This is a genomic window from Brevibacillus sp. LEMMJ03 (assembly GCF_007197875.1).
GTDB classification, from domain to species: Bacteria; Bacillota; Bacilli; order Brevibacillales; family Brevibacillaceae; genus Brevibacillus; species Brevibacillus thermoruber.
Window position 1 is genome coordinate 1 of sequence record NZ_VKJN01000020.1, and the last position, 54367, is coordinate 54367.

Here is a 54367-nt window from a genome sequence, read left to right on the forward strand (position 1 = left end):
CGACTTGCATGTATTAGGCACGCCGCCAGCGTTCGTCCTGAGCCAGGATCAAACTCTCCAATAAAGTTGAGTTGAATCATTAGCTTCAAGAAAAAGAATTGCTAGGCTCGTTCAACGCTTTCGCTGTTCAGTTTTCAAGGAGCATGATCACTGTTTTCGCCTCGAGCTCCTCGTCGTTTTTGACTTGTTCTCTCGAGGACAAGAATTAATCTATCACGTGTACCCACTTTGAGTCAATAGGTTTTTTAAAAATATTTATCAGGTAAAATATTCCTTTTGTGAGTTCCTGCGTCTGACGTACTTGGAGAGCTCGTTGGGCGAGGCGATGCGGGCGTACATGCGAAAGATAATCGAATACCTTTCCTCCATGGCCCGCTTGACCAGATAATCAATCCGCTTGTCGCCAAAGTCCAGCAGCATCTCTTCCAGTTCTCGCTTCAGCAGATACTCCAGCTCTTGCACTTCTTTTGCATTGAATAAAAACCCCAGCAACCATATCGACCTCCGCCTCACCGAGTCTACCCTTTATCATGTCCAACCGATTTCGGGCATATTCACAAACAACCCCCCTCTGATCCTCTGATCAGAGGGGGTCCGGCAAAGCTACTGGAGCCATTTCACTTGTTGAAGCTGTTCCCCTATGGTCGAGTGGAGAAGCAACGGGGTCACCACGCTCTCCACCACGGCAGCCACAAACAGCAAACCAATCACGGTCAGCACGGCAGTGGGGAATTGTTTCAACACGTCGTACCAGTCGTTTTTTACCCGCTCCCAACTGCTCGGCTGAAAAAGTCCGCCAACGGAACGCAAACTGAGCACGCCCAAACGCATGCCCACGCCGGCAGCGAACAGGACCGTCGGCAGCTCAATGATGCCATGCGGCAAAATGCCGACCGCGAAGATGAGCCACGGGCTTATTCCCGCCGCGCTGTACTGCGCCAGGATATAGCCGAACAGCACGCCGTTGGCCACCATCCCGATCACGGGGAAAACGGCAAAAAACAGCCCCAACGCCATCATCATCAGCGAACTGGTGACGTTGTTGACAAAGATCGCCCAAAACAGAGCCGTCACCCCTTGGCCGCTATCCCTGATGCGCTGGGCCATGTCCTTCAATTCGTCCATCAGGCCGCTGACCATATCGTGCACGGCATGGGACTGCAGAAAGCCGACCATGGCTCCACCCAAAAACAGCAGGCAGGCGGTCACAATGTACCACTTGTTGTCCGTCCACAGGCGTCGAAACCGAGTGTTCATGAAGTACGCTCCTTTACAGCCTGGTTAGTACACTATATGCATTGTACCGCAACAATACCCACGCGGACAAAGAATATCCTCCTCAATCCGGCATAAACTGTAAGGGGACAAAGGAGGTGCCGTCATGAAATTCATGTTCGTCTTGAGCGCGCAACGCTTGAAACAGGTGCTGATCATCCTCACCGCTCTCCTGATGGCGGCTGGCATCGCCTATGCCGAACGGGACGCCATCACCGTCATCTCGGACAGCAGCAAAGCTCCCCAAGCCATTTACAAGGTGGATACCAACGAGAAGAAAATCGCCCTGACCTTCGACATTAGCTGGGGAGAGACGAGAGCCGTGCCCATTTTGGACATCCTGAAGGAAAAAAAGGTAAACAAAGCGACCTTTTTCCTGTCTTCCCCCTGGAGCCAGCGTCATCCGGAGATCGTCAAGCGGATCGTCGACGACGGATTTGAAATCGGTTCCCACGGGCATAAACACGACTATTACAGCAAATATACGGACGAGGAAATCCGTGCCCAGATCGGCAGGGCCCACACGATTCTGACCGAACTGACGGGAAAAAAGCCCAAGCTGATCCGCTTGCCGAACGGAGACTTCGACAAGCGCGTGCTGCGGATTGCCGATGAAATGGGCTACACGGTCATCCAGTGGGACACCGACTCCAAGGATTGGATCAATCCCGGCGTCGACACGATTGTAAACAACGTCCTGTCCAAAGCCCATCCGGGCGACATCGTGCTGCTCCACGCCAGTGATTCCTGCAAGCAGACCCACCTCGCCCTGCCCCAGATTATCGACAAGCTGCGGGCCGACGGCTACGAGTTCGTCACTGTCTCGGAACTGATTGCCGGTTCCCAGGTACAAAGCCAGGAAGTCAAGTAAGCGAGAAAAGCTGACCGTTGACAGCGGTCAGCTTTCCCGTTTGACCAGACGATGCAAATGCATGACTTGCCAGACGTTGCAAAACAAGAGCGGCACCAGCATCGACAAGGTGGCATGCACGTTGTATTGTTTCAACGCGGGGATCCATTCGATGGCCGAAAACACGAACATGAAAAACAGCGTGGGCACCCATGCCGTCTGGTTGGTCAGGCGCGCTTTCCCGTAGGCGGTGACCACGGCGACCAGCAGGAGCAGGATCGGCTCCACGAAAAACGGCCAGACGGAGCCGTCTTCGCCCAACAGGGTGTAACGCAGGTACACCATGTCAAAAAATACAAACAACACCAAAAATACCTGGATGCTCTTCCACAACGAAGGGTTTTTGAACAGCCCTCGCGCAAGGTAATTGATCGTCATGTAGGCAAAAAAACCCATTTGCGCCACAATGCTGATGGTCATCCCGTACAGCATTTGCATGAACGTGCCCATAAAAAAATTGGCCATGCCGCCTTCCAGCAATTTTTCCGATGCGAAAATCATGCCGACCAGAATCCCGCCCAACCCGCCAAGCAGCAGGGTGGTAAAAAACAGCCAGCCGTACTTGCGCAGACTCACCGTACGTCCCTCCTATCCACATCGATAATGATTGTACCAACCCGTGCAAGAAAATACTAGCGTAAGAACAAAACAATCGGTGCACGTTAAGGGTAGCCGGGTAAAGGAGGTCACCGCCCATGAGGAAGCGAACCGTATCGTTTTGGTTGTTGCTGGCGGTCAGCCTGGTCATGACAAGCTGCGGCGTCGGCGGACCAGCTCAGAACACGACACAGCCTGATTATAGAAGCATGAAGGACATGGTCCTGGACATTTTGAAGACGGACGAAGCCAAAAAATCCGTAATCAACATGATGAAGGACGAATCGTTCAAGCAAAGCCTCATCATGGACGAGTCCACGGTACGCACCGCGCTGATCCAGAGCATTTCCAAGCCGGACAATCCGCAAATCAAAGAAGCGTTCAAGGACCCGAAATTCACCAGCACGCTGGCCAAATCGATGAAGAACGAGCACAAGGCGCTGATGAAAGACCTGATGAAGGATCCCGAGTACCAGAAAATGATGATCAGCATCATGCGGGACCCGGAGTTCGAAAAAAATATGATGGAACTGATGAGAAGCTCCGCCTACCGGAAACAAACCATGCAAATCATGAAGGAAGCGATGCAAAGCCCCCTGTTCCAGGCCGAGATGATGACGTTGATGACCAAGGCCACGGAAGACATGATGAAGCCGAAAACCATGAAAAAAGGCAAGAAAAAAAGCGGCAGCGGGGAAGGCGGCGGAGACAGCCAATCCTAAAGAGAAAGGTGAGCTCCCATCAAGAGCCCACCTTTTTGTTTTTCGCTTATTGGCCGATGGCTGCTTCGCACTTTTCGGCGACGCGCTTGGCCATATCCAGATACAGCTTGCCGATCGGCGAATCGGCCCGGTAGACGGACGGCGAATAGTCCGGCTCGGCCGGATGGTTGTCCGGCTGACCGAGCGGAATCTGGGCCAGCAGCTCGGTGCTGAGCACCTCGGCCAGTTTCGCCCCGCCTCCTTTGCCAAACACGTACTCCTTGGAGCCATCCTTCGCCTCGTACCAGGCCATGTTTTCCACGACCCCGAGGATCTCGTGTCCGGTCCGTTTGGCCATCGCCCCCGCCCGGGCGGCTACAAACGAGGCTGTCGGGTGCGGCGTCGTCACAATGATTTCCTTGCTCTGCGGAATCATCGTGTGCACGTCCAGAGCCATGTCTCCCGTTCCCGGCGGCAGGTCGAGCAGCAAATAGTCGAGGTCATCGCCCCAGTGCACTTCCGTAAAGAAGTTGCGCAGCATCTTGCCCAGCATCGGACCGCGCCAGATCACCGGCGAGTTGTCCTCCACGAAAAAGCCCATGGACATCACTTTCACGCCGAATTGTTCCACCGGCAAAATCGTTTCGCCGATCACCGTCGGACGCTGTTCGATGTTCATCATGTCCGGTACGCTGAACCCGTAAATGTCTGCGTCGATAATGCCGACGCGTTTTCCCATGCGGGCCAGCGAGACGGCCAGATTGACGGTGACGGTGGACTTGCCGACGCCGCCTTTTCCGGAGGTGATGGCGATAAAGGTGGTGTGGGAGTCTTTGGCCAGAATCGGGTTCAACAGCGGCGCTTGTCCCGCAGGAGCAGCCGGTGTCTGCCCCCCGCGCAATTGGGCGCTTAGGGCGGCCCGCTCCTCGTCTGTCATCGCTCCAAATTGGAGGCGTACCTCTTTGGCCCCCAATTGCTTGAGCGCGTCGATGACGTCCTGCTCGATCTTCGCCTTCAGCGGACAGCCGGTAATCGTCAGCACGACGGTCAGGCTGACCGTTTCTCCGTCGATGCGGATGTCGCGAATCATGTTTAATTCCACCAGGCTGCGGTTAATTTCCGGGTCTTTTACGTCACGCAGCGCTTCCAGCACTTGTTCTTTCGTCAACATATCGTCCACCCCAGGCATCAATATTTGTCAAACGTGTCTCAGCCATTTGTCCTACAGTCGTACGCGCGTCCATTATAGCATATCCAACAGGGCTGGACACGTTTGCGGGCGCGCTTACGGCAGGTTTGGCACCTTTTCGCCCGAATAATGGCGCAGCATGCCCTGGTAAATGGCGTTGGCCAGCGCTTTCTGATACTCGACGGAACGAAGCCGTTTCGCTTCCTCCGGGTTGCTGGCAAAGCCCACCTCCACCAGCACGGCCGGGCAGTTCACTTCGCGGATCAGGAAGACGTCATCCGTCTTGATCGGATGGCGATCGGTATTGTTCAGCACCCGTTTGATTTCGTTCTGGATCAGGTAGGACATTTCCGCGCTCTTCTTGTAGGCCGGATAGTAGAAGGTCTGCGCGCCGGACCACCGCGGCGAGGGAATGGCATTGACGTGAATGCTGACGAGAAAATCGGGCGTGCTGTCGTTGACCAGCTTGACCCGGTTGCGAATGTCTTCCGACTTGCGCTGCCGCAGCTTCTGCACCTCCGGGGAAGCGAGGTCCTTGTCTTCCTCCCGGGTCATGATCACGTAAGCTCCCGCCTGCTGCAGGAAATCACGCAGATACATGCTGATGGCCAGGGTCACCTCTTTTTCCACGACCGTGCCGTCCGCGGAAACGGCCCCGCCGTCCGGCCCGCCGTGCCCCGGATCAATGGCGATCACCGTACCGGCCAGCGGCAGCGACCAGGCCGTCCAGGAGGAGCGTTCCGGCGCTTCATAGGTGAACAACACCAGCAGCAAAAAGAAGGCAAGCACCCAGCCGACTACTTTTCGAGCCACCTTGCACCGTCCCCTTTGTCCCATTCTCTTTCCCATCATATGGACAATACCGGACAATTATGACGGCTCGCGGGAAAAACAAAAACCCCTGTCTGCAAGCCAGACAAGGGGTTTTGCATCGAACAGCCGATTAGCGCTTGGAGAATTGCGGAGCGCGGCGAGCTGCTTTGAGACCGTATTTTTTACGCTCTTTCATGCGCGGATCGCGAGTCAGGAAGCCGGCGCGTTTCAGGGCGCCGCGCAGTTCCGGATCTGCTTTCAGCAGCGCACGAGCCACACCGTGACGGATGGCACCAGCTTGACCGGTGGTACCGCCACCTTTTACGTTGACCAATACATCGTAGCGACCCAACGTTTCGGTCAGTACGAGCGGTTGTTTCACAATCAGTTTCAGGGTTTCCAACCCAAAGTAGTTATCCATGTCACGCTTGTTGATCACAATGCGACCTTCGCCAGGAACCAGGCGAACGCGTGCTACGGAGTGCTTACGACGACCTGTACCGTAGTATTGTACTTGTGCCACGAGTCTTTCCTCCCTTTACCTTATCCGCGGATTTGCCAAACTTCCGGTTTTTGTGCTGCGTGCGGATGTTCCGGACCAGCGTATACTTTCAGCTTGGTGAAGATTTGACGTCCCAGGCTGTTTTTCGGCAGCATGCCTTTTACAGCCAGTTCAAACATTTTTACAGGTTTGTTTTTCAGCATGTCGCCTGCTGTCGTCTTTTTCAGACCACCCGGGTAGAGGGAGTGGGAGTAGTAGATTTTGTCCTGCAGTTTTTTCCCGGTCAGTTTTACTTTGTCCGCGTTGATCACGATTACGAAATCGCCGGTGTCAACGTGCGGGGTGAATTCCGGTTTGTATTTGCCGCGCAGAATGGAAGCGACTTCGCTAGCCAGACGCCCGAGCGTTTGACCTTCTGCGTCAACGATGTACCATTTGCGCTCGACTTCGAGCGGTTTCGCCATATATGTGGTACGCATGTTTGTCCCTCCTAAATTGTTACCGTTCCATCTGGAATCATGGAAATCATGAAGTGGAGAACGCTGCCTATAACGGGTGAGCAACTTCTCCAGGTGTTTCATTGAAACCACGTTCTTGTTTTTCAATCCCGGGGCTAGAGTGGGGCTAGCGGGGTATGAAAATACCAAGGAATATCGTACTACATCGGAGAGGCTGAGTCAAGAGCCGACTTCCTCCCCAACGGCTGGAAAAAGGCCTGTCCGGTCTTGAGCCGGTCGCCGAGCGTCAATAGACGACCTCCCACATCGTCAGCCCTTTCGCGGGCGCCGTTTTTCCGGCCTGTTCCCGGTCCCTCGCCCGCAGAATCTCCTTTACCTCGTCCGGGTGGCGCTTGCCCTGGCCCACTTCCACCAGGGTGCCGACGATGATCCGCACCATGTTGTACAAAAACCCGTTGCCCCGGCAGACGACCCAAATCTCGCTGCCCGTCCGCTCCACGCGTAAGTCGTACACGGTCCGCACCTTGTCCTCGACAAAGGTTTTGGCCGAACAAAACGACGTGAAGTCGTGCTCGCCGATCAGGTGAGCGGCAGCACGCCGCATCGCCTCCAGATCGAGCGGGTGGCGGATATGGTCGGCGTAGCGATGGCGGAAGACGTCGGGGACCGGTCGGTTGTCGATGCAGTAGCGGTACTCCTTGACCTTGACGTCGAAACGGGCGTGAAACGCCGGATCCGCCTCCTCCACCGAGCGGATGACGATGGAATCGGGGAGCTGATTGTTCAGCACAAACGCCCACTTGTCGATCGGAATGCCGCTGGCGGTATCGAAGTGGAAAACCTGGCCGCGGGCGTGGACGCCGGCGTCGGTCCGGCCGGAACCGACAATCTGGATCTCCTCTCCGGTGATCCGCCGCAGCGCGGCTTCGATCTCGCCCTGCACCGTAATCTGATCGGGCTGTACCTGAAACCCGCTGTAATCCGTGCCGTCGTAGGCCACGACGCACTTCAAACGCCTCATGTGCGCCACCATCCTATCACAAACGTAAGTGCACAAGCCGCCGCGGCCACGCAGCCGTCCCGCCAGCTCCACTTCAGCCTGCGCAGACGCGTGCGCCCCACTCCCCCGCGATAGCCGCGCGCCTCCATCGCCAAAGCCAGCTCTTCTGCCCGGCGGAATGCGCCGACAAACAGCGGAATGACGATCGGCATCAGACTGCGGGCGCGGCGGACGAGGCTGCCCTCGGTCAAATTGGCCCCCCGCGCCGTCTGCGCCTTGATGATCTTGTCCGTCTCCTCCATCAGCGTGGGGATGAAGCGAAGCGCGATCGACATCATCAGGGCGATCTCATGCACGGGAACGCCGATCCGGCCGGTGGGACCGAGCAGCCTCTCCAATCCTTCCGTCAGGTCAATCGGGGACGTCGTCAGCGTCAAGAGGGAGCTGATCAGCACGAGCAGCGTCAGGCGGAGCGAGATGAACACCGCCTGGCGGACCCCCATTTCCTCCACGCTCAGCCATCCCCAGCGGAAGTAGACCTCTCCCCCCTTGGTGATCACGAGGTGCAGGACCACGGTAAAGAGGATCAGCAGCCAGACAGGGCGCAGGCTTTTCAAAATGTACGACAGCGACAGTCGGGACAACAGGACGCCTGCCAGCATGAAACCCACCAGGACGGCATAGGTGGCCGCGTTGTTGGCCCAAAAGACAAGCGCGGCGAACAGGATGACAAACAGCAGTTTGCTGCGGGGGTCGGTCTGGTGGAGAAACGATTGTCCCGGCACGTACTGGCCGATCGCAATGTGCTGCAGCATGGCCTATCGCTCCTTTGCCACAGACAGCCGCGCCAACAGATGTTCGATCAGCGCTTCTTCCCGATACAGGGACGAAGGCAGCCGTTCCGTTTCCGGCAGCCGTTGATTCAATTGCGTGACCAGCGCCACTGTCTCCGGCACGTCCAGCGCCAGCTCCCGCAGTCGGTCGGCGTGCGCGAACACCTCATCCGGGCTGCCTTCCAGCACCGCCCGTCCCTGTGCCATGACAATCAGCCGGTCGGCGTAGCGGGCCGCTTCTTCCATGCTGTGCGTGACCAGCACGGTGGTGAGCCGCTGTTCGCGATGAATCCGGTAAATGGCTTCCAAAATCGCCTTGCGCCCGGCGGGATCAAGCCCTGCCGTCGGTTCGTCCAAAATCAGCACCTTGGGCTGCATCGCCAATACGCCGGCAATCGCCACGCGCCGCATCTGCCCGCCGCTCAGATGAAACGGGGAGCGGTCCTTGACCGCTTCATAGTCAAGGCCGACGATCTCGAGCGCCTCCCGGACCCTAACCTCCACCAGCTCCGGCGGCATGTCAAAGTTGAGCGGCCCAAACGCCACATCCTTGGCGACCGTCTCTTCAAACAACTGGTGTTCCGGGTACTGAAAGACGAGGCCGATGTCGCGCCGGCGGGCATGGGGCATTTTTTCCCGCGGGGTCACCTTTACGTCCCCCAGGGTGATCGTACCCGACGTCGGCTGCAGCAGACCGTTGAGGTGCTGGATCAGCGTGGACTTGCCCGATCCCGTTTGGCCGATGATGCCCACAAACGAGCCCGCCGGAATGGTCAGCGAGACGTCGCGCAGCGCCGTCCGTTCAAACGGCGTTCCTCTGCCGTAGATGTGGCTTACCTGGTCAAAAGTAATCTGCATAAGTGCTCCACCAGCTCCTCTTGGTGCAGTACAAACGGAAGCTGTACTCCCTCGTCCGCCAGCGCGCGGCGAAGCCGGACGGCAAACGGCACGTCCAGGCCCAGTTCCTGCAGGCGCTCCGGCCGGGCAAACACCTCGGAAGGGGAACCGTCCAGCTCAATCCGCCCGCCGCTCATGACGATGACCCGATCGGAAAAGACGGCTTCTTCGGGAAAATGGGTGATATTCACCACCGTGATTCCCTCTTCCCGGTTGAGCCGGCGGGCCAACGCCAACACGTCACGCCGTCCCTGGGGATCCAGCATCGCTGTCGCCTCGTCCAGAATGAGCACGGATGGGCGCATCGCCATGATGCCGGCGATCGCCACGCGCTGCTTCTGACCGCCCGACAGGTGGTGGGGTTGGTCGTGCAGGTGGCGCTCCATCCCGACGGCCGCCAGCGCTTCGTCCACACGGCGGCGCATCTCGTCCGGCGGCACGCCCATGTTCTCCAGGCCGAATGCCACATCGTCCTCCACAGTGGCCCCCACGATCTGATTGTCCGGATTTTGAAACACCATGCCGACGTGGCGGCGCACTTCCCAGAGCAGCTCGCCGTCCCTGGTGTCCATGCCGCTGACGATGACGGCTCCCTCGTTCGGGAGCAGCAGGCCGTTCGACAGTTTGGCCAGCGTCGACTTGCCCGATCCGTTGGGACCGAGGATGGAGACAAAGGTTCCTTTGGCAATCTCCAAGTCGATCCCATTCAGCACCGGTACGGCCGCCCCTCCCTCGCCCTCGTAGGCAAAAGAGACGCCCTGGAAAGCCAGCAGTTGTTCCTCCTTCATGAGGCGCTCACATCCTCCCAGCCTTGGACAGGGATTTGAACAAAGAAAAAAGGGCATGAATCAGAGTCCAGCCTAAGACCAGAGTCTGTCCCCACCCTTTTTCACAATCTGAGTGTGCTATTACACTAATTCGATGTACGCCATCGGTGCTGCGTCGCCGCGGCGAGGACCTGTCTTCAGGATACGGGTGTAACCGCCGTTGCGCTCTTTGTAACGAGGCGCGATCTCATCGAACAGCTTTTGAACCGCATCGCGGCCTTCTTCATTCGCCACTTCCTTGCGAACGAAAGCAGCGACTTGACGGCGAGCATGCAGGTCACCGCGCTTGGCCAGCGTAATCATTTGTTCAGCGATGGAGCGCAGTTCTTTTGCCTTCATCTCGGTGGTTTCAATGCGCTCGTTGATGATCAGGTCGGTTACCAAGTCGCGGAACAGCGCTTTGCGCGCCGCGCTACGACGACCCAATTTACGGTATGCCATGTTCTTACCTCCTTTTTCACGCTGGCACCGCTCAGCCATGGCTGGAGCGAAGCCAGATCTGAAATCCCCTCTCCGGAGGGAATGTTCCGTGAGGACGGAGTCCAGGCGCTGTCAGCCTTCCCTAGTCGTCGCTGCGCAGGGACAAGCCCAACTCAGCCAGCTTTTCCTGCACTTCTTCCAGGGATTTGCGGCCCAAGTTGCGCACTTTCATCATGTCCTCTTCGGTCTTCTGCGTCAGCTCTTGCACGGTATTGATACCGGCACGCTTCAAGCAGTTGTAGGAACGGACAGAGAGATCGAGCTCTTCGATGGTCATCTCGAGCACTTTCTCTTTCTTGTCCTCTTCTTTTTCGACCATGATTTCCGCATCTTTCGCCTCATCCGTCAGGCCGACAAACAGGTTGAGATGCTCCGTCATGATTTTGGCGCCGAGACTAACGGCTTCTTCCGGACTGATGCTGCCGTTGGTCCATACTTCAAGCGTCAACTTGTCATAGTTGGTCATTTGCCCGACACGGGTATTTTCCACTTGATAGTTGACGCGCTTGATCGGCGTATAAATCGAATCAATCGGAATCACACCGATCGGTTGGTCTTCCGATTTGTTACCATCTGCTTGAACATATCCACGTCCACGTCCAGCTGTCATACGAATGTGCAGACGACCGCCATTTGCTAACGTTGCGATATGAAGATCAGGGTTCAAGATCTCCACATCGCTGTCGGCGCGGATATCTCCCGCCTTGACGACGCCTTCGCCCTCTGCGTCAATCTCGATGACTTTTTCTTCATCGGAATGAATCTTCAGCGCCAGGCCCTTGATGTTCAGGATGATTTCCGTCACATCTTCCACAACGCCTTCAACCGTAGAGAACTCGTGAAGGACCCCGTCAATTTGAACGGTGCGCACTGCCGCGCCTGGCAAAGACGAGAGGAGAATCCGTCTCAGCGAGTTGCCAAGAGTGGTGCCGTATCCGCGCTCCAGAGGTTCAACAACGAACTTCCCGTACGAGTTGTCGTCGCTTACTTCCACAACCTCGATTTTCGGTTTTTCTATTTCTATCATTAAACAAACCCTCCTTCAAAACGTCGAAATTCTTGGGTGGGCCGATTCAGCCCACTCAGGAATTTCCCCGGCGGTTTACCGTTTGCGTGCATGACAAGCTATTGAATCAGAATTTACCATTCTAGTATGGACATGTTCTGAACGATATAAACCCGTTACACGCGGCGACGTTTTGGCGGACGGCAACCGTTGTGCGGAATCGGCGTCACGTCTTTGATCATGTTTACTTCCAGACCTGCTGCTTGCAGGGAACGGATCGCGGCTTCACGGCCAGCGCCCGGTCCTTTTACCAGCACTTCGCAAGAACGCATGCCATGTTCCATTGCCACGCGCGCAGCGGCTTCGGCAGCCATTTGCGCAGCGAACGGCGTGCTCTTGCGGGAGCCCTTGAAGCCGAGGGCACCTGCACTGGACCAGGAAATTGCGTTGCCGTGCGGATCAGTGATGGTTACGATCGTGTTGTTAAACGTGGAGCGGATGTGAGCTACGCCGACTTCCACGTTTTTGCGATCACGACGACGGGTACGAGTAGCAGTCGCTTGTTTTCTTTTCGCCATGTCCAATTACCCTCCTTTACTTCTTCTTGTTCGCTACAGTACGGCGCGGGCCTTTGCGCGTACGAGCGTTGGTTTTCGTGCGTTGACCGCGAACCGGCAGGCCACGGCGGTGACGGATGCCGCGGTAGCAGCCGATTTCCATCAGACGCTTGATGTTCAGGGAGATCTCACGACGAAGATCGCCTTCCACCTTCAGGTTTTTGTCGATGTAATCGCGCAGTTTGCTGACTTCTTCTTCTGTCAGGTCACGAACGCGAGTATCCGGATTTACGCCGGTAGCGGACAGAATTTTTTGGGACGTGGGACGGCCGATACCAAAGATGTAGGTAAGAGCGATTTCCACGCGCTTTTCGCGAGGCAAGTCAACGCCTGCAATACGTGCCATGTGTCAAAAGCACCTCCTTGATTACCCTTGTTTTTGCTTATGCTTAGGATTTTCACAAATAACCATTACGTTACCTTTCCGACGGATAACCTTGCACTTTTCGCAAATCGGTTTAACCGAAGGTCTCACTTTCATGGTTCTTGCCTCCCTCTTCTAGGGGTTTCGCTTATTTGTAGCGGTACGTAATGCGTCCGCGTGTCAAGTCGTACGGCGACAGCTCAACCGTTACCTTATCCCCAGGCAGAATGCGGATAAAGTGCATGCGGATCTTTCCGGAGACGTGAGCGAGCACCTTGTGCCCATTCTCTAATTCTACCCGAAACATCGCATTCGGCAAAGGCTCGATTACCGTACCTTCCACTTCAATCACATCGTCTTTTGCCATGGCAAGCTCTCCTTTCCTCTGTCTTCAGTCAGACCATGAGTTTTGCGTTTGGCTCACACAACGAACTTAACGTCGACACGTTGGACGACAATTCCGAAGCGAACCCGGGGCTTCGGCTACGCCCGCGTTAAAATCTCATAGCCCTCTTCCGTAATCGCGATGGTGTGTTCAAAATGAGCACATTTTTTTCGATCCACTGTCACAACCGTCCAATTGTCCTCCAAAGTGCGGACATAACGTTCGCCGGCATTGACCATTGGTTCGACTGCCAACACCATTCCCGGTTTCAACCGTGGACCGCGTCCAGGCGGGCCGTAGTTGGGAACCTGGGGGTCTTCGTGCAAGTTTTGCCCGATCCCATGCCCCACATACTCGCGAACGAGCGTGAAGCCGGCAGCCTCTGCGTGGATCTGAATCGCGTGGGAAATGTCAGACAGCCGCGCACCGGGCATGGCTTTCTCCAGCCCCTTGTACAGCGACTCTTCCGTCACTCGCAGCAAACGCTGATCTTCTTCCGAAATGTTGCCGACCGGATACGTCCAAGCGGAGTCTCCATGATACCCTTGGAACTGGGCACCGATGTCGATGCTGATGATGTCTCCTTCTTGCAACGTCCGTTTTCCTGGGATCCCGTGTACGAGTTCTTCATTGACTGAAGTACAGATACTTCCTGGAAAGCCACCGTAGCCTTTGAACGATGGAATGGCTCCCATGCTGCGGATAAAGGTTTCGGCGAGTTCGTCCAGTTGCTTTGTCGTCACGCCAGGCTTGATGGCCTTGGCCAGCTCTTGATGGGTGAGTGCGACGATCCGACCAGCTTCGCGCATAACCTCAAGCTCTGCTTTCGACTTCAGGATGATCATGCTCCCTTACCCTCGCAACACAGACGTGATTTCCGCGAATACGACCTGGATATCCTGTTCACCATTGATGTTTCGCAGGAGGCCTTGCTCAGCGTAGTAGTCGATGAGCGGTTGTGCTTGGGCGATGTTGACATCGAGGCGCTGCGCCACCACTTCCGGCTTGTCGTCATCGCGCTGGAACAGCTTGCCGCCATCCTTGTCGCACACGCCTGCCTCTTTCGGCGGATTGAACAGCGTGTGGTAGCTCGCTCCGCAAATCGGGCAGATCCAGCGACCGGTCAGACGTTCGATCAGGAACTCCCGGCGAACGTTGATATTGATCACATGGTCGATCTCGCGGCCCAGCTCCTTCAAGGTAGCCGTCAATGCCTCCGCCTGCGGCACCGTGCGCGGAAACCCGTCGAGCAGGAATCCCTTTGCGCAATCATCCATCGCCAGGCGCTCCCGCACGATCCCGATGACGATCTCATCGGGGACGAGCAGCCCTTTATCCATGTAGGACTTGGCTTCAAGTCCGAGCGGCGTCTCGTTTTTGACCGCTGCCCGGAACATGTCGCCAGTCGAGATGTGCGGGATGTCAAACTCTTTTACGATTCGTTCCGCCTGCGTACCTTTGCCGGCCCCAGGCAAACCCATCAAAATTATATTCACGTCCATTCCCTCCGTCCCGTGCGAAAAGCTTCACCGCGCATCGCGCAGCCTCCGGTCGGCTGAAGAAAGCTTTTCAACACCTCGGTTACTTGATGAACCCTTGGTAGTGGCGCTTGATCATCTGGCTTTCGATCTGCTTCATCGTATCGAGCGCAACCCCGATCACGATCAAAAGCGACGTACCGCCGATGTAAATCGACTGCGGCAGGTTCGCCAGCTTGCTGAAGAAGAATGGCATGATGGAAATCACCATCAGGAACAGAGCGCCCGCCAGTGTCAGACGGTTCAACGTACGGGTAATGTACACCTCGGTGTTTTTACCGGGTCGGATACCAGGAATGTAACCGCCATTTTTCTTCATGTTCTCCGCCAGTTGTACAGGGTTGATCTGTACAAAGGTGTAGAAGTAGGTGAACCCGATAATCAAGAACGCGTAAAGCGTCATCCCAAACGGTGCGCTGGGTTGGAAATGCGTGTAAATCCAGTTGGCGATTCCCGTTCCGGATGGATCCACCCAGAACTGTGCAATGGTTGAGGGGAAAATCACCAGCGAGACGGCGAAGATGACCGGAATCACACCCGCCGAGTTAATCTTCAGCGGGATGTGCGTGGATTGACCACCGTACATTTTGCGGCCAACCACGCGTTTGGCGTACTGTACCGGAATCTTGCGCACACCTTGCTGCATGAAAATGACCCCGACAATAATGGCGATGATCACCAGCAGAATGAGCAGTACCTTCACGATACTGAAGAACAAATTCTGGCTCGGATCGCTGAACTGGGACGTGTAAATCGTCGCGATGCCGGTCGGGATGTTGGCCACGATCCCGGCCACGATGATAATCGAAATCCCGTTGCCGATCCCTTTCTCCGTAATTTGTTCGCCCATCCACATCAGGAACGAGGTCCCTGCTGTAAGGGTGATGGCAATCAATGCGTAACTGCCAATGGACGTGTCTTTCAGCAAACCAGGCGCCATGTTGTTGAAGCCGATAGTCATCCCCACCGACTGGATGAGGGCGAGGACCACCGTGAAGTAACGGGTCACCGTCGCGATCTTGCGGCGTCCCACTTCCCCTTCACGGGCCCACTGCGTAAACTTCGGCACCACATCCATGGACAGGAGCTGCATGATGATCGATGCCGTGATGTACGGCATGATCCCCATCGCAAAAATCGAGAAGTTTTGCAGCGCCCCGCCGGAGAAGGTGTTCAACAACCCCAGCAGATGGTTCGTGTTCTGCTGAAACAACTCGACATTCACGTTGGGGACAGGGACGAAGCTCCCGATTCGGAAGACGACCAGCATCATCAGTGTAAACAAAACCTTACGACGCAGGTCGCCTATCTTAAAAATGTTAGTGAGCGAGGCTAACATTAGATCACCTCGGCTGTTCCACCGACTTGAGCGATCTTCTCAGCAGCAGCAGCGGAGAACTTGTGAGCTTTTACGGTCAGCTTCACGTTCAGTTCGCCGTTGGCAAGAACTTTTACACCGTCACGCAGAGCGGAAATAACGCCGGTTTCTTTCAGCAGTTCAGGCGTCACCACGGTGCCTTCTTCAAAACGGTTCAGCGCGTCCAGGCTCACAATCGCGTATTCCTTGCGAGAGATGTTGGTGAAACCGCGCTTAGGCAGACGACGGTACAGCGGGTTTTGACCACCCTCGAAACCAGGGCGAACACCGCCGCCGGAACGGGCGTTTTGACCTTTGTGACCTTTGCCGGCGGTTTTGCCGGTACCGCTACCGATACCGCGACCGACGCGCTTACGAGTGTGACGGGATCCTTCTGCAGGTTTCAGTTCATGCAATTTCATTCCTTGCACCTCCTAACCTTATGGAAATGGTGATTACGCTTCTACTTCTTTTACTTCAACCAGGTGCTTCACTTTGAAGATCATCCCGCGGATTGCCGGATTGTCTTCTTTCACAACGGTTTGGTGAATTTTACGGAGACCCAGTGCTTTGACGGTATCCTTTTGATCGACGGTGCGGCCGATCAGACTGCGCTTGAGGGTGATTTGCAGTTTTGCCATGTTCATTCCCTCCTTATTAACCCAGCAACTCGTCAACAGTCTTACCGCGCAGTTTCGCGACTTCTTCCGCTGTTTTCAGGCGGCTGAGGCCTTCCAGCGTAGCGTTGACCATGTTGATGGGGTTGTTGGAACCGAGAGACTTGCTCAATACGTCGCCTACACCAGCAAGCTCCAGTACCGCGCGGACAGGACCGCCGGCGATGACACCGGTACCTTCGGAAGCCGGCTTGATCAGCACTTTGCCGGAGCCGAACTGGCACAGGACTTCGTGCGGAATCGTCGTTCCTTTCAGCGGTACGCGGATCAGTTTTTTCTTAGCGTCTTCAATCGCCTTGCGAATGGCGTCCGGAACTTCCTGCGCTTTCCCCATACCGGCGCCTACATGACCGTTGCGGTCGCCGACAACAACCAGGGCGCTGAAGCTCATGCGACGGCCACCCTTAACCGTTTTCGCGACGCGGTTAACGGCGACAACTTTTTCTTCCAGCTCTAATTTGCTAGGGTCGATACGCATTCCTTACCCTCCTTGTTGTTAGAATTGCAGGCCAGCTTCGCGAGCTGCTTCTGCCAGTGCTTTGATACGTCCATGATAAATGTAACCGCCACGGTCAAAGACCACTTCGGTCAGGCCTTTTTCCTTTGCGCGTTTTGCGATCAGTGTGCCGACTGCTGCAGCAGCTTCCACGTTTGCGCCGTTTTTCAGGCCCAGCTCTTTATCCAGCGAGGATGCGGCTGCCAGTGTGTGGCCGGCCACATCGTCAATCAGTTGAGCATAGATGTGCTTGGAAGAACGGAATACGTTCAGGCGCGGACGTGCGGCAGAACCTACGACGCGCTTGCGGATACGCAGATGACGTTTTTTCCGAGCTTTGTTTTTATCAGGTTTCGTAAACATTACGCGGCCTCCCTTCTCATGAAACTACGAAGCTTATTTACCCTTTTTGCCTTCTTTGCGGCGAACCACTTCATCGCTGTACTTGATCCCTTTGCCTTTGTACGGTTCAGGTTTGCGGATCGAGCGGATTTCGGCAGCAACCTGGCCTACGCGCTCCTTGTCGATGCCTTTTACCACCAGCGTGGTTTGGTTCGGTACTTCGATTTCGATCCCCTCTTCAGGAGTGATCTCTACCGGATGGGAGAAACCGAGAGAAAGCGTTACGCCCTTGCCGGACTTGGCGGCACGGTAACCGACACCCACCAGCTCCAGCGTACGGGAGAAGCCTTCGGATACGCCCGTTACCATGTTGGCGATCAGTGCACGCGTCGTACCGTGCAGGGAACGGTGCAGTTTGTTGTCGCTGGGACGTTCAACGATAACCTCGTTATCGCTGATGTTGATTTTCATATCCGGATGGAATTTACGAACAAGTGTACCCTTAGGGCCCTTTACCGTCAGCTCGGTACCGTTCAGAGTGAGGGTAACGCCTGCAGGGACCACGATCGGTTTTTTACCGACACGAGACATGTGGTGCACCTCCTGTGCTTTTCAATCTGTAATTACCAAACGTAAGCGAGAACCTCGCCGCCCACGTGTGCTTGGCGTGCTTGTTTGTCGGTCATCACGCCGGCAGACGTGGAGATCAGGGCAATGCCCAGACCGCCGAGAACTTTCGGGATCTCGGTGCTTTTCGCGTACACGCGCAGACCCGGTTTGGAGATACGCTTCAGACCGGTGATAACGCGCTCGTTGTTCGGGCCGTATTTCAGGAACACACGGATAATCCCTTGTTTGTTGTCTTCAACGAATTCCGCATCGCGAATGAAACCTTCTTCCTTCAGGATGCGAGCGATTTCCTTCTTGATGGTGGACGCCGGAATTTCCACTTTCTCGTGGCGAACCATGTTGGCATTGCGAATGCGGGTAAGCATATCTGCGATTGGATCAGTCATAACCATGAGAGAGAACCTCCTTCCCGTTTCAAATTACCAGCTTGCTTTTTTCACGCCAGGGATTTGGCCTTTATAAGCAAGTTCACGGAAGCAAATACGGCAGAGCTTGAATTTGCGCAACACGGAGTGAGGACGGCCGCAGCGCTCGCAGCGGGTGTAAGCGCGAACCGCAAATTTCGGTTTCCGTTGTTGCTTGACGATCATCGATTTCTTTGCCACATTCTTCCCTCCTTACGATGGGGTTTATTTACGGAATGGCATACCCATTTGAGTCAGCAGTTCACGTGCCTCTTCATCCGTTTTTGCGGAAGTGACGATGACGATGTCCATACCGCGAACCTTGTCGATCTTATCGTACTCGATCTCCGGGAAGATCAGTTGTTCCTTCAGACCGAGCGTGTAGTTGCCGCGACCGTCGAACGCTTTGGAAGAAACGCCGCGGAAGTCGCGCACGCGCGGAAGCGCAACGTTCATCAGTTTGTCGAGGAAGTGATACATGCGTTCGCCGCGCAGGGTTACTTTCGCGCCGATTGCCATGCCTTCACGCAGTTTGAAACCGGCGATGGATTTTTTCGCACGGGTTACGACCGGCTTTTGGCCAGCGATGGTTTGCAGATCTTCCACTGCGGAATCCAGCGCTTTGGCGTTGCCTACCGCTTCACCCACGCCCATGTTGATGATTACTTTTTCCACTTTCGGAACCTGCATGATGGAAGAGTAGTTAAACTTGCTCATCAGGCTAGGCACGATTTCTTTCAGGTATTTTTCTTTCAATCTTGCTGCCATCTAGGACATCCTCCTTTCCGATCTGACTACTTGTCGATAACTTCGCCAGATTTTTTCGCGTACCGAACTTTTTTACCGTTTTCCAGTACCTTGTAACCGATGCGAGTAGCTTTGCCGGTCTTCGGATCGATCAAGGATACGTTGGAAACGTGAATCGGTGCTTCTTGAGTTACAATGCCGCCTTGCGGATTGGTTTGAGACGGACGGGTGTGTTTTTTCACGAGGTTGATACCTTCAACCAGAACGCGCTCTTTCTTCGGATATGCAGCGAGAACGCGACCTTTTTTGCCTTTGTCTTTGCCCGCAATTACGATTACAGTGTCGCCTTTCTTTACGTGCATCGCTTGGTGCACCTCCTATCGAACAAACTACCTGAGTATTTCCGTTCAGATTAGATAACCTCTGGAGCCAGAGAGATGATCTTCATGAAATCTTTCTCGCGGAGTTCACGAGCCACCGGTCCAAAGATACGGGTACCGCGAGGAGATTTGTCTTCACGGATGATAACCGCTGCGTTTTCGTCAAAACGGATGTAGGAACCGTCCGGGCGGCGAACGCCACGTACGCTGCGTACCACAACCGCTTTTACTACTTGACCTTTCTTGACAACGCCGCCGGGTGTTGCGGATTTAACGGAGCACACGATTACGTCACCGATGTTCGCCGTTTTGCGACCGGAACCACCCAGAACCTTGATGCACATAAGTTCTTTTGCACCGGAGTTGTCAGCAACAGCCAATCTCGTCTGAGTTTGGATCATTTACTGTTCCTCCTTTCGGATGTGTTTACCCGAAAATCTAGCTTATACGATTACTGCCTCTTCGACGATGCGTACCAAGCGGAAGCGCTTGTCTTTGGACAGCGGACGAGTTTCCATGATTTCCACGATGTCGCCCACTTTTGCCGTGTTGTTCTCGTCGTGAGCCTTGAACTTCTTGGAGTACTTCACGCGCTTGCCGTACAGCGGGTGCTTTTTGTAGGTCTCAACCAAAACCACAATGGTTTTGTCCATTTTGTCGGAAACGACACGACCTACCATCGTTCTACGCATATTGCGTTGTGCGGTCATTGTTCCAACCTCCTTCCTTTAATTAGCCGATCCCCAATTCTCTTTGGCGCAGGATGGTTTTCGCACGTGCGATATCCTTACGTACTTGCTTGATGCGAGCCGTGTTTTCGAGTTGACCGGTAGCCAACTGGAAACGAAGGTTGAACAACTCTTCTTTCAAAGAGGCGATGTTTTGTTCGATCTCGGCAGTGGTCAAATTGCGGAACTCATTAGCCTTCATGTGCGTCACCACCCACTTCTTCACGCTTCACGAACTTGCACTTGATCGGCAGTTTGTGCATGGCCAAGCGCATAGCTTCGCGAGCGGTTTCTTCAGGTACGCCGGCAAGTTCGAACATGATCTTGCCAGGCTTCACTACCGCTACCCAGTGCTCAGGAGAACCTTTACCGGAACCCATCCGTACTTCCAGCGGCTTTTGCGTAACTGGCTTGTCAGGGAAGATTTTGATCCATACTTTACCGCCACGGCGGATGTAACGGGTCATCGCAATACGGGCAGCCTCGATTTGACGGTTGGTCACCCATGCCGGCTCCAGTGCTTGCAGACCGTATTCACCGAATGCAACAGTGGTGCCGCCTTTTGCGTTACCGTGCATTTTGCCACGATGTTGTTTGCGGTGTTTCACGCGTTTCGGCATCAACATGATTACTTGCCTCCTTCCTCAGTAGCGACGTTCTTTTTCGTCGGAAGGACTTCTCCGCGGTAGATCCACACTTTTACGCCGATACGACCATAGGTGGTGTGAGCTTCAGCCGTGCCGTAGTCGATGTCAGCGCGCAGCGTGTGAAGCGGAACCGTACCTTCGCTGTAACCTTCGGAACGTGCGATGTCAGCACCGCCGAGACGACCGCTGACCAGTGTTTTGATCCCTTTCGCGCCTGCACGCATGGTACGGGAGATGGCTTGCTTTTGCGCACGACGGAAAGAAATGCGGTTTTCCAGTTGACGAGCGATATTTTCAGCTACCAGGGTAGCATCCAGATCCGGTTTTTTCACTTCGTTGATGTTGATGTGAACGCGCTTGCCGGTCAGCTCCGTCAGCGATTTGCGCAGAACCTCAACTTCCGCACCGCCCTTACCGATTACCATACCAGGCTTAGCGGTGTGAATCGTTACGTTCACGCGGTTCGCTGCGCGTTCGATTTCAATGGTGGATACAGCAGCATCTTTCAGACGCCCTTTGATGAATTTGCGGATTTTCAGGTCTTCGTGCAAGAGCGTAGCGAAGTCCTTGTCAGCGTACCATTTGGACTCCCAGTCGCGGATAATGCCAATGCGAAGACCAACCGGGCTTACCTTTTGACCCACACGTAATCCCTCCTTATTTCTCGTTTAATACCACGGTGATGTGGCTGGTGCGTTTATGGATGCGGCTAGCGCGACCCATAGCGCGCGGACGGAAACGCTTCAGCGTCGGACCTTGGTCGACGAAGATTTTGCTCACCACGAGGTTGTTCGGATCCATCTCGTAGTTGTGCTCAGCGTTAGCGATAGCCGATTTCAGGAGTTTCTCAACAACGGGAGAAGCCGCTTTCGGCGTGTGCTTCAGGATCGCCAGCGCTTCACCCACCTGCTTGCCTCGAATCAAGTCAACCACCAGGCGAACTTTACGAGGAGCGATGCGAATATAGCGAGCAACTGCTTTAGCTTCCATCTTTGTACCTCCTCTCTGTCAAGAGAAAATTAGCGCTTCTTGGATTTCTTGTCGTTGTCGACGTGACCCTTGAAGGTACGAGTTGGTGCAAATTCACCCAGTTTATGACCAACCATGTCTTCCGTTACGTATACCGGTACATGCTTGCGGCCATCGTACACGGCAAACGTGTGTCCGACGAATTCCGGGAAGATGGTCGAACGGCGAGACCAGGTTTTAATCACGCGCTTCTCGTTTTTTTCGTTCAGCTCAACAACTTTTTTCATCAAGTGGTCATCCACGAAAGGACCTTTCTTCAAGCTGCGTCCCATAAGTGAACCTCCCTTCGCCAAAGGCGTTCGGTTAATTGTCTAAAGCCGTCCTTACTTCTTGCGGCGGCGAATAATGTACTGATCGGATTTGTTTTTCTTCTTGCGGGTTTTGAGACCCAGAGTAGGTTTACCCCAAGGCGTAACAGGCGCTTTGCGACCGATCGGAGCGCGGCCTTCACCACCACCGTGCGGGTGATCGTTCGGGTTCATTACGCTACCGCGAACAGTCGGACGGATACCCAGCCAGCGGGAACGACCTGCTTTACCGATGTTGATCAGCTCGTGGTCGAGGTTGCCGACTTGACCGATGGTTGCGCGGCAGTTGTTGTGAATGCGGCGAGTCTCACCGGAAGAGAGACGTACGATGACGAAATCGCCGTCACGGCCGAGCAGTTGAGCGGATGCGCCGGCTGCGCGAACCAGTTGGCCGCCTTTGCCAGGTTTCAGCTCGATGTTGTGGATCGTCGTACCAACCGGGATGTTTTCCAGCGGCAGAGCGTTACCGATTTTGATGTCGGCATTCGGACCGGAGATGATCTCGTCGCCTACTTTCAGACCCAGCGGCGCGATGATGTAGCGCTTTTCGCCGTCCACGTAGTTGATCAGCGCGATGTTGGCGGAACGGTTCGGGTCGTACTCGATGGAAGCTACGCGGCCTACGATGCCGTCTTTGTTGCGTTTGAAGTCGATGATGCGATATTTGCGTTTATGACCGCCACCTTGATGACGAACGGTGATTTTCCCTTGGTTGTTGCGGCCTGCTTTTTTGGTCAGGGGCGCCAACAGGGATTTTTCAGGAGTCGACTTGGTGATCTCCTCGAAAGTAGAAACCGTCATTTGGCGACGACCAGGAGAAGTCGGTTTAAACTTTTTGATACCCATGTAAATTCCCTCCTTTTCTGTAGCCGTCGGGGTTATACACCTTCGTAGAACGTCAGCTCTTTGCTGTCTTCAGTCAGCTTAACGATCGCCTTTTTCCACTCGGAGGTGTAACCGGAGTATTTGCCGTAGCGCTTCGGTTTCGCAGGAACACGCATGGTGTTGACTGCCGCAACTTTCACGCCGAACACTTTCTCAACCGCTTGCTTGATCTCGGTTTTGTTCGCTTTGAGAGGTACTTCAAACACGTACTTCTTCTCTGCCATCATGTCAGTGGTGCGCTCCGTAATGACAGGGCGCTTGATGATGTCGTGAAGGCTCTTCATTAGGCGAGCACCTCCTCTACTTTCGCAACCGCATCTTTCGTTACGATTACTTTGTCGTGCGCCACCAGGTCGAGAACGTTAATGCCAGCAGCATCTACGAACTTCGCACCCGGGATGTTGCGGGAAGAGAGCGCTACGTTTTGATCGAATTCGGACGTTACGATCAGAACTTTGCGATCTACTTTCAGGTTGTTCAGGACAGCCTTCATATCCTTGGTTTTCGGAGCCGGGATATTCAGCGCGTCCAGAACCAGCAGTTCGTTGTTTTGCACTTTCGCGGACAGCGCGGATTTCAGCGCCAGACGACGAACTTTGCGGTTCAGTTTGTATCCGTATTTACGCGGAGTCGGACCAAATACGACACCGCCGCCTTTCCATTGCGGAGCGCGAATGGAACCTTGGCGGGCACGACCCGTACCTTTTTGGCGCCACGGTTTGCGGCCACCACCACTTACTTCAGAACGGTTCTTTACATCGTGAGTGCCCTGGCGTTGGGAAGCTTGCTGCATCACGATTGCGTCGAAGAGCACAGCGTTGTTGGGTTCGATGCCGAATACGCTGTCAGCCAGCTCGATTTCGCCCACTTGAGAACCGGCTTGGTTGTAAAGAGCTACTTTTGGCATGTCAGTTCCTCCTTTCCTTACTTGTTCTTCTTGACTGCCGTGGATACTACAACGTAGCTGTTTTTCGGGCCAGGCACGGAGCCTTTTACCAGAATCAGGTTGCGATCCGCATCTACCTTGATGATCTCCAGGTTTTGGATGGTTACGTTGTCGCCACCCATTTGACCCGGCAGGGTTTGACCCTTGAATACGCGGTTCGGAGCGATCGCACCGAGAGAACCAGGTCCACGATGGTAACGGGAACCGTGAGCCATCGGACCGCGGGCTTGGTTGTGGCGCTTGATGGCACCTTGGAAACCTTTCCCCTTGGTTACTCCGGCAACGTCTACGAATTCTCCTTCGGCAAAAATGTCAGCTTTCAGTTCTTGACCAACCTCGTAATCTGCGAGGTTTACTCCGCGAATTTCGCGAATGAAGCGCTTAGGTGCAGTGTTTGCTTTCGCTGCGTGTCCTTTTTCCGGTTTGTTTGCACGCTGTTCTTTCTTGTCTTCGAAGCCGAGTTGGATCGCTTCATAGCCATCGTTCTCTTGATCCTTCTTTTGCAGAACGACGCAAGGACCAGCTTCGATAACCGTAACAGCGATGGCTGCTCCGTTCGGACTAAAAACTTGCGTCATGCCAAGTTTTTTCCCTAAGATTCCTTTGGTCATGTGTGCCACCTCCTGTACTTATCTCCAAAAAACATTCGTGTTGTATCAAGTCCCTGCCGATGCGCAGGGGTGCCGTTTACGGGGTTTGAAGACTTGGTATATCGCGTTCGTTAAGACAACGCCCGCGCGTGTATCACTTTTACAAGTTTACAGTTTGATCTCGATGTCCACACCGGACGGCAGATCCAGACGCATCAGAGCGTCAACCGTTTGCGGCGTCGGGTTCAAAATGTCGATCAAACGCTTGTGCGTACGCATTTCGAACTGTTCACGAGAGTCTTTGTACTTGTGAACAGCGCGGAGAATCGTGTAAACCGCTTTTTCCGTCGGAAGCGGAATCGGACCGGATACGCTGGCACCGGAACGCTTCGCGGTGTCTACGATTTTCTCAGCAGACTGATCGAGGATTTTGTGATCGTACGCCTTTAAACGAATACGAATCTTTTGTTTTGCCATTTTAGTCCCTCCTTTTTCGCCCATTTTATAAACGGACATTTCTCCGTGGAAATATCCTGCACCCCGGTCATGGCAAAGGGGCCGGGTGTGTCAGCAACCTCCCACATCATCGCAAGTCCATGACCAACATTCAATATTGTACTAAAATGCACTGGGCAACGCAAGTTTTTTCTTGCCGCACAAGGGATTTTCCTGCTTTCCTCCGTCCCGCTGCCCACCTGCGCGCCGGTGCGTTCTCGTACAACATGAGCCCGGAGATCGACTCACTTTGACCATCTTACCCAATTTCCCCGTGTGAACGCAAGCGGGATCGGCTGGCAATGGAATCCGGCATGTTCCGCCCTATATATAATAGAGGAAACGCGCTATACTGAAGAAGGTACGCGCTTGTGTGTACCTGCCATCCGAAAAGCGGCACGCGAAGGAGGTTACCCGATGTCCCAACCCCTGGAGACACCCTATGAATTGATCGGCGGAGCGGAAACGCTGGCCCGCCTGGTGGATACGTTTTACGACCTGGTCAAGGAGCATCCCGATCTGGCTCCCCTGTTTCCGGAAGACTTTACCGAGGTCAAGGAACGGCAGTATCTGTTCCTGACCCAGTTTCTCGGCGGCCCGACGCTGTACAGCGACCGATACGGCCATCCGATGCTGCGTGCCCGCCACATGCGCTTTCCCGTTACGCCGAAGCGGGCGGAGGCGTGGCTCGCCTGCATGAGCGAAGCGATGGACCGCACCGGCCTGGAAGGAGACGTGCGCCGGCACATATTCGAACGCCTCAGACTGACGGCGTACCATATGGTCAATCAATGGGAATCGGACGAAGAAAAAGCGTAGGAGCTGCTCCTGCGCTTTTGTCGTCATATCCGGTTCAGGTTTGTTTGTTCGCCGCCCCCCAGAGCTGCCGCTTCGACACCTGCCGGGAGCCGAGATAGACCCCTGTCACGATCATCACCAAGGCGAACAGATGCAGCAGTTGAAGCTGCTCGTTCAAAAACAGCGCAGCAAAAAAGAGGCTGGCAAGCGGCATGCCGTTGAGAAAGACCGCCGTGCGGCTGGCCCCCAGGTGACGGATGCCGTAATTCCACCCCACCGATCCGAGAGCCGTGGCCAGACAGCCGGACACCAGAATCACCAGCCATTGAAACGGTGTGACTTCCAGTGACACATAGTAGCTGATCGACTCCGCATAGAGGGCTGCCCCCCAGAGAAAGACGACACCAAACATCTGCGAGACGGCGGTCACCAGCAGCACCGGTACCCCGCGCGTCGTCAGCTTGCGGATCAGCAGACCTCCCGTGACGTACATGAGCATGGAGGCAAACATGATGACATCTCCCCAACCGTTTACGGCAATCGCCCCATGCTGGGTCAACACGACGACCAGAACGCCGCTGAACCCGACTGCGATTCCCACCGCTTTTCGCCAGGACATCGCTTCCCCGAGAAACACCATCGCCAGCAGCGCCGTGGCCAGCGGATTCAACCCCAGAATCAGCGAAGCATTGCCGGCGGACGTATACTGCACACCAGCGGCAAGCGTAATCTGGTGCAGGGCGATCGAACTTGCGCCCACTCCGGCGAGCAGCAGCCAGTCGATCGCGTTCAGCTTCAATTGGCGACTGTAGGTCCACAGAATCGGGCTCAGGCAGACGCCCGCCACCGTCATCCGGATCGCTGCCACGTACAGGGGTGGAAACGTCGTCAAATACTTCACCATTACCACATTCAGCCCCCATAACGTGACGACACCGGCCAGTATGAGGTACAACCAGCGTTCATTTCTTCCCATCCCATGCCCTTCTTCCCCTTGAGGTTGCTTCTGATTTCCTCATTGTAGCACAGGCAGACCGCACGATTTATTCGATGTTTTGATCGATGCGATGCAAAAGAGACATCAACTGTCAAATACAAAAAACCCGACAGCCAACACTGTCGGGTTTGATCGTGATGCGATTACTCGATGATGGCGGATACTACGCCAGCACCAACGGTACGGCCACCTTCGCGGATAGCGAAGCGAGTACCTTGCTCCATCGCAACCGGTGCGATCAGTTCAACGGTGAACTCGGTGTTGTCGCCCGGCATTACCATTTCAACGCCTTCCGGCAGTTGGATGATACCGGTAACGTCAGTGGTGCGGAAGTAGAATTGCGGACGGTAGTTGGAGAAGAACGGAGTGTGACGGCCGCCCTCTTCTTTGGACAGAACGTATACTTCCGCTTTGAATTTGGTGTGCGGAGTAACGGAACCCGGCTTAGCCAGAACTTGGCCGCGCTCGATGTCTTTACGCTCAACACCGCGCAGCAGGGCACCGATGTTGTCACCCGCTTCAGCTTGATCCAGCAGCTTGCGGAACATTTCCACGCCAGTTACGGTAGTGGATTTGGTTTCTTCAGCCAGACCCACGATTTCTACTTGGTCACCCACTTTAACAGTACCGCGCTCTACGCGACCGGTAGCAACGGTACCACGACCGGTAATGGTGAATACGTCCTCTACCGGCATCAGGAACGGTTTGTCGGTAGCGCGTTCCGGAGTCGGGATGTAGTTGTCAACTGCATCCATCAGTTCGAGGATTTTCTTAGCCCATTCGCCAGTCGGGTTGTCCAGAGCTTCTTTCGCGGAACCTTTGATAACCGGAATTTCGTCGCCCGGGAACTCGTATTGGGAGAGCAGGTCGCGAATTTCCATTTCAACCAGTTCCAGCAGCTCTTCGTCGTCAACCATGTCGCATTTGTTCATGAATACGACGATGTACGGAACGCCTACTTGGCGGGACAGCAGGATGTGCTCGCGAGTTTGCGGCATCGGACCGTCAGCAGCGGACACAACCAGGATTGCGCCGTCCATTTGAGCGGCACCGGTAATCATGTTTTTCACGTAGTCGGCGTGGCCCGGGCAGTCAACGTGAGCATAGTGACGGTTTTCCGTTTCATACTCAACGTGAGCGGTGTTGATGGTGATACCGCGCTCTTTTTCTTCCGGAGCAGCGTCGATGCTGTCGTACGCCATCGCTTTGGCTTTACCTTGTTGAGCCAGAACGGTGGTGATGGCAGCAGTCAGCGTGGTTTTACCGTGGTCAACGTGACCGATCGTACCAATGTTAACGTGCGGTTTCGTACGTTCGAACTTTTCTTTTGCCATGAGAGTTGAAGCCTCCTTAAATGATAAGGGTTTTATAGGGTGAAGAAAGGTTTACCCTATCAACGGATGTCCCCTCAATATTGTAAACCTTTCTCGTTTCAAGATAAAGTCAGTCCAGCCGATTATTCACCTTTGGACTTCTTGATGATTTCATCGGCAATGAACTTCGGTACTTCTTCGTAGTGGTCGATCACCATGGAGTAAGTACCGCGGCCTTGCGTACGGGAACGCAGTACGGTGGAGTAGCCGAACATCTCGGACAGCGGCACCATGGCGCGGATGACTTGCGCGTTTGCGCGAGCTTCCATACCTTCGATGCGGCCGCGGCGGGAGTTCAGGTCACCCATTACGTCACCCATGTACTCTTCCGGTACGGTTACTTCCACTTTCATGATCGGCTCCAGCAGAACCGCGTTACATTTCTTCGCCGCTTCTTTCAGCGCGAGAGAACCAGCCACTTTGAACGCCATCTCGGAGGAGTCGACGTCGTGGTAGCTACCGTCAAACAGCGTCGCTTTGATATCGACGAGCGGGAAGCCGGCGAGAACACCGTTTTTCATCGCTTCTTCGATACCTGCTTGTACCGCCGGAATGTATTCCTTCGGCACTACGCCACCGACGATCTTGTTCTCGAATTCGAAGCCTTTGCCCGGCTCGAGCGGAGAGAATTCCACCCAAACGTGACCGTATTGACCGCGGCCACCGGACTGGCGAACGAATTTCCCTTCCACCTTCGCGGTACCGCGGAAGGTTTCGCGGTAAGCAACCTGAGGTGCACCTACGTTCGCATCCACTTTGAATTCGCGCTTCAGGCGGTCGACGATGATCTCCAGGTGGAGCTCACCCATACCGGAAATAATCGTTTGACCGGTTTCTTCGTTTGTATAGGTTTTGAAGGTCGGGTCTTCCTCGGCCAGTTTGGCGAGGGCCATACCCATTTTGTCTTGGTCTGCCTTGGACTTCGGCTCGATCGCAACGGAGATAACCGGCTCTGGGAAGGTCATGGACTCCAGGATAACCGGTGCCTTTTCGTCGCAGAGCGTGTCGCCGGTCGTCGTGTCTTTCAGACCAACGGCAGCGGCGATATCACCGGAGTAAACCTGAGAGATTTCCTCGCGGTGGTTTGCGTGCATCTGCAGGATGCGGCCGATGCGCTCGCGCTTGCCCTTGGTGGAGTTGAGCACGTAGGAACCGGAGTTCAGCACACCGGAGTACACGCGGAAGAAGGTCAGTTTACCCACGTACGGGTCGGTCATGATCTTGAACGCCAGAGCGGCGAACGGACCATTGTCGTCAGCCGGACGGGTCACTTCTTCATTGGAATCGGGCAGAACGCCTTTGATCGCCGGGATATCAACCGGAGACGGCAGGTAGGCTACTACCGCGTCCAGCATCGGCTGAACCCCTTTGTTGCGGTAGGAAGAACCGCACAGCACCGGAGTGATTTTGCACTCGATGGTGCCTTTGCGCAGAGCCGCACGAATTTCGTCGTTGGTCAGCTCTTCGCCTTCCAGGTATTTCATCATCAGCTCTTCGTCTTGTTCCGCAGCCGCTTCGACCAGTTGCAGACGCAGCTCTTCGCACTTGTCTTTCAGTTCGGCCGGGATTTCGGTAGCGTCAGAGGTTTTGCCCAGGTCGTCGGTGTAGATGATCGCTTTCATCTCGATCAGGTCTACCATGCCGACAAACTTGTCCTCTGCGCCGATCGGGTATTGAATCGGTACGGGATTCGCACCGAGGCGCGTACGGATTTGCTCGACGCACATGTCGAAGTTGGCGCCAATGATGTCCATTTTGTTGACGTAGCAGATACGCGGTACGCCGTAGCGGTCAGCTTGACGCCATACGGTTTCGGTCTGCGGCTCAACGCCACCCTTTGCGTCAAAGACGGTAACGGCACCGTCGAGTACGCGCAGGGAGCGCTCAACTTCAACAGTGAAGTCTACGTGGCCAGGCGTATCGATGATGTTGATTCGATGGCCTTTCCATTGAGCAGTGGTAGCAGCCGAAGTGATGGTGATACCGCGCTCTTGCTCTTGTTCCATCCAGTCCATGGTGGCAGCGCCTTCGTGCACTTCACCAATCTTGTGAACGCGACCGGTGTAGAACAGAATACGCTCGGTAGTGGTCGTCTTACCGGCATCGATGTGAGCCATGATACCGATGTTTCGCGTATTCGGCAGAGAGAACTCGCGAGCCATGTGGTATGCTCCTTCCATACTCGAGTGTGAGAATATACGGGTATCCAAAGCGGACACCCGCTTTGGATACTACCAGCGATAGTGTGCAAACGCTTTGTTTGCTTCAGCCATCTTGTGCGTGTCCTCACGCTTTTTCACTGCTGCACCAGTGTTGTTAGCCGCGTCGATGATTTCCGCCGCGAGACGCTGCTCCATGGTTTTCTCACCACGGGTACGCGCGTAGTTTACCAGCCAGCGCAGACCGAGTGTGGTACGGCGCTCCGGCTTCACCTCAACCGGTACTTGGTAGTTGGCACCGCCGACACGGCGAGCTTTCACTTCCAGTACGGGCATGATGTTTTTCAGCGCTTCTTCGAATACTTCCATCGGGTTGCGGCCGGTACGCTCCTCAACAATCTTGAATGCATTGTACAGGATGTTTTGCGCAACACCGCGCTTGCCGTCGTACATCAGCTTGTTGATCAGTCGGGTAACCAGCTTGCTGTTGTAGATCGGATCAGGCAGCACGTCACGACGGGCTACAGGACCTTTACGAGGCATCGTATTCCCTCCTTCTGTTTTATATTTTTCTCACGCCGTTTCACGTAGGCGATGGTTGTTATTTTTTCGCTGCAGCTTGGCCCGGTTTCGGACGTTTGGTACCGTATTTGGAACGACCTTGCTTGCGGTTGTTCACACCGGCAGTGTCAAGCGCACCGCGGACGATGTGGTAACGAACCCCCGGCAGGTCTTTTACACGGCCGCCGCGAACCAGCACAACGCTGTGTTCTTGCAGGTTGTGGCCAATACCACCAATGTAAGCTGTAACCTCAATACCGTTGGTCAAACGCACACGAGCGTATTTACGCAGCGCGGAGTTTGGCTTTTTCGGAGTCATGGTACCCACACGAGTGCAGACACCGCGTTTTTGAGGAGAGCTTTGGTTGGTTTGGGTTTTCTTGAAGCTGTTGTACCCCTTTTGCAGAGCAGGGGACTTCGACTTCACAACCTTGTCCTTGCGACCTTTGCGCACCAATTGGTTCATTGTAGGCATGGATGTTACCTCCCTTCTTATTACCCAATCTCAAGACCACAGATCCAGGTGAGTCATTTTTGGGTCAAATAGAAAGTCTTTGCAAGCAACCCGTAGGGATCGCCAACAAAAACATCGTTAACCACTTTTCTTGATCGCGGCAGTCGCCGCTCCCACCTCGATTCCGCACGCTTTGCCCAAACGGCGCATGGAATCGACGTAGATGACTGGCACACCCTTCTCTTTGCAAAGGAGCTCGACCTTTTGGGTCAGTCGGCGATCGGCGTCCGTGGCGATAAAGACCGTGTCCGCCTGCTGGTGTTCCACGGCTTTCATCGTCTGCTTGATGCCGATTGTCAGCTCCTTGGCCCGCTCTACTTTTTCATAAGACATGATGATCATATCCTCCAAAGTACAGATGTCAGGCACACTTGAATATAATATCAGTTGGGTGCTTGAATGTCAACGCCTGCGACCCTTAATTTTTTATGCAAGACAAGGTGCCCCTCCCGAGCGGAAGGGCACCTTGTTTGTATCACGGTCTATTCTACCGAAACAGCTTCGAGCTGTTCCTGGCCTCCGTTCGCCTGCGCTTCGTGTTCGGCGCGGCTCATCACCTTGATGTTGCGGTAGCGCGACATGCCGGTACCGGCCGGAACCAGTTTCCCGATAATGACGTTTTCCTTCAGGCCGAGCAGGCGGTCCACCTTGCCCTTGATCGCGGCGTCAGTGAGGACGCGCGTCGTTTCCTGGAAGGATGCGGCCGACAGGAAGGAGTCGGTTTCGAGCGACGCCTTGGTAATCCCCAAGAGGACCGGACGACCCACGGCAGGCGTTTTGCCTTCCATGAGCACCTTGGCGTTTGCCTGCTCGAACTCGTGCACTTCCACGTAGGAACCCGGCAGCAGGTCGGTGTCGCCGCTGTCGATGACGCGCAGCTTGCGCAGCATCTGACGGATCATGACCTCGACGTGCTTGTCGTTAATTTCTACCCCCTGCATCCGGTACACTTTTTGCACCTCTTGCAGGATGTAGTTGGACACACCGCGCTGGCCGCGTACTTTCAGCATTTCTTTCGGGTCGACGGAGCCTTCGGTGAGCTCGTCGCCGGCACTCAGCTTGGTGCCCACGGACACCTTAATGCGGGAGCCGTACGGCACGGCGTACACCTTGTTTTCTGCCTCGCCGCGCACCTCGATTTCGCGACGGTCTTTGCCTTCGCGGATGTCGATCACTTCCCCGTCGATCTCGGAGATGACCGCCTGCCCTTTCGGATTGCGGGCTTCGAACAGCTCCTGAATCCGCGGCAAACCTTGGGTAATGTCGTCACCCGCAACCCCGCCGGTGTGGAACGTCCGCATCGTCAACTGGGTACCCGGTTCACCGATGGACTGAGCGGCGATGATGCCGACCGCTTCGCCGATCTCCACTTCGGCCCCGGTCGCCAGGTTGCGGCCGTAGCAGCGTTTGCAGACGCCGTGGCTGGTACGGCAGGACAGCACGCTGCGGATGTACACCTCGGTGATGCCGGCTTTTTCGATCTTGTCGGCGATCTCCTCGGTGATCTCCTGATTGCGGCCGACGATGATCTCGCCGGTCTCCGGATGGCGCAGGGTCTCGAAGCAGGTGCGGCCGATGATGCGGTCAGCCAGCTTCTCGATTTCTTCCTTGCCGTCCTTGATCGCGGAGACGCGGATGCCCTTGTCGGTGCCGCAATCCTCTTCGCGGACGATCACGTCCTGCGCCACGTCGACGAGACGGCGGGTCAGGTAACCCGAGTCAGCCGTCCGCAGCGCCGTGTCGGCGAGACCTTTCCGCGCGCCGTGCGTGGAGATGAAGTACTCCAATACGGTCAGACCTTCGCGGAAGTTGGACTTGATCGGCAGCTCGATAATCCGGCCGGACGGGTTGGCCATGAGACCGCGCATCCCGGCCAACTGCGTAATCTGCGACACGTTACCGCGGGCACCGGAGTTGGCCATCATGAAGATCGCGTTGAATTTGTCCATGGACTTCATCAGGACGTCGGTCACTTCATCCTTGGCCTTGGACCAGATGGAGATGACCCGGTCGTAGCGCTCGTCCTCGGTAATCAGACCGCGGCGGTACTGCGTCATGACGGTTTGTACCTTTTTGTCTGCTTCTTCCAGGATCTCTTTCTTTTTCTCCGGCACGACGATGTCGGCGACGGCGATGGTGATCCCGGCCTTGGTCGAGTACATGAAGCCCAGTTCCTTGATCTTGTCGAGGATCTTGGACGTTTCCGTCGTTCCGAAGCGGCGGAAGCACTCGGAGATGATCGTTCCAAGGAAGCCTTTTTTCACGGCTCCCTGGTCCGGCAGCTTCTTGATAAACTCTTTCACGTTCGTGCCTTTTTCAAAGATAAAGTACTCGTTCGGCACGCCTTTTTGCAGGTTGGCCTTGGTCGGCACATTGATGTACGGCAGTTCCGGCGGGAAGATCTCGTTGAAGATCAGTTTCCCGACGGTCGTGACCAAGAGCGCGTTCTTCTGCTCTTCGGTGAAGCTGGTTTTGTTCAGGCTCTTGGTCGGCAGCGCGATGCGCGTATGCAGGCTGATGTAGCCGTGCTGGTACGCGGCGATCGCGTCATGAGGATCGCGGTATACCGTACCTTCGCCCTTGTCGCCCTCGCGCTCCAGGGTCAGATAGTACGACCCCAGCACCATGTCCTGGGACGGCGTAACGACCGGTTTTCCGTCTTTCGGGTTCAGGATGTTTTGCGCCGCCAGCATGAGGATGCGGGCTTCCGCCTGCGCCTCTGCGGAGAGCGGCACGTGCACGGCCATCTGGTCGCCGTCGAAGTCGGCGTTGTACGCCGTACATACGAGCGGGTGCAGACGGATCGCGCGGCCTTCCACCAGGACCGGTTCGAACGCCTGGATACCGAGACGGTGCAGGGTGGGGGCGCGGTTCAGGAGCACCGGGTGTTCGCGGATGACGTCTTCGAGAACGTCCCACACCTCAGGCTGCACGCGTTCCACCTTGCGCTTGGCGCTCTTGATGTTGTGAGCGAGGCCCTTGGCCACCAGCTCCTTCATCACGAACGGCTTGAACAGTTCCAGCGCCATTTCCTTCGGCAGACCGCACTGGTACATCTTCAGGTTCGGACCGACGACGATTACGGAACGGCCGGAGTAGTCCACGCGCTTACCCAGCAGGTTCTGGCGGAAACGGCCCTGCTTCCCTTTCAGCATGTGGCTGAGGGATTTCAGCGGACGGTTGCCCGGACCGGTCACCGGACGGCCGCGGCGGCCGTTGTCGATGAGCGCGTCCACCGCTTCCTGCAGCATGCGCTTCTCGTTTTGCACGATGATGTCTGGAGCGCCCAATTCCAGGAGGCGCTTCAGACGGTTGTTGCGGTTGATCACGCGGCGGTACAGGTCGTTCAGGTCGGAGGTGGCGAAACGACCCCCGTCCAACTGAACCATCGGACGCAGCTCCGGCGGAATGACCGGCAGCACGTCCAGCACCATCCACTCCGGACGGTTGCCGGAGTTGCGGAACGCCTCCAGCACTTCGAGGCGCTTGATCGCGCGGTTTCGGCGCTGACCCTGTGCCGTCTTCAGTTCTTCCTTCAGCGCTTCCACTTCTTTGTCCAGGTCGATTTCCTGGAGCAGGCGCTTGATCGCTTCCGCCCCCATCATCGCCTGGAAGGAGTAGCCGTATTTTTCCCGGTAGTTGCGGTATTCCTTTTCGGACAGCAGTTGTTTTTTGTCCAGCGGCGTATCGCCCGGATCGGTTACCACGTAGGATGCAAAGTAGATAACTTCCTCCAGGGAGCGCGGCGACATGTCGAGCACGAGGCCCATGCGGCTCGGGATCCCTTTGAAGTACCAGATGTGAGAGACGGGTGCAGCCAGTTCGATGTGCCCCATCCGCTCACGACGAACCTTGGCGCGGGTCACTTCCACGCCGCAGCGGTCGCACACGACGCCTTTGTAGCGAACGCGCTTGTACTTGCCGCAGTGGCACTCCCAGTCCTTGGTCGGACCGAAAATGCGCTCACAGAACAAACCGTCCTTTTCCGGCTTCAATGTGCGGTAGTTGATCGTCTCCGGCTTTTTCACTTCCCCGTACGACCAGGAACGAATCTTGTCCGGGGAAGCCAAGCCGATCTTCATGTATTCGAAGTTGTTCACGTCTATCACAGGGCGTTACCTCCCTTTGTACCGGAATCTTACTCTTCGTCCAAGCTTCCAGCTTCAAGCACGAGGTTCAGCTTTTCACCGGTGCCCTCGTCCTCTTCTTCCATTTCGCGCATTTCAATTTCCTGCTCGTCTTCGGACAGGATCTTCACGTCCATACCCAAGCTTTGCAGTTCCTTGATGAGAACCTTGAAGGACTCAGGAACACCCGGCTCCGGTACGTTTTCGCCTTTGACGATCGCTTCGTACGTCTTCACGCGGCCCACGACGTCGTCGGACTTGACGGTAAGGATTTCCTGCAGGGTGTAAGCAGCGCCGTACGCTTCCAGCGCCCACACCTCCATCTCCCCGAAACGCTGGCCGCCAAACTGGGCTTTCCCACCCAGCGGCTGCTGCGTGACGAGGGAGTACGGACCGGTGGAACGGGCGTGAATCTTGTCGTCGACCAGGTGCGCCAGCTTCAGCATGTACACGCAGCCAACCGTGACGCGGCGGTCAAACGGTTCGCCCGTGCGGCCGTCGTACAGGATGGTTTTCCCGTCGCGGTCCAATCCGGCTTCTTCCAGGGTCTGGAACACGTCTTCCTGACGCGCTCCGTCGAATACCGGCGTCGCCACGTGGATGCCCAGCATCTTGGCTGCCATCCCCAAGTGGGTCTCCAGCACCTGACCGATGTTCATCCGGGACGGTACGCCCAGCGGGTTGAGCACGATCTCGACCGGCGAGCCATCCGGCAGGAACGGCATGTCTTCCTCCGGCATGATGCGGGCGATAACCCCTTTGTTACCGTGGCGGCCCGCCATCTTGTCGCCCACGGAGATTTTCCGTTTTTGCGCGATGTAGACGCGCACCAGTTGGTTGACGCCCGGCGGCAGTTCGTCGCCGTTTTCGCGCGTAAACACCTTGACGTCGACGACGATACCGGAACCGCCGTGCGGCACGCGCAGGGAGGTGTCGCGCACTTCACGCGCCTTTTCCCCGAAGATGGCGTGCAGCAGGCGCTCTTCCGCGGTCAGCTCGGTAACCCCTTTCGGCGTCACTTTCCCGACCAGAATGTCGCCGTCCTGAATTTCCGCACCGACGCGCACGATACCGCGCTCGTCCAGGTTTTTCAACGCGTCTTCACCCACGTTCGGGATGTCGCGCGTGATTTCTTCCGGACCCAGCTTGGTGTCGCGGGCTTCGGACTCGTATTCCTCGATATGGATAGACGTATAGACGTCGTCTTTTACCAGTTTTTCGCTCAGAAGGATGGCGTCCTCGTAGTTGTACCCTTCCCAGGTCATGAACGCAACGATGACGTTGCGGCCCAGCGCCAGTTCGCCTTTTTCCGTGGACGGACCGTCAGCGATGATGTCGCCCTTCTCCACCCAGTCGCCTTTTCTCACGATCGGGCGCTGGTTGATGCAGGTGCCCTGGTTGGAACGGATAAACTTGTGCAGCTTGTATTTGTCGAGGTCGCCCGCCACCTTCTTGCCGTCGATCTCCTTGTAGCGGCGCACCCAAATCTCGCGGGCGGTCACGCGCTCCACCTGGCCGTCGTGCTTCGCCACGATCGCCACGCCGGAGTCCTGTGCCGCCTTGTGCTCCATCCCGGTGCCGACAAACGGCGCCTGCGGCACGAGCAGCGGAACGGCCTGCCGCTGCATGTTGGAACCCATCAGCGCGCGGTTGGCGTCGTCGTTTTCCAGGAACGGAATCAGCGCCGTCGCCACCGATACGACCTGCTTCGGCGATACGTCCATGAAGTCAACCTTGTCGCGCGGCACGCTCAGGATCTCGCCCTTGCGCCGACAGATGACCATCTCGTTGATGAAGCGGCCTTCCTCGTCAAGCGGCTGGTTGGCCTGCGCCACGTTGTACACGTCCTCTTCGTCCGCCGTCAGGTAGACGATTTCGTCCAGCACGCGGCCCGTCTCCGGGTCCACTTTGCGGCGCGGCGTTTCGATGAAGCCATAGTCGTTGATGCGGGCGTAAGTGGAGAGCGAGTTGATCAAACCGATGTTCGGACCCTCCGGCGTCTCAATCGGGCACATCCGGCCGTAGTGGGAGTGGTGAACGTCGCGCACTTCGAAACCGGCCCGTTCGCGGGTCAGACCACCGGGACCGAGCGCGGACAGACGGCGCTTGTGCGTCAGCTCCGCCAGCGGGTTGGTCTGGTCCATGAACTGGGAGAGCTGGGAGCTGCCGAAGAACTCCTTGATGGCGGCGATCACCGGACGAATGTTGATCAGGGCCTGCGGCGTGATCTGGTTCTGATCCTGGATCGACATGCGTTCGCGGACCACGCGCTCCATCCGGGACAGACCGATGCGGAACTGGTTCTGCAGCAGTTCGCCCACGGAGCGGAGACGGCGGTTGCCCAGGTGGTCGATGTCGTCGGTCGAACCCACGCCGTGCAGCAGGTTGATAAAGTAGTTGATCGCAGCCACGATGTCGGCCGGCGTAATGTGCTTGATGGATTTGTCCACATTGCCGTTACCGATCACCTTGATGATCTTGCCGTCTTCGTTCGGAGAGAAGATGTTGATTGCCTGCAGGCGCAGCGTGTCTTCCTCCAGAACGCCGCCGTGGGTGCGGACTTCCACAAACCCGACGCTTTCTTCCAGCGCCGGCAGGATGCGGTCCAGCAAACGGCGGTCAATCACCTGGCCGGCTTCGGCAATGATCTCGCCGGTTCGGGTGTCCACGAGCGTCTCCGCCAGCCGTTGATTGTAGAGGCGGTTTTTCAGGTGAAGCTTCTTGTTCATCTTGTAACGGCCGACAGACGCCAGATCATAGCGCTTCGGATCAAAGAAGCGGGAAATGAGCAGACTCTTCGCGTTTTCCACTGTCGGCGGCTCACCCGGACGCAGGCGCTCGTAGATTTCGATCAGCGCCTTTTCCACGGAATCGGTGTTGTCTTTTTCCAGAGTGTTCTTGATGTATTCGTCCTCGCCCAGGAGGTTGAGAATTTCGATGTCGGAGCCAAAGCCGAGCGCACGCAAAAGGACCGTTACCGGGATTTTGCGGGTACGGTCGATGCGGACGTAAATGACGTCTTTCGCATCGGTTTCCAGTTCCAGCCATGCGCCGCGGTTTGGAATCACCGTCGCGGTAAACGTCTGCTTACCGTTTTTGTCCACTTTGGTGTTGTAATATACACTGGGGGAACGAACAAGCTGGCTTACGATGACACGCTCAGCCCCGTTGATAATGAAGGTTCCCGTTTCCGTCATGAGCGGGAAATCCCCCATGAAGACCTCTTGTTCCTTCACTTCGCCCGTCTCTTTGTTCAGCAAGCGGACCTTCACGCGCAGAGGCGCCGCATACGTGACGTCGCGTTCTTTCGACTCGTCCACGTCATATTTCGGTTCACCCAGGCTGTAATCGATGAACTCCAGCACGAGGTTTCCGGTGAAATCCTGGATCGGCGAAATATCCTGAAACATTTCGCGCAGTCCTTCGTCCAAGAACCATTGGTAGGACTTCTGCTGAATCTCGATCAGATTGGGAAGGCCCAGCACTTCGTTAATGCGTGAGTACGTACGACGCTGGCGGTGTCGGCCACTTTGAATCACTTTACCTGCCAACTTATTCACCCCTCAGGTTGTGTTTTCACACAAAATAAAAATGGGTTAAAGCAGTAACACCATTTTTAACCCAGAGAAACTCTATTTTAAAAGAATTCCCATATTTTTACACCCACATTCCTCCTCTATGTAAAAAAGAAGAAAACGGTTGACAAAACGGGAATTGCTGAAAAATAGACATTGATCCCATATTGACATTTTATAATGCTACCACAACGAAATATTCGCGTCAAGGGCGTTTTTTCTACTTCACCGCGCGGAAAATATGGTACCCCTTGCTCCGTTCCACTTCCTCCACGTCGCGGTACGTCTCCTGCAGCTTTTTCCAGGCGGATGGCGCTCCCTGCTTCTTTTGGATCACCACCCACAGTTCGCCCCCCTCCCGAAGCAGCCCGTGCCCTTCGGTAAAGATGCGGTGAACGATTTCCTTGCCGGCGCGGATCGGCGGGTTGGTGAGAATCACGTCAAACGTCTCCCCCTGAACCGCAGCGTACACGTCGCTGACCCGGACCTCCACATTGCCAATGCCGTTCAGTTGGGCGTTGCGGCGAGCCAGTTCCACGGCCCGTTCGTTGATGTCGATCATCATGACCCGCCCTTGGTCTGCCAGCTTGGCGGCCGCAAGCCCGATCGGTCCGTACCCGCAGCCCACGTCGAGCACGCGCGCGTCCCGGTCAACCTGCATCGTCTCAATCAACAGGACACTGCCGAAGTCCACCCGGTCGCGGGAAAAGACGCCGGCATCGGTAATGAAGCGCAGTTCGTGCCCGCGCAGGGTAAAGGAAAACTGGCGCTCGTCATGCGCGGCGCCGGGGCGGCTGGTGTAGTAATGGTCTGCCACGGTTCATCCAACCTTTCCTCGTCCGATCTGGGTGCATGTGTACAGAAAATCCCCCTGCCGCAGGCAAGGGGATGTTTCCGTTTCAGGAAGCCAACTTACTTGATTTCTACAGTTGCGCCAGCTTCTTCGAGTTTTGCTTTGATGGATTCGGCTTCTTCTTTGGACACGCCTTCTTTGAGTGTCTTCGGAGCGTTGTCTACCAGGTCTTTTGCTTCTTTCAGACCCAGGCCGGTCAGCTCGCGAACCACTTTGATCACGTTGATTTTGGAAGCGCCGCCGCTTACCAGGTTTACGGTGAATTCGGTTTGCTCAGCAGCAGCATCAGCAGCGCCAGCACCGCCAGCAACTACAGCTACCGGAGCAGCAGCGGTTACGCCGAACTCTTCTTCGATTGCTTTAACCAGTTCGTTCAGTTCCAGAACGGACATGCCTTTAATCGCTTCAATGATTTGCTCTTTGCTCATCTTCTAATCCTCCCATTCCAGGAAATTGTATTGGCGACGGCCGTTTACGCGGCCCGTCGAATGTGAAGTCCGTTTACGCTATTACGCGCCTTGGCCTTCTTTTTGATCGGATACTGCTTTGACAGCCAGCGCGAAGTTGCGGATCGGCGCCTGCAGTACGCTGAGGAGCATGGACAGCAGACCTTCGCGGGACGGCAGGGAAGCCAGCGCCTTGATTTGCTCCGGACCTACCACTTTGCCCTCGATGACGCCGCCTTTGATTTCGAGCTGCTCGTTTTTCTTCGCGAATTCCACCAGGACTTTCGCCGGAGCAACCGCATCATCCTTGCCAAACGCCAGCGCGTTCGGACCCGTCAGATACTGATCCAGTTCAGTCAGGTTTTCTTTCGCGGTCGCCAGGCGGGTGAGCGTGTTTTTCAACACTTGGAACTCAACGCCTGCTTCGCGCAGTTGTTTGCGCAGTTCGGTCACCTGCGCTACGGTCAGGCCGCGGTAGTCAGCCACCACGGTGGTTTGGCTTTCGCGCAGTTTGGTTGCGATCTCATTTACCGCTTGTACTTTCTCTTCACGAATAACGGTTGGACGGATTTCTGCCAATGTTTACACCTCCCGTGCTCTATCCTCGAAAAAGAAGAATGCCCTCGTAGACACACGAGGGCATAATGTTCTATCGTCAAAGGAACGCAGCGGCTCCTTTTTCCGTACCATTACACGCCTCGGAGGGATATTAAGCATCGCTTGGACAAGCCAAGCTCCGCACCTTCTGTCTACGGCATGACATATTCTTTTCATCAACAGGCACTATCATAGCAACTTCCCCACGGGAAGTCAAGTGTCATTATTTTACAGCGACGCGTACGCCCGGACCCATCGTGGAGCTGATGGATACGTTTTTCATGTAAACGCCTTTCGCTGCTGCCGGTTTCGCACGGTTGAGCGCTTCGGTCAGCGCAGCCAGGTTTTCCGCCAGCTTCTCGACGTCAAAGGACACTTTGCCGATCGGCGCGTGGATGTTACCTGCTTTGTCTACGCGGTACTCGATTTTACCGGCTTTGATTTCGTTGACGGCTTTGGCTACGTCGAAGGTAACGGTGCCGGTTTTCGGGTTTGGCATGAGGCCTTTCGGACCGAGTACGCGACCCAGTTTCCCTACTTCACCCATCATGTCCGGGGTGGCTACCACAACGTCAAAGTCAAACCAGCCGCCTTGGATTTTGGCGATCAGGTCAGCATCGCCCACGTAATCGGCACCAGCCGCTTCCGCTTCTTTCGCTTTTTCGCCTTTCGCGAACACGAGAACGCGCTGTACTTTACCGGTACCGTGCGGCAGTACCACCGCACCGCGGATTTGCTGGTCAGCACGCTTCGGGTCTACCCCCAGGCGAAACGCCGCTTCCACCGTTTCGTCAAACTTGGCGGACGCTGCTTTTTTCACCAGCTCAATCGCTTCGGTTACTTCGTATACCTTGTTTTTGTCAATCAGCTTGGCAGCTTCTTGATACTTTTTGCCTCGTTTTGCCATGTGTAAAATCTCCCTTCAATGTGGTCGTAGCGGTTTGATCCTCCCACAAATAGGGGGCACATTACCTGTACCCCCTCACAACAGCACCATTAGTCTTCGATCACGATACCCATGGAACGAGCCGTCCCTTCGATCATGCGCATAGCCGCTTCCACGGATGCAGCATTCAGGTCAGGGCGTTTCAGTTCCGCGATCTCGCGTACTTTGTCACGCTTCAGGGTAGCGACCTTGGTTTTGTTCGGTACGCCGGAACCGGACTCGATGCCAGCAGCTTTTTTCAGCAGAACAGCAGCCGGCGGAGTCTTCGTGATGAAGGTGAAGGAACGGTCTTCATAAACGGTAATTTCTACCGGAATGATCATTCCTGCTTCGCTCTCTGTACGAGCGTTGAATTCTTTACAGAATCCCATGATGTTCACACCAGCTTGGCCGAGAGCCGGACCTACCGGAGGTGCAGGATTTGCTTTACCTGCCGGGATTTGTAACTTAATTACGCGGATAACCTTCTTAGCCACGTAAGACACCTCCTTACTTCACATGTGGTTAATGCGGGGGCATGCCCCCTCCCACCGTTTTGTCGAAAGCCTATGTAGACTTTCCATCTATAGTGAGAGTGCAAGAAACCCCAGAGTTTGCGGCGGGATTGCAAAGACGGCGTCGCCGTTTTTGCTGCCCTTTGGGGGCACATCATCTTTTTTAAAAATCGCCGAGACGATTTTTAAAACAAAATGAAATGTACCACATAGCGCGATACTTTTCAAGATCAATCCTAATCCAATTTTTGAACCTGCGTAAAGTCCAATTCCACCGGTGTTTCACGCCCGAAGATGTCCACCAGCACACGGACCTTCTGTCTGTCTGGGTGAATCTCGATGATCTCTCCCGTCCGGTTGGAGAACGGACCGTCCGTCACCCGCACCATATCGCGGAGAGCGAAGTCGACTTTGACCTTGGGAATCTCGATCCCCATCTGACGGAGGATCGCATCCGCCTCTTCAGGACGCAGCGGAGTCGGTTTGGAACCGGCGCCCGTGGAACCGACAAAGCCGGTAACCCCAGGGGTGTTGCGCACGACATACCACGAGTCGTCCGTCATCACCATTTCAACAAGGACGTATCCGGGAAACACTTTTTTCGTGACGGTGCGTTTTTTGCCGTCCTTCGTCTCCACCTCTTCTTCGGTGGGGACGAGAACGCGGAAGATCTTGTCTTCCATGCCCATCGACTCGACGCGTTTCTCCAGATTGGTCTTTACCTTGTTTTCATAACCTGAGTACGTATGAACGACATACCATGCTTTTTCCATATCCACAAGGACGTTTCCGTCCGTCCCTCCTAGGCTTGCAAAATTACTTTCCTAAAATCAAATCGATCACGCGCGAGATACCCAAGTCGATGACGAAGAAGAACAGCGCAAGCAGCGTCACCGTTACAAGAACGACGATCGTGTAGCTGGTCAGTTCTTTCCGGTTGGGCCAGCGGACCTTCTTCAGTTCGGACATAACGTCGCCGAAAAATTCGCCTGTCCGGCGAAATCCGGCACCGATTCGTGCTAGGAAACCCACAGTGCCACCCCCAGACTTCGTCGCTTCCATGCGTTACTTCGTCTCGCGATGAAGGGTATGCTTCTTGTCACGGGAGCAGTACTTTTTCAGTTCCACACGCTCGGTAGTCGTGCGCTTGTTTTTGGTGGAGATATAGTTACGCTCACCACACTCGGTGCACGCCAACGTGATGTTTACTCGCATTTATTGCCACCTCCATCTCATTTCAAACCTTCGCTGCTGATAGAAAGGGAACAAAATAGTACGGGAAAACCGCTACTTTTCCTGACCATTTGTGAGACAGCAGCCATCAAACACGAGAGAAAATCGTTTATGGCTACCTAAACAAATTTATCACACCCGTCTACCCATGTCAACAAAACGGCTTGACAAGAGGAAAGTATTTTGTTCCAGAATGCAAAAAAGAGATTCTCTGTATCACAGATGAATCTCTCTTCCTTCCAGATACCGTTCCAGCTTGCGCTTCACCCGCTGCAGGGCGTTGTCGATCGACTTGACGTGACGCTTCAGCTCCACGGCGATCTGCTGGTAGGAACGTCCGTCCAGATACAGCATCAGCACCTGCCGTTCCAGGTCGCTCAGGATTTCGCTCATCTTTCCCTCGATGTCGTCAAATTCCTCGCGGTTGATGAACAGCTCTTCCGGATCGGTCACCTTGGTGCCGCAGATGACGTCCAGCAGCGTACGGTCGGAATCTTCATCGTAGATGGGCTTGTCCAGCGATACGTAGGAGTTGAGCGGAATGTGTTTTTGGCGGGTAGCCGTTTTGATGGCGGTAATAATCTGGCGGGTGATGCACAGTTCGGCAAACGCTTTGAACGATGTGAGCTTGTCCCCTCGGAAATCGCGAATCGATTTGTACAGGCCGATCATGCCTTCCTGCACAATGTCTTCGCGGTCGGCCCCAATAAGAAAATAGGAACGCGCTTTGGCCCGCACGAAATTTTTGTACTTGTTGATCAAGTACTCCAGGGCCTCGGCATCATTTTCGCGAACCAGGTCGACTATCTCTTCGTCGGACATCATCTCATATTGGGCATGTTTCAACTCCTTGAGGTCAACACTCACGAATGATCCCTCCGCCAACCGGTTTCTCACAGATACGGCTATTATACATGCGGCATAAAAAAGCGTCAACCGAATCCAAGTTATTCCCTTCGCCATTTTTCGAATATTTTCGCTATTTCCCCATCCAGCGAAATGCGGGTGGAAAACCGCTCTTCATGCGTTTTGTCCACCTGCTGCTTGATCTCTTTCCCGACACTTTCCATGTCCAGAAGAAGTTCCCTGGCCGACTTGCGCAGCGCCCCCTGGCCGAAGATGACGCGCTGGGAGGTGTAGTCGGACGTCGCTACATAAATTTGTCGATTTTTTTCGTGAAATTCCAAGACCAACTGTTCAATTTTTTCGTCGGCTGTCTCTTTCTGTTTGGTGTAGTAGATGTCCACCTGGTAGTCCTGCATCTGCCGGCCGGCACCAGGCACGTTGTAGGCGTCAAACACGATGATCACCTTGATCCCGGTAAAGCTCTGGTACTCGGCCAGCCTGGAGATGAGCAGGTCGCGCGCTTCGTCCATGCGATCCTGGTCCTTGAGTGCGCGCAGGTCGGGCCAGGCCCCGATGATGTTGTAGCCGTCCACAATCAACAGTTGTTTGGCTTTCCTTTTCGCCATTTCACTTCACCCGTGCCGGCAGCGGACTCCTGGCGCGGTAGACTTCGTACATGAGCAGGGCGGCGGCGACGGAGGCGTTGAGCGAGGTGACGTTTCCCGCCATCGGCAGACGGTAGAGAAAATCGCAGTTCTCCCGGACCAGGCGGCTCATGCCTTTGCCCTCACTGCCGATGACCACGGCCAGCGGCATGGTGTAATCGCCCTCGCGGAAGTCCTGCTTGGCCCCCGCGTCCGTGCCGGCAATCCAGACGCCCCGCTGTTTCAGCTCCTCCATGGTCCGGACCAGGTTGGTTACCCGGGCGACGGGCACGTAGTTGATCGCCCCCGCAGACGCTTTGGCCACGGTCGCCGTCAGCCCGACGGAGCGCCGCTTGGGAATGATGATGCCGTGCGCCCCGACCGCATCGGCCGTCCGCATGATCGAGCCCAGGTTGTGCGGGTCTTCCAGCTCGTCCAACAAGAGCAGGAACGGCGGTTCGTTCCGCTCCTCCGCCCGCCGGAGAATGTCCTCCACCTCGACGTAGTCGTAAGCCGCCACCGACGCGATGACGCCCTGATGGTTGTCGGTGCCGCTGAGCTGATCCAGTTTTTTGCGATTGGCCGTGGTGACTACCACACCCTGATCCCTGGCCAGGGAGAAAATCGGCCCCATCAGGTTTTTGTTCGTCCCTTCGGCGATCCAGATCTTGTTGATGGCGCGCCCCGACCGCAGCGCTTCGATGACCGGGTTTTTCCCGACAATCCACTCTTCACTCATGTTCAGATGCTCCTTCCACAATCGCAAAGGCCTGCTGCACGATTTCAGCGACCCGCTCTTCTTTTCCGCACAGATACAGGTACCCGATCAGGGCTTCGAACGCGGTGGCGTGCCGGTAGTCAATGATGTCGGCGTTTTTCGCGCTGGAACCGGACTTGGCGTTGCGTCCGCGCCTCACCACTGCCTGTTCCTCCTCCGAAAGGGACGGCAGCAGGGCGTGCAGGATGCCCGCCTGCGCCCTGGCCGACACGTACCGGTTGGCCGCCTTGTGGAGCTGGTGCGGCTTCACCAGCCCCTTGGCGATCAAATGGTAGCGGACGCAGTGGGCGTAGGTGGCGTCGCCCAAAAAGGCCAGCACCAGCGGATTCATCAGGTTGGGGTCTCGGGACAGTTCTTCCTTCTGCATCGTGTCACCGGCCCTTTACTTGCGGCGCCAGCGAACGCCCTGCGGGGTGTCTTCCAGCACGATTCCCTTTGCAGCCAGCAGGTCGCGAATCTCGTCTGCGCGAGCAAAATTGCGCGATTTGCGCGCTTCCGTCCGCTCCGCGATGAGCGACTCCACTTCGCTGTCCAGGAGCTCCTGTTCCTGCTCCAGCTTCAGGCCGAGCACGCCGGTCAGCTCCAGCAGCAGGTCGCGGTATGCGGCAAGCTGCTCCCGGCCGACGTTTTGGTTGCGCATGTACAGGTTGGCTTCCTTCACCAGGTCAAACAGCACGGTAATGGCATTGGCCGTGTTCAGATCGTCGTCCATCTCGGCGATAAACCGCTCCCGCAGTTCGCTTACGATCCGGGCCTGCTCCTCGGCCTGGCCGTTTGGCTCCTCCGGACGGGCCGTCTCCAGCCGGTGCAGCAGGTTGGCGTAGGCGGTCGTGATCCGCTCCAAACCGTTGGCCGCCTGCTCCAGCAGATCGTCGCTGAAGTTGATCGGGTTGCGGTAGTGGCCCTGCAGCATGAAAAAGCGGATCAACTGCCCGCCGTACCGCTCGATCAGCTCCCGCGCCAAGAGGAAGTTGCCGAGCGACTTGGACATCTTTTCGTTGTTGATGTTCAGCATGCCGTTGTGCAGCCAGTAGCGGGCAAACACTTTGCCGGTGTAGCATTCCGACTGGGCAATTTCGTTTTCGTGGTGGGGAAACACCAGGTCGGACCCGCCGGCATGGATGTCAATCTGCTCGCCGAGGAATTTGAGCGCCATCGCGGAGCACTCGATGTGCCAGCCCGGCCGCCCCTGGCCCCACGGACTTTCCCAGCTCACTTCGCCCGGCTTGGCCGCTTTCCACAGCGCGAAGTCGAGCGGGTTTTCCTTCTTTTCGTTTACCTCCACGCGGGCACCCGCCTGCAGATCGTCCAGCGGCTGGTGGGAGAGCTTGCCGTATTCGTTGAACCGGCCGGTGCGGAAATAGACGTCCCCTTCGCTCTCATACGCATAGCCTTTCTCGATCAGTCCCTCGATAAAGCGGATGATCTCGGGAATCGTATGCATCACGCGCGGCTGAACGTCGGGCGGCAGCACATTGAGGGCCCGCAGGTCTTCGTTGTAGGCCGCCATGTAGCGGTCGGCCACTTCCTTGACGGTCGTGCCCTCCTCGTTGGCGACGCGAATCAGCTTGTCATCCACGTCTGTAATGTTCTGCACAAACGTGACCTGGTATCCGCGGTACTGCAAATACCGGCGCAGGGTATCAAACACGATCGCCGGGCGGGCGTTGCCGATGTGAATGTAGTTGTACACGGTCGGTCCGCATACGTACATCTTCACCTTGCCCGGCTCAAGCGGAACGAACGGTTCCTTTCGCCGGGTCAGGGTATTAGTAAACTGAATGCTCATTGCTTTTCTTTTCCTCCCTCAATGCGTTCACTTCGTTGCGCAGCTGCTCGATTTCCCGCTGCATCTGCCGAATCGTGTCAGCCAGCGGGTCGGGCAGATTGACATGATCCAGGTCGCACGTGACGCGCTTGCCGTCCTGAATGACGATGCGGGCCTTGATTCCGACCACGGTGGAGTTGGGCGGCACCTCCTGCAGCACGACCGCTCCCGCCCCGATTTTGGAGTTGTCGCCGATCTTGAACGAGCCGAGCACTTTCGCTCCGGTGGCGATAATCACATTATTGCCGATGGTGGGATGGCGCTTGCCTTTTTCCTTGCCCGTACCGCCCAGCGTCACCCCCTGGTAGATGGTGACGTTGTCGCCGATTTCGCAGGTCTCGCCAATGACGACGCCCATCCCGTGGTCGATAAACAGCCGTCTGCCGATCTTCGCTCCCGGGTGAATCTCGATGCCGGTCATAAACCGGACAAACTGAGAAACGACCCGGGCCAGCGTACACCATCCGGCCTTCCACAGTTTGTGGGCAATCCGATGGCCCCAAATGGCGTGCAGGCCGGAGTAGGTCAGGACCACCTCCAGCGTGCTCCGGGCTGCCGGATCGCGCTCAAATACCGCTTGAATGTCGTCTCGCATCTGTCTGAACATAGGGTGACACCTCCTGCCAGATTGTTTTCGTTGGAATAAGAAAAACCGCCCCGGCCGCCTTCGCGTGCGAAGGAGGCAGAGACGGTGTGAACCGCGGTTCCACTCTGCTTAGACCGTCCCGGAAACGGCGCCTTGGGCCCGTGCGGACGATCTCGCTCATCTCCCGGTAACGGCGGGGCACCGTCTGCCCTACTGCCGCGCCCCAAACGGACGCGGGTTCAGGTCACTGCTCCCAGGGGCATTTCCAAACAGCGCGCGCCGGATGGCTCCCACCTGCCCATCCTCTCTGGAGACGCGGAGGCTGCCGTACTTCTCCTGTTCCTCGCATTTGCCTTTATCCATTATTCGCCGTGCGTCAGGACGCGCTTGACGCGTTCCAGCACCTTGTCTTTGCCCAGCAGATAGAGCGTCACGGCCAAATCGCGCCCGTGAGCCTGACCGGTAGCCGCCACGCGCACCGGCATGAACAGGGCCTTGCCTTTGTGGCCGGTTTCTTTTTGCACCTCTTTCAGCACCGCTTTGATTGTATCCGTATTATATTCGTTCTGCGCCGACAGGTGTTTGACAAACGATTCCAGCACCTCGGGCAATTGCGGTTCCTTCAATACCGCCTTCGCTTCTTCATCGTACACCACTTCGTCGAGGAAGAAAAGCGCCGCCAGCGGCACGATCTGCGCACAGTAGGACATCTGCTCCTGGTAGAGCGAGACGATCTCGCGCACCCATGCCCGCTTCTCGTCGGACAGCGTCTCCTCGATGAACCCCGCCTTTTGCAGGTGCGGAATGCACATGTCGGTGATGAGGTCAAGCGGCTGCCGCTTCAGGTAGTAGTTGTTCATCCAGTTCATCTTGGCCGTGTCGAAGACGGCCGGCGACTTGCTGACGCGGTCCAGGGAGAACAGCTTGATGATGTCCTCCATGGCGAAGATCTCTTCCTCCCCGCCCGGCGACCATCCGAGCAGCACCAGGAAGTTGACGATCGCTTCCGGCAAAAAGCCCAGTTCACGGTACTGTTCGATAAACTGGATAATGCTCTCGTCGCGCTTCGACATCTTTTTGCCTTCCTGGTTGAGAATCAGCGCCAGGTGCGCGAACTGCGGCGGCTCCCAGCCCAACGCTTCGTAAATCATCAACTGGCGTGGGGTGTTGGACAAGTGCTCCTCGCCGCGAATGACGTGGCTGATCTCCATCAGGTGGTCGTCGATCACGACCGCAAAGTTGTAGGTGGGAATGCCGTCCGGTCGACAGATGACGAAATCGCCCATCTCTTTGGTTTCAAACGTCACCTGTCCGCGAATCAGGTCGTTGACGACGTACACCTTGTCGTCCGGCACCTTGAAGTGAATGGACGGAACGCGGCCCTCCCGCTCGTACTGTTCCCGCTGTTCCGGCGTCACGTTGCGGTGTTTTTCCGAAATGCGCGGAGTCTCGCCGCGGGCGATCTGCTCCTCCCGCTCCGCGTCCAGTTCTTCCTTGGTCGCGTAGCAGTAGTACGCCTTGCCCTCGGCCAGCAGTTGGTCGATGTATTTGCGGTAAATGTCCAGCCGGTCCATCTGCCGGTACGGCCCGTACGGCCCGCCGATGTCGGTGCCTTCTTCCCACTGGATGCCGAGCCATTTGAGATTCTTCATCTGCTCTTCGTCAGCGTTTTCCACGTTGCGTGTTTGGTCCGTATCCTCGATGCGGACGATGAATTCGCCCCCCATATGCTTGGCAAACAAATAGTTGAACAGCGCCGTGCGCGCGCCGCCGATATGTAGATGCCCCGTCGGACTGGGAGCGTATCGCGTACGGATTTTTTTCGCCATGAGAAGCACCATCCTATTCGTTGAAGGTGTAAAAAAGGCGGAAACAGGGCTGAACTGCGGCGCCCATGTTTCCGGGTCTGCATCACTGTCTTTTTCGTTTCTAAGGTCTTATCTTACACCTCTCCCCGCTGCTTGACAAGCAAGCAGACGGCCTGTGCAGCAATTCCCTCTCCGCGGCCGGTAAAGCCCAGCTTTTCGGTGGTGGTTGCCTTCACGTTCACCTGGGACAGCTCGTCCGCTTCCAGCACGCGGGCAATGATTTCCCGCATCTGCGGAATGAACGGCGCCATTTTCGGCGCCTGGGCGATAATCGTGGCGTCCACGTTGCCCAGGCGGTATCCCCGCTCCTTGACCAGCTTCCAGACGTGTTCCATCAGCTTGACGCTGTCCGCGTCCTTGAACGCCGGATCGGTATCGGGAAAATGGCGGCCGATGTCCCCTTCGCCAATCGCCCCGAGCAGTGCGTCGCTGATCGCGTGCAGGAGCACGTCCGCGTCGGAGTGGCCCAAAAGCCCTTTTTCGTAGGGAATGGTCACGCCCCCGATAATGCAGGGGCGGCCTTCCACCAGTTGATGCACGTCAAATCCCTGTCCAATTCTCATCGCTGCTCTCCCCTTCTTCTGCGCAAAATCTCCTCGCCCAGCCACAAATCGTCCGGCGTGGTGATTTTAATGTTTTCATAGCTTCCCGGCATGACGGTGACGGGATGGCCCAGCCACTCCACCAACATGGCGTCGTCCGTGCCCGTTTTGCCCGCCTCGAGGGCCGCCTGATGTGCCTCCCGCAACAAGGAAACACGAAAAGCTTGTGGGGTTTGCACCGCCCACAAGCTCTCGCGCGCCGGGGTCGACTGGACCTTGCCGTTCGCCCCTACCACTTTGATGGTATCCTTGACAGGAACGGCCATGATCGTCGCCTGATCCCGCCGAACCTGCCGAATCAACTCACTGATCTGTTCCCTGGTCACGAAAGGACGGGCGGCGTCGTGCACAAGTACGTACGAGCAGTTCGGGGAAAGTGCGGCCAGCCCGCTGCGGACGCTGTCCTGCCGTTCGGCACCCCCCAGCGCGACGGTCAGCTTCAGCTTCTCCCGTTTGAGCCAGGCGAGCACATCGGCGTGGTCGCGCTCGCTGACCACCAGAACCACTTCACCGATCTCCGGGTGAGCGGCAAACAGGCGGACGGTATGGGCCAAAATCGGCTCCCCGCCCAGCGGCAGCCACACCTTGTTGCGCTCCGCTCCCATTCGCCTGCCGGAACCGGCTGCGACTATCACGACTCCCGTGTTCACGTCCCCATTCCTCTCCAGTCTCTACAACGCTTTTTCCAACAGCTTGGGCTTGGCGAAGATCATCCGCCCCGCCGAGGTTTGCAGCACGCTGGTGACCAGCACGTCGACGTCGTTGCCGATGTATTCGCGTCCCCCTTCGACGACGATCATCGTGCCGTCGTCCAGGTACGCCACCCCTTGGCCGTGCTCCTTGCCGTCCTTGATCACCTGGACGGTCAGCTCTTCGCCGGGGAGAACCACCGGCTTGACCGCATTGGCCAGATCGTTGATGTTCAGCACCGACACGCCCTGCAGTTCGCACACCTTGTTCAGGTTGAAATCGTTGGTGACGACCTTGCCGTTCATCACCTTCGCCAGCTTGATCAGCTTGCTGTCCACTTCGGAGACCTCTTCAAAGTCTCCTTCGTAGATCTGCACCTTGACCTTCATCTCTTTCTGGATCTTGTTCAGGATGTCCAGTCCGCGGCGGCCGCGGTTGCGCTTCAACACGTCGGACGAGTCGGCAATGTGCTGCAGCTCTTCCAGCACGAAGCCGGGAATCACCAGCACTCCTTCCAGGAAACCCGTCCGGCAGATGTCGGCAATCCGCCCGTCGATAATCACGCTGGTGTCCAAAATCTTGTACTCCACGTTGGACGGCGTTCCGCTGTTTTCCTTTTTGCCCTTTTCCCTGCGTCCGATGGAAAAGACGGCCATGATCTCATCACGTTTGCGGAAGCCCACCTGGAAGCCCAGGTATCCGAGCAGACACGACACCATCAACGGCAGCAGATCGCCTATCACCGGAATCGGGATGTTGCTGATGGGAAGGAATAATAAAAAGGCAACAATTAGACCAATAATCAACCCCATCGCGCCGAACATGACATCCACAATTGGCAGCTTGATCAGCGTTTCTTCTCCCCACCGGACGATGCGCAGCGTGTAATCGACCAGCCAGTTGGCGAGGAAGAAGAAAATCACGGCGCCTAAAACGGCTCCGATATAACTCTTGTAATGCACGTCACCGAAATTGAGCAGCGTATCCAGCAAGTCAAACAGGTCGGGACCAAATTTGTAACCCAGGCCGCCCCCGACCAGCACAAAAAAGCTTTTTCCTAATCGGCGAACCATGCCTTCACCTCCTCTTATTAATATAGACAGAAGTCCGCAGGAAAAACCCTGCTTCCTTAACATGGCTCACACATTTCATGGCGGCACTTCTCCCCCACTATATCAAAGATGAAAACTCAGTGTCAAATAGCCAAAGATTTTAACATACATGTTAAATTTCCGTCAATGGAGAACGCCCGTTTTCCTCCGTTCCCAAATTGACAGGGGACGGATTCCCTTCTTATAATGACAGTAGCAAATTGAATGAAAAATTCTGACGATATCAACAGCCTGAAGCAGAGGTGACTCACATGGACCATCGAAACGTGGACGACTTCCAAACGCAGGTCTCGGAGCTGCTGCTCAGACACCGCAGCGTACTGGACGTCATGTCCAAAATTCAGGAAACAGCGGCCCGTATCAACCGTTCACTGACCAAAGCCATCACCGAATGCGGCTGTGTCGAAGTGGTTGCCAAGAAGCAGTCCTACGATCCCCGTAAAAGTTTGCAGGAAAACCAATCGCTCTTGGACACTCATTTTTCCGGCCCCTTGTGCGAACATTGCCGCGACGTATTGACGGCGGAGCTGGGCAAAAACCTCTTCTACCTCACCGCGCTGTGCAACATTACCGACATCAGGCTGGAAGACGTCATCCGGCAGGAGTCGGAGCGCCTCAATACCCTCGGGGTATTCAACCTGTCATAGACTCCCATTTGGTATTACGATTGTACGCAAAGAAAAGTTGCATGTTCAAAGAAAAAACCCGCTTTCGCGAGCGGGTTTTCTCTCGACAGCCGGACCGGATATCCGACAGGCCAGGCGGGACCGCATCCGAACGGTACCGGCATGCGTCCGTGAGGCGTTATTCAAACGGCAGTGACTCTTCTTCGCTTTCCTTTTTCTTGCGCAGTTTTTTCACCAAAAGGTCAACGTTTTTTTTTATTCCGTACAGGGCGTAAAAGGCGAGCGGCAGGAAGACGATTTTGGGAAACTGCTGCGGGTACTTGATCGCCACGACGACCACAAGCGCCACGATGAGGGGCGTGATCCAAAACGCCGATTTCGGGATGCCCACCTTTTTGAAGTTCGGATACTTGATGGTGGACACCATCAAAAAGGCCAGCAGCAGCATGCCGACCGCCAGCATCGCCACGTTGAACACCTGGTGGTACAGGGCCAGCGTCGCAAGCACCCCGCCCGCAGCCGTGATCGGCAGACCCACGAAGTAGCCGGGCACGCCTGCCTGGACGTTGAAGCGCGCCAGCCTGAGCGCCCCGCAAATCGGGAAGATGGCCGTCACCACAATGCCGAACAGGTGCAGATCCTGCAATGCCACCACATACATGATAAACGCCGGGGCCACCCCGAACGTAATGACGTCGGAAAGGGAATCCAGCTCTTTGCCAAACTCGCTCTGCACGTTCAGCATGCGGGCCACCCGTCCGTCCAGTCCGTCCATCAGCATCCCGACGATAACGGTAATCGCCGCGTAATCCACGTACTGGTCGCCCTGAAACGCGAGAATGATGGCGACGATCCCCAAAAACAAGTTACTTATGGTTAGCATGTTCGGCAACGATTTCACGAACATAGACTACCTCCTGGTTTGGTTCGCAAAGGAGACGCGAAAAATCTGTCCATTGCCGGCAAGTCCCCTTGGCAAAGATCAATGCAATCATGCCTGTATCCTATTCTACCTCAAATGTGCCTGTCAATGAACACCTGCTCCTGGATCCGTTTCAACC

General features: G+C 55.8%; 73 protein-coding genes, 1 rRNA gene and 1 other annotated feature (1 of these 75 cut by a window edge). Of the genes, 4 read left to right on the forward strand and 70 right to left on the reverse strand.

Translation table 11 applies throughout. The features are described 5' to 3' along the window. The 3 genes from FOI68_RS19430 to FOI68_RS19440 all read right to left on the reverse strand — a co-directional run. Positions 1 to 64, reverse strand: a 16S ribosomal RNA gene (locus FOI68_RS19430); the annotation flags it as partial. A 194-nt stretch (positions 65 to 258) separates the two neighbouring features. After that, on the reverse strand, positions 259 to 492 hold the full coding sequence (locus FOI68_RS19435) for a hypothetical protein (RefSeq protein WP_029101031.1): 234 nt from the start codon (positions 490 to 492) through the stop codon (positions 259 to 261). A 111-nt stretch (positions 493 to 603) separates the two neighbouring features. Beyond that, positions 604 to 1257 carry a stage II sporulation protein M gene (locus FOI68_RS19440; protein ID WP_143864069.1) on the reverse strand — a complete coding sequence of 218 codons (654 nt, stop codon included), beginning with the start codon at positions 1255 to 1257 and terminating at the stop codon, positions 604 to 606. A gap of 124 nt (positions 1258 to 1381) precedes the next feature. Between FOI68_RS19440 and pdaB the strand changes: the two genes are divergently transcribed. Next, entirely contained in the window at positions 1382 to 2146 is a 765-nt protein-coding gene (gene pdaB / locus FOI68_RS19445) for a polysaccharide deacetylase family sporulation protein PdaB (protein ID WP_044899133.1), read from the forward strand. Between the two features lie 27 nt (positions 2147 to 2173). Here the strand turns inward: pdaB and FOI68_RS19450 are convergent, their stop codons facing one another. Further along, complete coding sequence (locus FOI68_RS19450; protein ID WP_035296729.1) at positions 2174 to 2761, reverse strand: KinB-signaling pathway activation protein; 588 nt, start codon at positions 2759 to 2761, stop codon at positions 2174 to 2176. 119 nt (positions 2762 to 2880) lie between these two features. On the opposite strand from FOI68_RS19450, the gene gerD reads away from it, so the two are divergent. Next, positions 2881 to 3504 carry a spore germination lipoprotein GerD gene (gene gerD / locus FOI68_RS19455; protein ID WP_143864070.1) on the forward strand — a complete coding sequence of 208 codons (624 nt, stop codon included), beginning with the start codon at positions 2881 to 2883 and terminating at the stop codon, positions 3502 to 3504. A 46-nt stretch (positions 3505 to 3550) separates the two neighbouring features. On the opposite strand, the gene FOI68_RS19460 is transcribed toward gerD, so the two are convergent. The 38 genes from FOI68_RS19460 to rpsJ form a co-directional block, all read right to left on the reverse strand. Then, on the reverse strand, positions 3551 to 4654 hold the full coding sequence (locus FOI68_RS19460; protein ID WP_029101036.1) for an Mrp/NBP35 family ATP-binding protein: 1104 nt from the start codon (positions 4652 to 4654) through the stop codon (positions 3551 to 3553). 114 nt (positions 4655 to 4768) lie between these two features. Beyond that, a complete protein-coding gene (cwlD, locus tag FOI68_RS19465) occupies positions 4769 to 5485 on the reverse strand; it encodes an N-acetylmuramoyl-L-alanine amidase CwlD (protein WP_029101037.1) in 717 nt (238 codons plus the stop codon). Between the two features lie 130 nt (positions 5486 to 5615). Further along, entirely contained in the window at positions 5616 to 6008 is a 393-nt protein-coding gene (rpsI, locus tag FOI68_RS19470; RefSeq protein WP_029101038.1) for a 30S ribosomal protein S9, read from the reverse strand. 20 nt (positions 6009 to 6028) lie between these two features. Further along, positions 6029 to 6466 (reverse strand): 50S ribosomal protein L13, encoded by a 438-nt coding sequence (gene rplM, locus FOI68_RS19475; RefSeq protein WP_029101039.1) that lies wholly within the window; start codon positions 6464 to 6466, stop codon positions 6029 to 6031. A gap of 265 nt (positions 6467 to 6731) precedes the next feature. Next, complete coding sequence (gene truA, locus FOI68_RS19480) at positions 6732 to 7466, reverse strand: tRNA pseudouridine(38-40) synthase TruA (protein WP_143864071.1); 735 nt, start codon at positions 7464 to 7466, stop codon at positions 6732 to 6734. Then, positions 7463 to 8260, reverse strand: coding sequence for an energy-coupling factor transporter transmembrane component T family protein (locus FOI68_RS19485; RefSeq protein WP_035296722.1), 798 nt, complete (start codon positions 8258 to 8260; stop codon positions 7463 to 7465). Before FOI68_RS19485 ends, truA begins: the two co-directional genes overlap by 4 nt. A 3-nt stretch (positions 8261 to 8263) precedes the next feature. Then, complete coding sequence (locus FOI68_RS19490; RefSeq protein WP_029101042.1) at positions 8264 to 9136, reverse strand: energy-coupling factor transporter ATPase; 873 nt, start codon at positions 9134 to 9136, stop codon at positions 8264 to 8266. Next, on the reverse strand, positions 9112 to 9963 hold the full coding sequence (locus FOI68_RS19495; protein WP_029101043.1) for an energy-coupling factor transporter ATPase: 852 nt from the start codon (positions 9961 to 9963) through the stop codon (positions 9112 to 9114). Before FOI68_RS19495 ends, FOI68_RS19490 begins: the two co-directional genes overlap by 25 nt. Before the next feature lie 120 nt (positions 9964 to 10083). After that, complete coding sequence (gene rplQ, locus FOI68_RS19500) at positions 10084 to 10443, reverse strand: 50S ribosomal protein L17 (protein WP_029101044.1); 360 nt, start codon at positions 10441 to 10443, stop codon at positions 10084 to 10086. Positions 10444 to 10564: 121 nt separating this feature from the next. After that, positions 10565 to 11509 (reverse strand): DNA-directed RNA polymerase subunit alpha, encoded by a 945-nt coding sequence (locus FOI68_RS19505; RefSeq protein ID WP_029101045.1) that lies wholly within the window; start codon positions 11507 to 11509, stop codon positions 10565 to 10567. 155 nt (positions 11510 to 11664) lie between these two features. Next, the gene (gene rpsK, locus FOI68_RS19510; protein ID WP_029101046.1) at positions 11665 to 12066 is read right to left on the reverse strand and encodes a 30S ribosomal protein S11; all 402 of its coding nucleotides are present in this window, start codon (positions 12064 to 12066) and stop codon (positions 11665 to 11667) included. A 16-nt stretch (positions 12067 to 12082) separates the two neighbouring features. Further along, positions 12083 to 12451 carry a 30S ribosomal protein S13 gene (gene rpsM, locus FOI68_RS19515; protein ID WP_029101047.1) on the reverse strand — a complete coding sequence of 123 codons (369 nt, stop codon included), beginning with the start codon at positions 12449 to 12451 and terminating at the stop codon, positions 12083 to 12085. Between the two features lie 21 nt (positions 12452 to 12472). Then, positions 12473 to 12586, reverse strand: a complete 114-nt coding sequence (gene rpmJ, locus FOI68_RS19520) for a 50S ribosomal protein L36 (RefSeq protein WP_003333770.1) — start codon at positions 12584 to 12586, stop codon at positions 12473 to 12475. A gap of 31 nt (positions 12587 to 12617) precedes the next feature. Next, positions 12618 to 12836 (reverse strand): translation initiation factor IF-1, encoded by a 219-nt coding sequence (gene infA / locus FOI68_RS19525; RefSeq protein ID WP_003333772.1) that lies wholly within the window; start codon positions 12834 to 12836, stop codon positions 12618 to 12620. 116 nt (positions 12837 to 12952) lie between these two features. After that, the gene (gene map / locus FOI68_RS19530) at positions 12953 to 13699 is read right to left on the reverse strand and encodes a type I methionyl aminopeptidase (RefSeq protein WP_029101048.1); all 747 of its coding nucleotides are present in this window, start codon (positions 13697 to 13699) and stop codon (positions 12953 to 12955) included. Positions 13700 to 13705: 6 nt separating this feature from the next. After that, positions 13706 to 14350, reverse strand: a complete 645-nt coding sequence (locus tag FOI68_RS19535; RefSeq protein ID WP_029101049.1) for an adenylate kinase — start codon at positions 14348 to 14350, stop codon at positions 13706 to 13708. Positions 14351 to 14435: 85 nt separating this feature from the next. Continuing rightward, positions 14436 to 15731, reverse strand: coding sequence for a preprotein translocase subunit SecY (gene secY / locus FOI68_RS19540; RefSeq protein ID WP_029101050.1), 1296 nt, complete (start codon positions 15729 to 15731; stop codon positions 14436 to 14438). Continuing rightward, on the reverse strand, positions 15731 to 16171 hold the full coding sequence (rplO, locus tag FOI68_RS19545; protein WP_029101051.1) for a 50S ribosomal protein L15: 441 nt from the start codon (positions 16169 to 16171) through the stop codon (positions 15731 to 15733). Before rplO ends, secY begins: the two co-directional genes overlap by 1 nt. A 33-nt stretch (positions 16172 to 16204) precedes the next feature. After that, positions 16205 to 16390, reverse strand: coding sequence for a 50S ribosomal protein L30 (gene rpmD / locus FOI68_RS19550; RefSeq protein WP_029101052.1), 186 nt, complete (start codon positions 16388 to 16390; stop codon positions 16205 to 16207). A 16-nt stretch (positions 16391 to 16406) separates the two neighbouring features. Continuing rightward, entirely contained in the window at positions 16407 to 16904 is a 498-nt protein-coding gene (gene rpsE, locus FOI68_RS19555; protein WP_029101053.1) for a 30S ribosomal protein S5, read from the reverse strand. 18 nt (positions 16905 to 16922) lie between these two features. Beyond that, positions 16923 to 17285: a 50S ribosomal protein L18 gene (gene rplR / locus FOI68_RS19560; RefSeq protein ID WP_029101054.1), complete on the reverse strand. Its 363-nt coding sequence runs from the start codon at positions 17283 to 17285 to the stop codon at positions 16923 to 16925. 33 nt (positions 17286 to 17318) lie between these two features. Continuing rightward, positions 17319 to 17855 (reverse strand): 50S ribosomal protein L6, encoded by a 537-nt coding sequence (gene rplF / locus FOI68_RS19565; protein ID WP_029101055.1) that lies wholly within the window; start codon positions 17853 to 17855, stop codon positions 17319 to 17321. A gap of 32 nt (positions 17856 to 17887) precedes the next feature. Continuing rightward, positions 17888 to 18286, reverse strand: a complete 399-nt coding sequence (gene rpsH / locus FOI68_RS19570) for a 30S ribosomal protein S8 (protein WP_029101056.1) — start codon at positions 18284 to 18286, stop codon at positions 17888 to 17890. A 27-nt stretch (positions 18287 to 18313) separates the two neighbouring features. Continuing rightward, a complete protein-coding gene (locus tag FOI68_RS19575; RefSeq protein WP_019123526.1) occupies positions 18314 to 18499 on the reverse strand; it encodes a type Z 30S ribosomal protein S14 in 186 nt (61 codons plus the stop codon). Positions 18500 to 18523: 24 nt separating this feature from the next. After that, complete coding sequence (gene rplE, locus FOI68_RS19580) at positions 18524 to 19066, reverse strand: 50S ribosomal protein L5 (RefSeq protein WP_029101057.1); 543 nt, start codon at positions 19064 to 19066, stop codon at positions 18524 to 18526. Between the two features lie 26 nt (positions 19067 to 19092). Next, on the reverse strand, positions 19093 to 19407 hold the full coding sequence (gene rplX / locus FOI68_RS19585; RefSeq protein WP_029101058.1) for a 50S ribosomal protein L24: 315 nt from the start codon (positions 19405 to 19407) through the stop codon (positions 19093 to 19095). Positions 19408 to 19457: 50 nt separating this feature from the next. Next, positions 19458 to 19826: a 50S ribosomal protein L14 gene (gene rplN / locus FOI68_RS19590; RefSeq protein ID WP_029101059.1), complete on the reverse strand. Its 369-nt coding sequence runs from the start codon at positions 19824 to 19826 to the stop codon at positions 19458 to 19460. A 42-nt stretch (positions 19827 to 19868) separates the two neighbouring features. After that, entirely contained in the window at positions 19869 to 20135 is a 267-nt protein-coding gene (gene rpsQ / locus FOI68_RS19595; protein WP_029101060.1) for a 30S ribosomal protein S17, read from the reverse strand. 22 nt (positions 20136 to 20157) lie between these two features. After that, positions 20158 to 20355 carry a 50S ribosomal protein L29 gene (gene rpmC / locus FOI68_RS19600; RefSeq protein ID WP_029101061.1) on the reverse strand — a complete coding sequence of 66 codons (198 nt, stop codon included), beginning with the start codon at positions 20353 to 20355 and terminating at the stop codon, positions 20158 to 20160. Next, positions 20345 to 20779 (reverse strand): 50S ribosomal protein L16, encoded by a 435-nt coding sequence (gene rplP / locus FOI68_RS19605; protein WP_029101062.1) that lies wholly within the window; start codon positions 20777 to 20779, stop codon positions 20345 to 20347. The genes rpmC and rplP overlap by 11 nt, the downstream gene beginning before the upstream one ends. A 2-nt stretch (positions 20780 to 20781) precedes the next feature. Then, positions 20782 to 21444, reverse strand: coding sequence for a 30S ribosomal protein S3 (gene rpsC, locus FOI68_RS19610; RefSeq protein WP_029101063.1), 663 nt, complete (start codon positions 21442 to 21444; stop codon positions 20782 to 20784). Between the two features lie 13 nt (positions 21445 to 21457). Further along, positions 21458 to 21790 (reverse strand): 50S ribosomal protein L22, encoded by a 333-nt coding sequence (gene rplV, locus FOI68_RS19615; protein WP_029101064.1) that lies wholly within the window; start codon positions 21788 to 21790, stop codon positions 21458 to 21460. A gap of 29 nt (positions 21791 to 21819) precedes the next feature. Continuing rightward, entirely contained in the window at positions 21820 to 22101 is a 282-nt protein-coding gene (gene rpsS, locus FOI68_RS19620) for a 30S ribosomal protein S19 (protein ID WP_029101065.1), read from the reverse strand. 51 nt (positions 22102 to 22152) lie between these two features. Continuing rightward, positions 22153 to 22983: a 50S ribosomal protein L2 gene (gene rplB, locus FOI68_RS19625; protein ID WP_029101066.1), complete on the reverse strand. Its 831-nt coding sequence runs from the start codon at positions 22981 to 22983 to the stop codon at positions 22153 to 22155. Positions 22984 to 23015: 32 nt separating this feature from the next. Then, positions 23016 to 23306, reverse strand: a complete 291-nt coding sequence (gene rplW, locus FOI68_RS19630; RefSeq protein ID WP_029101067.1) for a 50S ribosomal protein L23 — start codon at positions 23304 to 23306, stop codon at positions 23016 to 23018. Then, on the reverse strand, positions 23306 to 23929 hold the full coding sequence (gene rplD, locus FOI68_RS19635) for a 50S ribosomal protein L4 (protein WP_029101068.1): 624 nt from the start codon (positions 23927 to 23929) through the stop codon (positions 23306 to 23308). Before rplD ends, rplW begins: the two co-directional genes overlap by 1 nt. 17 nt (positions 23930 to 23946) lie before the next feature. Beyond that, positions 23947 to 24579, reverse strand: coding sequence for a 50S ribosomal protein L3 (gene rplC / locus FOI68_RS19640; RefSeq protein ID WP_029101069.1), 633 nt, complete (start codon positions 24577 to 24579; stop codon positions 23947 to 23949). A gap of 147 nt (positions 24580 to 24726) precedes the next feature. Then, entirely contained in the window at positions 24727 to 25035 is a 309-nt protein-coding gene (gene rpsJ, locus FOI68_RS19645; RefSeq protein ID WP_029101070.1) for a 30S ribosomal protein S10, read from the reverse strand. A 435-nt stretch (positions 25036 to 25470) separates the two neighbouring features. On the opposite strand from rpsJ, the gene FOI68_RS19655 reads away from it, so the two are divergent. Then, positions 25471 to 25872 carry a globin domain-containing protein gene (locus tag FOI68_RS19655; RefSeq protein ID WP_029101071.1) on the forward strand — a complete coding sequence of 134 codons (402 nt, stop codon included), beginning with the start codon at positions 25471 to 25473 and terminating at the stop codon, positions 25870 to 25872. 34 nt (positions 25873 to 25906) lie between these two features. Here the strand turns inward: FOI68_RS19655 and FOI68_RS19660 are convergent, their stop codons facing one another. From FOI68_RS19660 to FOI68_RS19785, 26 genes are all read right to left on the reverse strand, one after another. After that, a complete protein-coding gene (locus FOI68_RS19660) occupies positions 25907 to 26827 on the reverse strand; it encodes a DMT family transporter (RefSeq protein ID WP_143864072.1) in 921 nt (306 codons plus the stop codon). Between the two features lie 164 nt (positions 26828 to 26991). Then, on the reverse strand, positions 26992 to 28182 hold the full coding sequence (gene tuf / locus FOI68_RS19665; protein WP_044899141.1) for an elongation factor Tu: 1191 nt from the start codon (positions 28180 to 28182) through the stop codon (positions 26992 to 26994). Positions 28183 to 28304: 122 nt separating this feature from the next. Then, positions 28305 to 30383 (reverse strand): elongation factor G, encoded by a 2079-nt coding sequence (gene fusA, locus FOI68_RS19670; protein ID WP_029101074.1) that lies wholly within the window; start codon positions 30381 to 30383, stop codon positions 28305 to 28307. 69 nt (positions 30384 to 30452) lie between these two features. Then, positions 30453 to 30923: a 30S ribosomal protein S7 gene (rpsG, locus tag FOI68_RS19675; protein WP_029101075.1), complete on the reverse strand. Its 471-nt coding sequence runs from the start codon at positions 30921 to 30923 to the stop codon at positions 30453 to 30455. Between the two features lie 58 nt (positions 30924 to 30981). Further along, entirely contained in the window at positions 30982 to 31416 is a 435-nt protein-coding gene (gene rpsL / locus FOI68_RS19680) for a 30S ribosomal protein S12 (protein ID WP_029101076.1), read from the reverse strand. Between the two features lie 117 nt (positions 31417 to 31533). Continuing rightward, positions 31534 to 31788 (reverse strand): 50S ribosomal protein L7ae-like protein, encoded by a 255-nt coding sequence (locus tag FOI68_RS19685; protein ID WP_029101077.1) that lies wholly within the window; start codon positions 31786 to 31788, stop codon positions 31534 to 31536. 149 nt (positions 31789 to 31937) lie between these two features. Further along, entirely contained in the window at positions 31938 to 35564 is a 3627-nt protein-coding gene (rpoC, locus tag FOI68_RS19690; protein ID WP_029101078.1) for a DNA-directed RNA polymerase subunit beta', read from the reverse strand. Between the two features lie 29 nt (positions 35565 to 35593). After that, complete coding sequence (gene rpoB, locus FOI68_RS19695) at positions 35594 to 39133, reverse strand: DNA-directed RNA polymerase subunit beta (RefSeq protein WP_029101079.1); 3540 nt, start codon at positions 39131 to 39133, stop codon at positions 35594 to 35596. Between the two features lie 244 nt (positions 39134 to 39377). After that, positions 39378 to 39974, reverse strand: coding sequence for a class I SAM-dependent methyltransferase (locus FOI68_RS19700; RefSeq protein WP_143864073.1), 597 nt, complete (start codon positions 39972 to 39974; stop codon positions 39378 to 39380). Between the two features lie 95 nt (positions 39975 to 40069). Then, entirely contained in the window at positions 40070 to 40438 is a 369-nt protein-coding gene (gene rplL, locus FOI68_RS19705; RefSeq protein WP_029101081.1) for a 50S ribosomal protein L7/L12, read from the reverse strand. Positions 40439 to 40519: 81 nt separating this feature from the next. Next, positions 40520 to 41035: a 50S ribosomal protein L10 gene (gene rplJ / locus FOI68_RS19710; protein WP_029101082.1), complete on the reverse strand. Its 516-nt coding sequence runs from the start codon at positions 41033 to 41035 to the stop codon at positions 40520 to 40522. 23 nt (positions 41036 to 41058) lie between these two features. After that, positions 41059 to 41229, reverse strand: a sequence feature (ribosomal protein L10 leader region). 47 nt (positions 41230 to 41276) lie between these two features. Continuing rightward, complete coding sequence (gene rplA / locus FOI68_RS19715; RefSeq protein WP_029101083.1) at positions 41277 to 41960, reverse strand: 50S ribosomal protein L1; 684 nt, start codon at positions 41958 to 41960, stop codon at positions 41277 to 41279. A gap of 89 nt (positions 41961 to 42049) precedes the next feature. Continuing rightward, on the reverse strand, positions 42050 to 42475 hold the full coding sequence (gene rplK, locus FOI68_RS19720; RefSeq protein WP_029101084.1) for a 50S ribosomal protein L11: 426 nt from the start codon (positions 42473 to 42475) through the stop codon (positions 42050 to 42052). 254 nt (positions 42476 to 42729) lie between these two features. Continuing rightward, positions 42730 to 43266, reverse strand: coding sequence for a transcription termination/antitermination protein NusG (nusG, locus tag FOI68_RS19725; protein ID WP_029101085.1), 537 nt, complete (start codon positions 43264 to 43266; stop codon positions 42730 to 42732). A 43-nt stretch (positions 43267 to 43309) separates the two neighbouring features. Next, the gene (secE, locus tag FOI68_RS19730; RefSeq protein ID WP_029101086.1) at positions 43310 to 43525 is read right to left on the reverse strand and encodes a preprotein translocase subunit SecE; all 216 of its coding nucleotides are present in this window, start codon (positions 43523 to 43525) and stop codon (positions 43310 to 43312) included. A 33-nt stretch (positions 43526 to 43558) separates the two neighbouring features. After that, complete coding sequence (rpmG, locus tag FOI68_RS19735) at positions 43559 to 43708, reverse strand: 50S ribosomal protein L33 (RefSeq protein WP_029101087.1); 150 nt, start codon at positions 43706 to 43708, stop codon at positions 43559 to 43561. 234 nt (positions 43709 to 43942) lie between these two features. Further along, the gene (sigH, locus tag FOI68_RS19740; protein WP_029101088.1) at positions 43943 to 44593 is read right to left on the reverse strand and encodes an RNA polymerase sporulation sigma factor SigH; all 651 of its coding nucleotides are present in this window, start codon (positions 44591 to 44593) and stop codon (positions 43943 to 43945) included. 80 nt (positions 44594 to 44673) lie between these two features. Beyond that, complete coding sequence (locus tag FOI68_RS19745) at positions 44674 to 45198, reverse strand: NYN domain-containing protein (protein ID WP_143864074.1); 525 nt, start codon at positions 45196 to 45198, stop codon at positions 44674 to 44676. Position 45199: 1 nt separating this feature from the next. After that, positions 45200 to 45955, reverse strand: a complete 756-nt coding sequence (gene rlmB, locus FOI68_RS19750; RefSeq protein ID WP_143864075.1) for a 23S rRNA (guanosine(2251)-2'-O)-methyltransferase RlmB — start codon at positions 45953 to 45955, stop codon at positions 45200 to 45202. Beyond that, positions 45948 to 46361: a Mini-ribonuclease 3 gene (locus FOI68_RS19755; protein WP_029101091.1), complete on the reverse strand. Its 414-nt coding sequence runs from the start codon at positions 46359 to 46361 to the stop codon at positions 45948 to 45950. The genes rlmB and FOI68_RS19755 overlap by 8 nt, the downstream gene beginning before the upstream one ends. A 15-nt stretch (positions 46362 to 46376) precedes the next feature. Further along, a complete protein-coding gene (cysS, locus tag FOI68_RS19760; protein WP_143864076.1) occupies positions 46377 to 47783 on the reverse strand; it encodes a cysteine--tRNA ligase in 1407 nt (468 codons plus the stop codon). After that, a complete protein-coding gene (cysE, locus tag FOI68_RS19765) occupies positions 47764 to 48429 on the reverse strand; it encodes a serine O-acetyltransferase (protein ID WP_029101093.1) in 666 nt (221 codons plus the stop codon). Before cysE ends, cysS begins: the two co-directional genes overlap by 20 nt. 341 nt (positions 48430 to 48770) lie before the next feature. Further along, the gene (gene gltX / locus FOI68_RS19770; RefSeq protein WP_029101094.1) at positions 48771 to 50237 is read right to left on the reverse strand and encodes a glutamate--tRNA ligase; all 1467 of its coding nucleotides are present in this window, start codon (positions 50235 to 50237) and stop codon (positions 48771 to 48773) included. Positions 50238 to 50350: 113 nt separating this feature from the next. Further along, entirely contained in the window at positions 50351 to 50839 is a 489-nt protein-coding gene (gene ispF / locus FOI68_RS19775) for a 2-C-methyl-D-erythritol 2,4-cyclodiphosphate synthase (RefSeq protein ID WP_029101095.1), read from the reverse strand. Beyond that, on the reverse strand, positions 50836 to 51528 hold the full coding sequence (gene ispD, locus FOI68_RS19780; protein WP_029101096.1) for a 2-C-methyl-D-erythritol 4-phosphate cytidylyltransferase: 693 nt from the start codon (positions 51526 to 51528) through the stop codon (positions 50836 to 50838). Before ispD ends, ispF begins: the two co-directional genes overlap by 4 nt. A 21-nt stretch (positions 51529 to 51549) precedes the next feature. Continuing rightward, complete coding sequence (locus tag FOI68_RS19785; protein ID WP_029101097.1) at positions 51550 to 52641, reverse strand: PIN/TRAM domain-containing protein; 1092 nt, start codon at positions 52639 to 52641, stop codon at positions 51550 to 51552. Between the two features lie 290 nt (positions 52642 to 52931). Here FOI68_RS19785 and FOI68_RS19790 point away from each other — a divergent pair, with 290 nt between their 5' ends. Then, positions 52932 to 53327: a nucleoside triphosphate pyrophosphohydrolase family protein gene (locus FOI68_RS19790; protein ID WP_029101098.1), complete on the forward strand. Its 396-nt coding sequence runs from the start codon at positions 52932 to 52934 to the stop codon at positions 53325 to 53327. A 157-nt stretch (positions 53328 to 53484) separates the two neighbouring features. Here the strand turns inward: FOI68_RS19790 and pssA are convergent, their stop codons facing one another. Both pssA and disA read right to left on the reverse strand, forming a co-directional pair. Further along, a complete protein-coding gene (pssA, locus tag FOI68_RS19795; protein WP_029101099.1) occupies positions 53485 to 54213 on the reverse strand; it encodes a CDP-diacylglycerol--serine O-phosphatidyltransferase in 729 nt (242 codons plus the stop codon). 107 nt (positions 54214 to 54320) lie between these two features. Further along, positions 54321 to 54367: the 3' end of a DNA integrity scanning diadenylate cyclase DisA gene (gene disA, locus FOI68_RS19800; RefSeq protein ID WP_029101100.1), read on the reverse strand. The gene runs 1030 nt beyond the window's last position; only the last 47 of its 1077 coding nucleotides appear in the window; the start codon falls outside the window, past its right edge — the gene reads right to left on this strand; its stop codon occupies positions 54321 to 54323.

Bases quoted from the DNA above. Each gene is read 5' to 3' on its own strand.
- rpsG (WP_029101075.1), bottom strand. From the start codon at position 30,923: ATGCCTCGTAAAGGTCCTGTAGCCCGTCGTGACGTGCTGCCTGATCCG.
- FOI68_RS19490 (WP_029101042.1), bottom strand. From the start codon at position 9,136: ATGCAGATTACTTTTGACCAGGTAAGCCACATCTACGGCAGAGGAACG.
- gltX (WP_029101094.1), bottom strand. From the start codon at position 50,237: ATGGCGAAAAAAATCCGTACGCGATACGCTCCCAGTCCGACGGGGCAT.
- rplN (WP_029101059.1), bottom strand. From the start codon at position 19,826: ATGATCCAAACTCAGACGAGATTGGCTGTTGCTGACAACTCCGGTGCA.
- rpmJ (WP_003333770.1), bottom strand. From the start codon at position 12,586: ATGAAAGTGAGACCTTCGGTTAAACCGATTTGCGAAAAGTGCAAGGTT.
- cysE (WP_029101093.1), bottom strand. From the start codon at position 48,429: ATGTTCAGACAGATGCGAGACGACATTCAAGCGGTATTTGAGCGCGAT.
- truA (WP_143864071.1), bottom strand. From the start codon at position 7,466: ATGAGGCGTTTGAAGTGCGTCGTGGCCTACGACGGCACGGATTACAGC.
- rpmD (WP_029101052.1), bottom strand. From the start codon at position 16,390: ATGGCAAAACTGCAAATCACCCTCAAGCGCAGTCTGATCGGCCGCACC.
- rplM (WP_029101039.1), bottom strand. From the start codon at position 6,466: ATGCGTACCACATATATGGCGAAACCGCTCGAAGTCGAGCGCAAATGG.
- FOI68_RS19505 (WP_029101045.1), bottom strand. From the start codon at position 11,509: ATGATAGAAATAGAAAAACCGAAAATCGAGGTTGTGGAAGTAAGCGAC.
- rplW (WP_029101067.1), bottom strand. From the start codon at position 23,306: ATGAAGAGCCTTCACGACATCATCAAGCGCCCTGTCATTACGGAGCGC.
- nusG (WP_029101085.1), bottom strand. From the start codon at position 43,266: ATGGAAAAAGCATGGTATGTCGTTCATACGTACTCAGGTTATGAAAAC.
- rplC (WP_029101069.1), bottom strand. From the start codon at position 24,579: ATGACCAAAGGAATCTTAGGGAAAAAACTTGGCATGACGCAAGTTTTT.
- rplE (WP_029101057.1), bottom strand. From the start codon at position 19,066: ATGGCAGCAAGATTGAAAGAAAAATACCTGAAAGAAATCGTGCCTAGC.
- FOI68_RS19755 (WP_029101091.1), bottom strand. From the start codon at position 46,361: ATGCAGAAGGAAGAACTGTCCCGAGACCCCAACCTGATGAATCCGCTG.
- rplP (WP_029101062.1), bottom strand. From the start codon at position 20,779: ATGTTGATGCCGAAACGCGTGAAACACCGCAAACAACATCGTGGCAAA.
- rpsJ (WP_029101070.1), bottom strand. From the start codon at position 25,035: ATGGCAAAACAAAAGATTCGTATTCGTTTAAAGGCGTACGATCACAAA.
- rplQ (WP_029101044.1), bottom strand. From the start codon at position 10,443: ATGGCATACCGTAAATTGGGTCGTCGTAGCGCGGCGCGCAAAGCGCTG.
- secY (WP_029101050.1), bottom strand. From the start codon at position 15,731: ATGTTAGCCTCGCTCACTAACATTTTTAAGATAGGCGACCTGCGTCGT.
- rplD (WP_029101068.1), bottom strand. From the start codon at position 23,929: ATGCCAAAAGTAGCTCTTTACAACCAAGCCGGTTCTCAAGTGGGCGAA.
- rpsQ (WP_029101060.1), bottom strand. From the start codon at position 20,135: ATGACCGCACAACGCAATATGCGTAGAACGATGGTAGGTCGTGTCGTT.
- FOI68_RS19460 (WP_029101036.1), bottom strand. From the start codon at position 4,654: ATGTTGACGAAAGAACAAGTGCTGGAAGCGCTGCGTGACGTAAAAGAC.
- FOI68_RS19495 (WP_029101043.1), bottom strand. From the start codon at position 9,963: ATGAAGGAGGAACAACTGCTGGCTTTCCAGGGCGTCTCTTTTGCCTAC.
- tuf (WP_044899141.1), bottom strand. From the start codon at position 28,182: ATGGCAAAAGAAAAGTTCGAACGTACGAAACCGCACGTTAACATTGGT.
- FOI68_RS19790 (WP_029101098.1), top strand. From the start codon at position 52,932: ATGGACCATCGAAACGTGGACGACTTCCAAACGCAGGTCTCGGAGCTG.
- rplX (WP_029101058.1), bottom strand. From the start codon at position 19,407: ATGCACGTAAAGAAAGGCGACACTGTAATCGTAATTGCGGGCAAAGAC.
- rpmC (WP_029101061.1), bottom strand. From the start codon at position 20,355: ATGAAGGCTAATGAGTTCCGCAATTTGACCACTGCCGAGATCGAACAA.
- map (WP_029101048.1), bottom strand. From the start codon at position 13,699: ATGATCATCCTGAAGTCGAAAGCAGAGCTTGAGGTTATGCGCGAAGCT.
- FOI68_RS19785 (WP_029101097.1), bottom strand. From the start codon at position 52,641: ATGGTTCGCCGATTAGGAAAAAGCTTTTTTGTGCTGGTCGGGGGCGGC.
- rplO (WP_029101051.1), bottom strand. From the start codon at position 16,171: ATGAAATTGCATGAACTGAAACCTGCAGAAGGATCCCGTCACACTCGT.
- rpsM (WP_029101047.1), bottom strand. From the start codon at position 12,451: ATGGCACGTATTGCAGGCGTTGACTTGCCTCGCGAAAAGCGCGTGGAA.
- gerD (WP_143864070.1), top strand. From the start codon at position 2,881: ATGAGGAAGCGAACCGTATCGTTTTGGTTGTTGCTGGCGGTCAGCCTG.
- pdaB (WP_044899133.1), top strand. From the start codon at position 1,382: ATGAAATTCATGTTCGTCTTGAGCGCGCAACGCTTGAAACAGGTGCTG.
- rpsK (WP_029101046.1), bottom strand. From the start codon at position 12,066: ATGGCGAAAAGAAAACAAGCGACTGCTACTCGTACCCGTCGTCGTGAT.
- rplR (WP_029101054.1), bottom strand. From the start codon at position 17,285: ATGTTTACGAAACCTGATAAAAACAAAGCTCGGAAAAAACGTCATCTG.
- rpsH (WP_029101056.1), bottom strand. From the start codon at position 18,286: ATGGTTATGACTGATCCAATCGCAGATATGCTTACCCGCATTCGCAAT.
- ispF (WP_029101095.1), bottom strand. From the start codon at position 50,839: ATGAGAATTGGACAGGGATTTGACGTGCATCAACTGGTGGAAGGCCGC.
- rpmG (WP_029101087.1), bottom strand. From the start codon at position 43,708: ATGCGAGTAAACATCACGTTGGCGTGCACCGAGTGTGGTGAGCGTAAC.
- FOI68_RS19485 (WP_035296722.1), bottom strand. From the start codon at position 8,260: ATGCTGCAGCACATTGCGATCGGCCAGTACGTGCCGGGACAATCGTTT.
- rplA (WP_029101083.1), bottom strand. From the start codon at position 41,960: ATGGCAAAACGAGGCAAAAAGTATCAAGAAGCTGCCAAGCTGATTGAC.
- rlmB (WP_143864075.1), bottom strand. From the start codon at position 45,955: ATGAGTGAAGAGTGGATTGTCGGGAAAAACCCGGTCATCGAAGCGCTG.
- fusA (WP_029101074.1), bottom strand. From the start codon at position 30,383: ATGGCTCGCGAGTTCTCTCTGCCGAATACGCGAAACATCGGTATCATG.
- FOI68_RS19685 (WP_029101077.1), bottom strand. From the start codon at position 31,788: ATGTCTTATGAAAAAGTAGAGCGGGCCAAGGAGCTGACAATCGGCATC.
- infA (WP_003333772.1), bottom strand. From the start codon at position 12,836: ATGGCAAAAGACGATGTGATTGAAGTGGAAGGTACGGTAATCGAGCCT.
- FOI68_RS19655 (WP_029101071.1), top strand. From the start codon at position 25,471: ATGTCCCAACCCCTGGAGACACCCTATGAATTGATCGGCGGAGCGGAA.
- pssA (WP_029101099.1), bottom strand. From the start codon at position 54,213: ATGTTCGTGAAATCGTTGCCGAACATGCTAACCATAAGTAACTTGTTT.
- rpsL (WP_029101076.1), bottom strand. From the start codon at position 31,416: ATGCCTACAATGAACCAATTGGTGCGCAAAGGTCGCAAGGACAAGGTT.
- rplF (WP_029101055.1), bottom strand. From the start codon at position 17,855: ATGTCTCGTGTCGGTAAAAAACCGATCGTGGTCCCTGCAGGCGTTACC.
- cysS (WP_143864076.1), bottom strand. From the start codon at position 47,783: ATGAGCATTCAGTTTACTAATACCCTGACCCGGCGAAAGGAACCGTTC.
- rplL (WP_029101081.1), bottom strand. From the start codon at position 40,438: ATGAGCAAAGAGCAAATCATTGAAGCGATTAAAGGCATGTCCGTTCTG.
- FOI68_RS19660 (WP_143864072.1), bottom strand. From the start codon at position 26,827: ATGGGAAGAAATGAACGCTGGTTGTACCTCATACTGGCCGGTGTCGTC.
- rpsE (WP_029101053.1), bottom strand. From the start codon at position 16,904: ATGCGTATCGACCCTAGCAAATTAGAGCTGGAAGAAAAAGTTGTCGCC.
- rplB (WP_029101066.1), bottom strand. From the start codon at position 22,983: ATGGGTATCAAAAAGTTTAAACCGACTTCTCCTGGTCGTCGCCAAATG.
- FOI68_RS19440 (WP_143864069.1), bottom strand. From the start codon at position 1,257: ATGAACACTCGGTTTCGACGCCTGTGGACGGACAACAAGTGGTACATT.
- rpsS (WP_029101065.1), bottom strand. From the start codon at position 22,101: ATGGGACGCAGCTTGAAGAAAGGTCCTTTCGTGGATGACCACTTGATG.
- FOI68_RS19745 (WP_143864074.1), bottom strand. From the start codon at position 45,198: ATGGCGAAAAGGAAAGCCAAACAACTGTTGATTGTGGACGGCTACAAC.
- rplV (WP_029101064.1), bottom strand. From the start codon at position 21,790: ATGGAAGCTAAAGCAGTTGCTCGCTATATTCGCATCGCTCCTCGTAAA.